Genomic DNA, 57671 nt, shown 5'->3' with positions numbered 1-57671 from the left:
CGAGTTTTGAGGGCTTCAATAATTACGCTGGTCATAGTGACTCCTGTCCTCTTAGATTCCCCTGCCCAGTGTCGCCTCAAACTTTTTGGTACTTTGACACATAGGTTGACTTCTTCTTCTGGTTCTCTGGCTTTCTGGCTTTCTGACTTTCTGGTTTTCTGATTTTCTGGTTTTCTAGCTTTCTGGTTATCTGGTTCTTTAGTTGGCTGACTTTCTGGCTTTCTGGCTTTCTGACTTTCTGGTTCTCTGGTTTCCTGGCTTTCTGGTTTTCTGGCTTGTCTAATCAAATCACCGTATTTACTGTTACTCATTCCAAATCTCCATTATTTCGTTGCCTAGTGCTTCATAATCAGCCCAAGCTGCCTTAAACCGGGCATCATCTAAATTCCGAATTGGTACACCAGCCAGCGCTGCTTTGGGAAATCCTGCTGTGCGACGAATCATCGTCTCAAATATTGGAACACCCCCTTCCTTTAAATCCTTACGCATCACTTCACCTTCCCGTGATGGATAGGGTGGCACAATGGTTATCAAAGCTCGGTAATTGGTATCGCCTAAATCCTGTGCTGTCTCTAACATGGGCTGCAAGCTCAACACGTCTGGGGCAGTGGGCAACACCAGCAAATCACAACCCTTAGCTAATTCCTTGAGGTCATCAGAATCGGGACGCGCCGGGGTATCGATTATCACGAAGTCAGAACTGGATACAACTTTCATTGCCTGTCGCTCATCGGCAACGAGGAAAGGAAGTTTCCCACGAGAATTCCATCCTAATGCCGTGCGGTTAGGATCGCCGTCAACTAAAACAGTTTTACCTAGATCGCTGAAGAATGTCGCGATGTGGACGGCCGTGACTGATTTTCCAACGCCCCCTTTGTACCCTGTTACAGTCAGGATTTTCATTAGATTTTACTTCTATCTGGTTTACCAGATGTCTGGTAAACCAGATAGGATTGGATTTTTCAAGAAGACAAAAGCCCTCTGCCATTGTAAAGCTGCTCTAAACCAGAAAACCAGAAACAAGTTTAGTGAGCAAGCTGTATTTAAGCTTACGTTAGGCCTGAAACTATAGATTTATTCTTGATCTGTGAACCCTAATGGAGTTGTTGAGTAATAAATAATTTCATAATATGGACTGGATGCAGGTGCAGTGAAGCGCACAATTGTCTGCGGTTTAAAACAATTTCTTCAAGACAGAACTATCATCCTATAATTAAGTAAGCTAAAATTTCGTGAGTCAAAGCGCGGGCTACAATCCCAAGGGTGTCACGAAAACCGCCAGAACCTTGACAAATGAATAGTTAGAGCGTTTTTTCAGTCGCTCAATAAATGCAATAGTTCGCAATAAATGTAGCTGAAATGAGGTTTTAAAAAGGACTTACGAAAATCCTGTTTTGAACCCTCTTGCAGTAAGTGTTTCAGGTAGCGGACTTTCCGAAGCCTTAATCCCCGTAAGGGGACTGAAACGTAGCGCCGCCTTGCTCCACCTCTCTCTTCCCTAGCCTTTCCGAAGCCTTAATCCCCGTAAGGGGACTGAAACCCATCCTTCCTCTCATTTACTTAACTAGGAAAGGTAGCCTTTCCGAAGCCTTAATCCCCGTAAGGGGACTGAAACGATAAAAGCCTTTGAAGGCGAAGAAGCTGTCCGATTACTTTCCGAAGCCTTAATCCCCGTAAGGGGACTGAAACTTGATGATTCGTCCAAAACAATTGCATCAAACCTAAGCTTTCCGAAGCCTTAATCCCCGTAAGGGGACTGAAACGCTTAAACACCACCGACGCTCTGAGTTTTGCTCAATGACTTTCCGAAGCCTTAATCCCCGTAAGGGGACTGAAACTTCGTGGAAATCCCAGCCATTCGCCCGGATGTTTTCGATCTTTCCGAAGCCTTAATCCCCGTAAGGGGACTGAAACATGGACTCATTTGGATAAATGATATAAACGACAAAACTTTCCGAAGCCTTAATCCCCGTAAGGGGACTGAAACTTGCAGGGTACGGTAGGTTGTTCAGTGTTGTACATTATTCTTTCCGAAGCCTTAATCCTCGTAAGGGGACTGAAACGATACTATTTGAAGCGTAGGAGAGTACAACTATGCTTTCCGAAGCCTTAATCCCCGTAAGGGGACTGAAACCATATCAAGTCTCGCCTTGTTCCTCCATTCCTCTATCTTTCCGAAGCCTTAATCCCCGTAAGGGGACTGAAACGATTCACGTTGCCTCCTTAGCAGCGAGTGTCTGAGCTTTCCGAAGCCTTAATCCCCGTAAGGGGACTGAAACCCGGTACAATCTCCTGGGCTTGCTGTTCGAGGTATTCTTTCCGAAGCCTTAATCCCCGTAAGGGAACTGAAACATCTATGAGAATTCTCTATATATAGATTACTTTGCCTTTCCACCAATAGAATCCCCGCAAGGGGACTGAAACAGTTCCAGTCCTTGCACTTTGGAAAAAAAACCGAAGCTTTCCACCAATAGAATCCCCGCAAGGGGACTGAAACAGATATCGGCAACCCGTTCAACCGTATCGGGATCGAATAGCTTTCCACCAATAGAATCCCCGCAAGGGGACTGAAACTTGCCTAGTAGGATGCGGATTTCTCCAGCGTTGACTCTTTCCACCAATAGAATCCCCGCAAGGGAACTGAAACAAGGAATCAAAATCGAAATACTTTGGCACATTCTCCTTTCCACCAATAGAATCCCCGCAAGGGGACTGAAACCGGAGAATCTGGTTTCCGTCTTGAGACAATGCTTGCCTTTCCACCAATAGAATCCCCGCAAGGGGACTGAAACCGAAGAGTAGTTGAACCTTTGGCTTTATCGTTGAGCTTTCCACCAATAGAATCCCCGCAAGGGGACTGAAACCTGCTAGGTGTAGCGCTGACTCCAGCTCCTGGCCCGCTTTTCCACCAATAGAATCCCCGCAAGGGGACTGAAACATCGCCTTCCTCATCCCAGGCCAATACGGGTAATTCTTCTTTCCGCCAATAGAATCCCCGCAAAGGAACTGAAACGATCGAATCAACATCAATTGTCAAAATTTTGACAATTGACTTTCCGCCAGGATAATCCCCGCAGTGGGGCTGAAACTACCCCGAATACTGCAAGGCAACCACTTTTAAACTTTCCGTTAGGGCTTTCCCAAGACGAAATTCGGTGAAGAGACTGAAACTGTTGACCAATGCCATAAAATTTCAGAAGATCCCGTTCACTTTCTGCAAATTATTTTTCATTTAATAGCTGCTCAAAACCAAAAATCTTACATCTTTTCTCGAAAACCAGATAACCAAAACTTAATCATGCTCAGCTTAGCTTCTTTAGGTTTCAGTTAGGGTTAAAGCTATGAGTTGACTGTTAAAGTGTAAGCTCTAATTAAGTCAAACCTTTTCTGGTTGAGTCAAAGCCCGTCGCGCTAACTTAGCATAAGTTTTAACCGTCTCCGGACGCATTTCTAGATCCAGAGCGATCGCCTTTAACGACTCCCCCCACTCCCGGCGTGCCAAAATAGTAGCCCAAGTTTCAGCAATCTCAGTAGCACGAGAACCACCCGTGCGCTTTCTTTGAGCGATAAACTGCTCTTGTAACTCAGCAATACGTTGTGCTAAGAGACTCTGCTGCGACAGTACAACCTGAGTTTCTTGGTTTAGCCATCCAGTTCTAGTTTGCCCCAATCCAAATGTTGTTTTGTGTCCCGTCCCACAATAAGGGGCAAACTGCCCCAGCGCATAGAACAACTGCTCGAACTCTGGCTGGTTGGCAGCGGCAGACGACAATCCCAACTCAACAGCGCCCGTAAACCCCGTAACCGAACCCTTCTTCCCCGCTGCAACTTTCACCGATTCCAAGCGGTGACGATGAATCAGCACGCACTCCTCTACCCATTCTAAAAATGCCTCTTGGTTGAATTCCCTGTTGGAAAAATCATTCCAGCGGCGCAGGTAGCTGTGAAATAAATTGTTAGGTACAGGTAACGGAAAGTGATGCCCCTTGCGGCGAAAGCTAGTAGGAGTGAGAAAGCTGAAAGTTAGCGTTGTCGATGGGAAACCAGCCTTTGAAAATAACTCGTTATAGGTTGTCGGTGCTAGAGCAATTTCACAAGTGCGAATTAGTAACGGAGCATCATGTAACTCAATCACCTCTGGTAACGCCTGTACCCATTGGGCAACCCACTCCACCACCGGCTTCGAGAACGCTGTTACATACCAGCGGTAAGACTCTTCAGCTTTGAGTTGAAGGTTTTTCCCCGCCGCGAGGAACTCGCCTTCCAAGCTAGAGATGGTGAATGGTTTCTCCGATTGACCATCATGCAGGTAAGCGGATAGTTCTGGATTTTTTTGACGCACCTGGTCTAAAAACCAAGCGTGTAATTTATTGGTGTACTGAGGATAGAGATAGTCCGCAGCGCGAGGAGTTAGTTCAAAGACTAACCCTACCAGTTCTGTTTCAGGCGACCAATTGAGGTCAGATAGAGCAGCATCTTTTTTTGTTCGTTTGGGTCGAGCCATCGCGCTTTTGATTGGACTTAGTGAGAATTCTAGCTAATTTCCATCCCCTAATGGGGATTAATTAGCCACATTAGCTGTTCGACACGCTTGCGAACAGACTTTAGTTGCTGGGCAGTTCCAGTTTGAGGACTTGACCAACAGACACGGCGCGAGTGTGGGTTTCTACCACGACAGCACCTTTATATCGAGGGTCGTAGCATCCAACCCAAGCGGCTGCGTGACATTCATGCACTAAATAGGCATACAACCAAATTGGACCTTTGTCTTCAATGACAATTCCCTGACTGAAATCAATGCCAGATGGAAGCTTTAATCCCTTTAGGTCTTCTGGCTCAATGATGCGGTCATCATTAGTAATCTGGACGCGGAGGTGTTGGTAAGGAAGCCCATCTTGAGTCTGATGGGAACGATGGTTTAACTGAATGGCGTTCATCTAGTCTGGCAAAAGCTATCTGTAGTGGTTCCAAGTTTGTTGGATATGCAGAGCTATCTTTTCCCGTAAGTCCCAAGGCAACAGGACTTCTATTTCTGGACCCAAAGCTCGCAATCGCCTGATGACGTGGTAGTCTGTAACGCGGTATTTGGCTTGGTAGTAGGCATCGGTGGGAGAGCGAGACTGGAGAATTTCTAAAAGAGCTTGTCGCTGTTCTGGGTTTTGGGTGTGCTGTTTGATTAGGCTGGCTGCTTGCTGGTAGTCAACGGGTTCAAAGGTGTGATGAAGGAAAGTTCCTCGGATATAGCGATCGTGAAATTTTTGGTTAAAGCGCAGTAGCATCAGGGCTGATGGTTTGTAGAAGTCAAAACCCCAAGCTTGTTTTAGCTTCGTCTGGACTGTCTTTTGGGTTGGTAGTTGCCCGTCTTCGTATTTCTCCCGCAATAACTGAGGTACACGCAGGTCTTCCCAGTTCAATGAGACTAGGCGTTTTGAGCAAATGCGATCGAGGCGATAATTGTGCCAGTTGATTTCACTGTGGGGAGTGCTGCCATAGGCACACAGGTATTTTGCCCGTTCCATGTAATAGATGCAGACGGGATAGATAACGCACTCTTTGACTAAACCTAAATGAGCGCTGTGATAGGTCAGCAGCAGAGGCTGAATTTGTCCGGAGTCCCAAATTTCCTGCAATTCACCCTGGATCTGATCGACATCATCTTGCTTTTGAGTAGACTCTGGCACCAAGTAGTCAACGTACAAAAAGACGCGACGAGTATCTTCGTGGGGCTGTTCAAAGATTTGCTCGGCTAATAGAGGTATATTGGGGTCGAGAAACCCAAGCATTTCCAGTGTTTCAGCTACATAAACCTGTTCTTTGGTTGTTAGGCTGCCTTCGGACTCAAGGTTTTCTAGTTTATGGGAAATGGGCAATACTTCCACTCGACGGTAGTGCTTGCTCCTGCCAGTCTGGCTAGGTACTTGTTGGAGCCAGCCCCAACTAACGAGTAAGTCGAGGTCACTCTGAAGGGATTTGCGGACTTGGGCAAATAGCCGTTCTTGCAGGAAATTCTTCAAGTCAGAGTCGGAGATAGGGATTTGTTTTTGCAAAGACTGTTGCCATTCATCCACAGGTATATCTAGCTCATAGAGCCATTGTCTGGTTGTTTTAGTACAGGCGCAGTTGGGGTCTTGATGGCTGAAAACGTCTTCCCGCTTTTCATCCTGGTGAGTTTTGCTGAAGAAAGCCTGATGCCAATCGGCATAGGTGAAGCTGTCTGGCAGAGCTGTGTATCCTTTATCGCCGTAGAGCCAGCGTAGCAAAGCCCATAGCCTGACAGCGCGGGTGAGATGGTGATTTTGTTCTAAAAGTCCTTTGGCTAACTGTTGTAAGAGCTTGGGGTGCGGGGGATTGCGAAAGAGTACATCCGCCATCGGTTCGTGAATCTAAGGTGTGCCTTATAGCGTATCAAGCATCGGAAGGGGGTATTTCCGATGGTGTGCCATATTAAGGTGGGAATTGCAGGAGATGGATAAATTCACCGCCTGTAGCCAGAGGTGAGCGATCGCCTGCTCGATTGACAAAGGTTCTCAATTGTTAGTCAGACTTTTGGGAAAAATTCAAATGTTGATTTCGGCCATTGGTACACTTTGTCCAATTTCGGGAACTTTAAAGATGGGCTGATTGAAATTTGTCAGTTAAGGAGGAGCGATTACCTGCGGTAGCGCTAAAGCGATTGCATTTCCCAGAGCAGCACAAATCTCATACATACTTTAAACGCCAGCAAATATGAACATATCTGAGTTTGATAAGCACAAAGTCGATCACCTCTTTTTGCTCATTGGTGAAAATCCGTTGCCTAATTATGTAGCCGCCAGACTCTTGTTAAACAAGGGAGGTACGCCCTATTTGGTGTATACAACGGGTACAAAAGATACAGCAGAACGTTTGCAAACAATATTGAGTAACGAACCAATTGGCTTAAAGACGGCTCAACTTGTGCCACTTAATGATTACGAATCCGATGCTTATCACATTAAAGAGGCGATTCGTCCAAAACTAGAAGCTATCAAAGTGGGAAAAATTGGATTGAATTACACGGGTGGTACCAAGGCAATGGCTGTACACGCTTACAGAGCCGTTTTCAGCAAAGAGCATCCCGACACTGTTTTTAGTTATCTCGATCCCCGCAAGTTAGAGATGTGCATAGATAGCGATAACACTCCCATCGAACCAATCAAAATAAAATCAGAATTGCTGGAAGTAAAACTTGTTAAACTTTTCCAAGTTCACGGTTTACAGTTGAAAAGTAATCCTACACAAGAAGTTCAATTGCCCGAATTAGCAGCAGCACTTGCCAATCTCTTTAAGGATGAAGATAAAGCCAAGCAGTGGTTTGATTGGTACTTCAATATTTTCTGTGAAGAAGGTCGGAAGAAGAAAAATGGAAATTGGGATGATTGGAAAAGCAAAACCAACTTAGCTGCGTTATCGATATCAGTCGAAAAATTACCGCCAGAAGTGGAGACTGAGTTTAAGCAAGAAAATTTGATGGGTTCAGATAGCAAACTCTCGTTGCAAGCAGTACAGCAATTAAAAAACATAAAACAAGAGCCTGTTTTTAAAGAAATCAAGGATTTTTGTAAATACCTAGATGGTTTGTGGTTAGAGCATCATGTTTTGAAACAAGTCAAAAATATTGCTGATAAAAACTATATCAAAGACTACGGACTTAATTTTAAAGTGCCTCTCCCAGGAACTCAACAGGGATTTGAATTCGATGTTGCGTTTACGAGAGGTTATCAGCTTTTTGCTATTTCAGTCTCAACAACGAGCAAAAGAGAATTATGTAAACTTAAGCTGTTTGAGGCTTACTTACGGGCGCGGCAACTGGGCGGCGATGAAGCGAGAGTTGCTTTAATTTGTTGTACTAACGAACCAGATACACTCAAAGCTGAGATGGCATTACTGGACGACAAAAAGATTGCCGTTTTTGGACGAAATGACCTAATGAATTTGTCTATCAAGATGGAAGAATGGATTAAAGAAAACGATAAGAACGCAAAATGAAAAACTTTACTGTAAGCGTACTAGATACAACAGGAATTCAACCTTACATTTTCGGGAGTAACCGCCTACGCGAAAACATTGGTGCATCTTACCTAGTTTCTCAGGCAACAGATAACTGGGCAAGAGAGGCTTTAGAGAAGTTGAAAACAGATATTAAGCAAGAAGTTTATACCTTCAATCCTGAAAAACCTGAAAAACATCTACCAGATGCAAAACCGCGTATCGAAGATGATGGACTAGCTGCTGAGTTAATTTATGCAGGTGGCGGTAATACAGTATTGCTTTTTTCAGACAAGCAATATGCTCTGCAATTTACTCAGATTTTGAGTAAGCGAATCTTAGAAGAAGCACCGGGTATCAATCTTGTCACAGTCCATAAAGAGTTTGATTGGGATAATCAATCTCTGTATGAGGTAGTTCAGGATTTGATGAAAAATGACTTGGATACCAAAAAGCGAAGCAGGATACCCTCTGCACCATTGCTAGGTTTAGGTGTAACAGCAACTTGCAGATCGACTCAATTAGTTGCTGTAGGGATGAGCGAGAAATTTGAAGATGATGAACCTTATCTAATTTCTAGAGAAATCCAGAAAAAACTGGATGCGGTTCGTTTTGCAAATCGTCAACTTAGAGAAAGATTATTCAACACGAGTTCCGAAATTTATGAATTTCCCCTAAGAACTGACTATATGGGTCGTTCAACAGGAGATTCTAGCTATGTTGCTGTGATTCATGCTGATGGCAATGGCATGGGCAAACGGTTTCAAAGTTTTGGCAAAGGTAAATGCAATCGGGATTACATTATCGATATGCGTAAACTTTCCCATAGCGTTAATCAGGCTGGTATTACAGCACTCAAAAAAGTGATAGAGATACTGATTAAATCTATTGAGTTAGATAAAGATGGGAAGAGAAAGGTCAAAGGTCAGTTTGAAATCAAAGACAATTACTTACCATTTCGTCCTCTTGTTTATGGCGGTGATGATGTGACCTTCGTTTGTGATGGGCGCTTAGGGCTGGAATTGGCGACAATCTACCTTGAAGAACTGGAGAAGCAGCCAATTGCAGACGGTAAACCTATTAAAGCCTGTGCTGGAATTTGTGTTGTTAAAACTCACTACCCTTTTGCACGAGCTTATGAACTTAGCGAAGACTTATGTCGTAAAGCAAAAAACTTTGTTACAGATGAAATTAAAAAATTTGCAAAGCAAGATTTCTCAGCTTTAGATTGGCATTTGGCAGCAAGTGGATTAATCGGGTCAATTTCTGAAATTCGTCAGCGCGAGTATCAAGTACAGGCAGGTAGTTTAGCAATGCGTCCTATCAGTTTGAAAAATGAACGTGATAGTGACTGGCGTACTTGGAAAGGTTTCACAAAAGTAGTCCAGTACTTTAATGAAGATGATGACTGGAAAGGCCGTCGTAATAAGGTTCTTGCCTTACGGGAAGTCCTGCGTCAAGGTATTAAAGCAACTCAAGAGTTTCTGAGAAATTACAGGCTAGAACAACTGCCAACTTTTCCAGAATCTACTGGTCGTAGTGATAACTTAGCCAAAGATGGTTGGCTAGATGGCTTTTGTGGTTACTTTGATGCTATTGAAGCAATGGAATTTTATATCTCATTGAAGGAAGAATTAGATGCCGATTTGCCGACTGAAATACAAACTAAAAATCAAACTGTTGAGTGATACCACCTTTGGACGTGGGGATGGAGTAGCGGGTTTAATCGACCAAGAAGTAGAGCATGATATTTATGGGTTTCCCTACTTACGAGGACGCACTCTTAAGGGATTGCTTAGTGAAGAATGCGATAACTTAATCGCTGTACTTTCTCATCATAGACGGGATTGGGATGAGGTTGCTTGTAACTTGTTCGGTACACTTGGTAGCACTCTTGGAACAATGGCAGCAGTTCATGTGGGAGATGCTTGTTTACCAGATGACTTGCATCAAGCCGTTGCCTTCCAGATTCAGGATGAAATTTTAACAAAAACAGAGGTACTTGATTCGCTGACAACTATCCGTCGTCAGACTGCAATAGACCCACAATCTGGTACATCGGATGAGGGAAGTTTGCGTTCATATCGTGTTGTTTTGCGTGACCTTTGTTTCACTGCTGACTTAATTTTTGAGAAAATTCCAAATGATGAAATGCTGTCGCTTTTAGCTGTTGGCGCTATGGCACTCCGACGCTTGGGTAGTGGACGTAATCGAGGTCGAGGTCACGTTCAATGTACGCTACACGATTCAAAATGGGATGACATTACCTATCAACATCTCAACCATTTTGGAAAAGAAATTAAGGAAAAAGTTGCATGAAAGCAATTATTTTGACATTAGAAACTCAGCAACCAATTCTCGCTACTTCATTTCAAGGCGATCCAAACAGTGATGTGTCATATCCTTATATTCCTGGCAGTATGATTCGTGGTGCCATTATTGGGCGTTATATGAGGCAGCGTCACTTGTCAGAACTTGATTTAACCAATGATGAAGTGAAGCGACTTTTCTTTGATGCCCAAAGTACTCGTTACTTGAATGCGTATCTTTTGAGTCAAAAAAATCAACGTACTCTTCCTCTACCTTTGTCTTGGTTCAAGGATAAGGATGCAGAACTTACTGATAATTTACCTATAACTGTATATGATTTCAGTATTAATAAAGGAGAAGAGCCAGAAACGCCAAAGTCTGTTGGTGAATACTTCTGGGCAAAGGAAGGAGGAATAGTAAAGTTATACAAAGAAAAGCGACGGATTAATATTCATAATTTTCGCGATCGCAAAAAAGGACGTTCTACAGATAACCAAGGTGAACTCTTCCGCTACGATGCCTTAGATGCAGGACAAACCTTTCAATCTATCATCCTGTGTGAAGATGACAATGTAGAAGCAATTCATAACTTATTAGCAGAACCAAACTTCTGGTTAGGAGGTTCTCAAAGTGCTGGATACGGACATACTAAAATTAGCGTAACAAAACCATCTAGTGATAATTGTAACGAAATAGGAATTGCAGCAGACGACCGAGAAAATGATGAAATTTTGAGTGTTACACTTCTCAGCGATACGCTTTTAAGAAACAAACAAGGTCAACCTGTAGCCGATCCAGCTTTGATTAAACAAGCAATTGAGGATGTTTTAAATATAACCTTACCTCAACCTAAACCGGGAGGTATTTTTATTAGCAGTACTCTAATAGGTGGCTTTAACCGCAAATGGGGATTGCCTTTACCTCAAGTTCCAGCCTTAGCAGCAGGGAGTGTGATTGTTTTTGAAAGTGAAGATATTGAAATTACTTCAGAACAAATTCAGCGACTTGAAATTTGCGGAATTGGAGAGAGAAGAGAAGATGGTTTTGGGCGAATTGCTGTAAATTGGCTAGAAAATGAATATATTCAAGTAATTTTACCAAAGTTATCTAGTACCTCTAGCCTACCTCCATTAAGAAGCGAAGAATCGCGGATTGTGGCTGAACAGATGGCACAAAGACTGTTGGAACAAAAGCTAGAACAATATCTTCAAAAACAGGTTGGATATTTAAGTTTGGATGAAGGCATCAGTAACAGCCAATTGTCACGACTACAATCTGTTGCACGACAAGCACTTCTTAACAGAGATTGTAATTTAGTTATCTCGCTGCTAAATAACTTACCATCAAATGCCCGTAATCAGTTTGAACGGACGAAAATTGGTAATGAAAATCCTAAAAAGTCTTTTAAGCAACAACTTGATGAGTGGTTGCTTAACCCGACAGATTGGATTAAGGGCATAGAAGTCAAAATTGCTGATGTAGAGCGCAAATTTGATGACGCTCGCGCCCAACAGAATAAGCTAGCTGAAAAATACACACTACGGCTAATTATGGCAGTGGCGAAGAAAGCAACTAAGGAGAACAATAATGAGTCTTGAACGCCTGAACCGCCACCAACGCCCTATTGCTAAACGCATTATTGTACGAGGCACATTAATTTTAGATACTCCTACTTGTCTGGGAATTGGTGATGCAGATAGTCCAACTGATTTAGCATTACTCAGAGATAGTATTAGTGACCATGCTCTTTTAACAGGTTCATCCATTGCAGGTGCTTTGCGAAATTACTTACGTGAGTATGAGCATGGGTATGTGACAGGTGAACAAGAGTGCGATCGCGCTACTGTCTTATTTGGTGGAACCCGCCGTGCTGATGATGGTGAACAAAGTCCATTAATTGTGAATGATGCCATCAGCAGCAAGATACCGAGTGTGGAATTGAGAGATGGAGTAGAAATTGAAGGAACAACGGGTACAGCAAAAAAAGGTCAGAAATACGACTTAGAGCTATTAGCTGCCGGAACTGAATTTCCTCTCTACTTTGAGCTACTGGTAGAGCATAAAAAAGACGAAACAGAACAACGAAATTATGAAGATAGGTTAGTCAAATCACTAGTGTTAGCATTACGAGGCTTAGAGGTTGGTGAAATTGGCATTGGCATGAAAAAGCGACGAGGTTTTGGTCGCTGTAAAGTGAAAGCGTGGCAAGTCTGGGAATTCGACCTCACTCAAGATGATAAAAGATTAGAATGGCTGCTGTTTGAGCATTGGTGTACAGAATTATCGCCAGAACACGAAACTTATTCATCAATTGCTACTGCTCTTGGGGTGTCTTTGGATGAAGAGGAAGATAAACGCGATCGCTTCTCCATCCAAGCTACCTTTAAACTAGCAAGTCCTTTACTCATTCGCTCTGGTCAAGACTCTACTGGTTGCGCCCCTGATGTTGTACATTTGCGATCGCATCGAGACGGTGAACTCAAACCTGTGCTGTCTGGTACTAGCTTGGCAGGAGTTTTGCGGCATCAGGCCGAGCGTATTGTCAACACTTTGGGGAAACACCAGGCAATTGTCAAGGAGTTATTCGGCTTTGTGGAAGAAAACAGCAAACAAGCAAAAGCAAGCCGCCTAGTGGTACACGAGAGTGTAATCGAAAATACGGCTGACTTGGTGCAAAATCGAATCGCCATTGACCGCTTTACTGGTGGCGCGTACCACGGGGCCTTGTTCAGCGAACAGCCGATATTTGGTAGTGATGAAACCCGCCTAACTTTGGAACTAGAGTTGCGTCAGCCAAAGAAGGCTGAGATTGGTTTGCTACTCCTATTGCTTAAAGACTTGTGGACAAGTGACTTACCTGTAGGCGGTGAAAGCAGTATCGGACGGGGACGGTTGCAAGGACTCGAAGCAACAATGATTCAACAGATTCCAGGAGAAGCAACGCAAACTTGGACAATCTCCCTCTTGGGAGATTGTCTCCAGGTGAGTGATGTCAGCGCTTTAGAAGCATTTGTCAGTGATTTCTCTGGAGAGGTGGCAGCATGAGCGAACTGTTATGCCAGAAGCTTTCTGTTGATGGGGTTATAGACGATGGAACACTTGTTTCTTGGTTGAAGGAGCAAGCAAGAAACTGGAAACTCAACTATCTGCTAGCTCATGCTGAGGACGGCGTAATTTGGGGTCGCTTCGATAACGATCATTTAACTACAGCTGAAAAGATATTTTACAAGCCTGAGTTTAAGGTAGATTTTCCGACACTACGACTACTTACTCTTCAGCAATGCCGTGTCTTTGGTCAAAACGGTGAGGTATTACTTTGGCGGGCTGGGGAGACATTGCGATCGCGTCTAGTCCAAGATAATCCAAACACAGACAAAATCCTAGAAAGACAGATTCTTTGGGGAACTCATGGGGAGAAGCGAGATAACTTCACCTTACTTTGGGACGGTTCGCAGGGACTCAAGCACGCCGTGCCATTTATCGATATTCCCTTGGACGAGCGTAATCGGCTGATTAACCCAGTGCGCTTGATTGCACATCAATACATTGACTATGACGATTCAGGGGTAGCTCGTATTCACCTCAGTCGTCTTGTAAACCTTACTACCGAGAAGGAACCAAGTAATGCTCCCAAAACACCTCAAAAAAGTACCGGAAGACCGTAAGGCAATCGCACCTTACAATTTTGTAGAATTACCTGACAAAGTAGTTCCAGCAGAACCTTTCCACGATTGTAATTGCTACAACCTGAACCGTCACACTGGCAAAATTAAATGTACGCTGACTACTGAATCACCACTCTATACTCGTTGTGGGCTAACGCCAGATAATTTTACCAAGTTTGGTGATACGCCAAATGAAGAACTTCAACCAGAAGAACGCTTAAAAAGAGCTGAATTTTTTAGCAATCCCGCCAACCATAAACCTACTATTCCTGGTAGTAGCTTACGCGGGATGCTGCGTACCTTAGTTGAAATTGTTAGTTTTGGCAAAATCGAGCGGGTATCTAACCAGCAACATTTTTTCTTCCGTGCTGTTGCAGCCAACCCGAAATCTGACTCCTTGGGAGGGGAATACAAAAGTCTTCTTAAAAAAATCAAAGCGGGTTACTTGATTAAACAAAACAGTAGTTGGTATATCCGTCCTGCTCAGGCTATTGATGGTTCTCCATTTATCTGGGTCAAAGAGCGAGATTTATCAAGGATTCGCACTCTCGTCACCATGAATCAATCGGGTTATCGTCCCCAGCATATAAATGTTAGTTTCGGAGAAACCTACCCAAAACCCCCTCGTCGATTTACCAGAACAGTTAGTAATAATCTTAGTTTGTATCCACGTCAAGGGGTATTAGTTACTAGCGGCAATATGCTAGAAGCTTCAGATAATCCTGAGAACCTACACCGCAGAAACCACTGCATTGTTGCAACTATTGATGAAAGCGCTGCTTTACTAAAGATTAATGATGAAGCAATTCAACATTATTGCAGCGCACTTACTGATTTTCAGAAGCAGGAGCCGTTTCACAAAAAAATGGGAGCTTTACAGGAAGATGGACGCCCCATTTTCTATTGCGATCCTCAAGACGGTCAAATAGAGGTAACGCTATTCGGTCACAGCCCAAACTTTCGTATTCCTTATTCTCCTAATCATGACGGGTGTGCTGCTTCAGCCGTTGATTTCATTCCAAAAGATTTGGGGACATCTGCTACTGTTGACATTGCAGATGCTATTTTCGGCTTTGTCAGAAACGAAAAGCGTGAAAAAGACCAAGCTCTTGCAGGACGAGTCTTTATCAGTGATGCTATTTGTGAAAAAGCAGCTAGTGAGGATATCTGGCTTACTGGCAGTCGGGAAAGAACAATTACGCCACAAATTCTTTCTACACCTAAACCTACAACCTTCCAGCACTACTTGGTTCAAACTGACCCTGAAGCTAGAAAGCGCGAATTAAAACACTACGCCAATAAGCCAGAAAAGGAAACGGTCATTCGAGGACATAAGCTCTACTGGCACAAGGGACGTTCACCTTCAATTGTTCTTGATAATCCTGAAGCTTCAGAAAGCCAAACAACTCAGATTAAGCCTATTAAACCTGGAGTCTCTTTTACATTCACTATCGATTTTGAGAGTTTTAGTAATGTGGAGCTTGGTGCAATCCTTTGGGTGCTGAATCATGCCAACAATTACCAAGATGAAAAGTACCGTCTCTCGCTCGGCATGGGTAAACCACTGGGGATGGGTGCAGTTAAGATTACTCATCAGCTAAATCTGAGTGATCGCAAACAGCGATACACAAAGCTATTTAAGGACAATAACTGGGAAATTGGAGAAACATCTGATTCTGTTGATACTCACAGCAAGTGTGTCAAAGCCTTTGAAAACCACATACTCGACCATATCAGTGAAGCAGACCAGCCGACTACAGGTAAAGCCACAGGCTTAGAAGAAGTACCGCGTATCAAGATGCTCCTAGCAATGCTGAGTTGGTCCGGTTTATCAGATATTGAGCGTACAACGCGATATATGGAAATTGAACGCGATCGAGAGCCAAAACTTGAACCTGATGGAAAGGAGTACAAAGAGCGTCGCGTCTTACCTAGTCCTTTACAAGTGATGGAATGGGAAGATAACCGGAAGGTCAATAATTCTACTCCGCCGCAGCCAGGTACAAATGTGGGTAAGCCTATTTTGAAAAAATCCACACAGTCTAATCACCCAATACAAAAAGGAAAGCGAGAGGATAAGGGTGGTGGCAATTCAGTTTTTGCCAGACCTCCAAAACCACCAAAGCGTTAGTGTTCGTGAATTCCTAATTGTAGAAGTAGATGAGGGTTAATATATGGCTTTCAGTAGTTATAAGAGTATCGGTGCCGTTGTCAAAGAATTCCAGACTAAATATACCGAAGCAGATTTCATCGGTGAAATAGAATTTAACATCCCCAACTACTTCCGAGAAGACTTACAAACCGTCATGCGAGAAGGAGTCGTTGATAACTCAGAATTTGCCATTTGTGAAAACTTAATTTATCCCGTCTTGAAAGAAGTCTGGAAGTGCTATCGCAGCAAGTTCCTCTTGTGGAGTCACGAGTCCCTCACCTATGATGAAAATCTTTCAGGATTTCCCGAATATACCTTGGCGAAACGCTCTCCATTGGGAAAGGTTGTCTTTGATAAGCCGTATTTACTTTTAGTGGAAGCCAAGCAAGATAAGTTTGAAGAAGGGTGGGGACAGTGCCTCGCCGAAATGATTGCCGCCCAGCGACTGAATGAAGACCCACAAATGACAGTTTTCGGTATTGTTTCTAACGGAGATCGCTGGCAATTCGGCAAGCTAGAAGCCGATACGTATACCAGAAATATCACCCTTTACAGCATTCAGGAGCTAGATAAACTCTTTGCAGCTGTTAACTATGTTTTCCGGCAGTGCGAATTGCAGCTTGATGAGAAGGTTGCAGCTTAACCCTCACTCTTAAGGGCATAGATATTACGAAAAATCTCCCTTCCCTTGTCTCCCTATTTCCTTGCCCACCCTCTCACTGCTTGACGGATAGCTCGTCTCCCTTGAGGACGGTATTGTTCAATGAGTGCAGGAAGCTCTTGAACGGGAAGAGTAGGAAATATATAGCTCGTTTTTACTTCTATGTATTCCTCATTCTGTAATTGGTAAATTTTCAGTTCATCAGAGTCGTAACACCAAGTTTCGGGTACACCTAAACGAGCATAAATAGAAAAGCGACTTAGAGATTTGCTTGTCACATCGATTTCTAAAGCTAAGTCTGGAGGTGGGTCTTGATTGAGATCATATTCTAACTTGCCTCGAATTTTTGGCTCATTTTGGAAATAAAAACAGTTGTCCGGTTCTACTCCAGCCTTCTTAATTTCTCGCTTCCACGTTGTTGAACTTAAACTTTCGTAGTCTCGGTCTAAAACTTCTGCAATATCTTTTATGGCATCCCCAAACGCTTCTTTATAATATTCATGTTCGGGTAAAGGGGTCATAATTTCTAACGTTCCATCATCATAGGCAATTCTAGCAGCACGGCTTTCGCCCAAATCAACTAATAAATTTTCAAATTGTTGCCAACTAATGTTGTGTAAGACAACTCGGTCAGCGCGACGTTGAGTAAGCAACATAATTTTTATAGAACAGGAAAGAAAGCTAATTTTATTGTATGTATGACTATCGCTCAATACTTTCATGACCTAACTGGATTCCCTCCACGCCAATTCCAGCAACAAGCGATCGCACACCTTCTCAACCGCCAAGATGTCCTCCTCCGCGCCCCTACGGGGTCAGGCAAAACCGAAACCGCGATCGCTCCTTTCCTCTTCGCCAAAACCTTACAGCGCGACTTCCCCAACAAGCTGATTTACGTCGTCCCCTTGAGAACCCTCGCCAACAGCTTACGCCAGCGGGCAGAAACCTTAGCGAAAACCTGGGAAACCTTCGCTCCTCCCTCTCGCCCTCTGGTGGTGACGCTGCAAACTGGAGAGAGCCCAGAAGATCCTAGATTTGAGGGTGATATCGTATTCTGCACCATCGACCAGATGTTAAGCAGCTTCCTGAATATCCCCTACTCAGTCGGTCGAGGTTCCGCCAATGTCAACGCCGGAGCGATTTTTGCTTCCTATCTCGTTTTTGACGAATTGCACTTACTCGACCCAGACCGTTCATTTGGCACCGTCCTCAAAGTTTTACAACAGGTCAAGGGCATTTCACCGTTTCTGTTGATGACCGCCACGTTAACTGATGAACTTGCCGCCCAGATTAAACGGGTAATTGATGATGGAAATTGTTCGGGTTGAAGACACCGATTTACAAGATATTGAAGGAAACCGCTGTCGGACGTTTCGAGCTGTATCTGAACCCCTGACAGCTCAAACTATCCTCAACGATATTCAATACCATCAACGTCAGCGAGTTATTATTATTTGCAATACAGTCTCTCAAGCTCAGGGATTGTTTAGAGATTTAGAGGAACTGAATTCTGATAGCGAGTTAACTGTTACCCTGCTACACTCCCGATTTTTACCTGAAGATAGAGCGAAAAAAGAAGCTTATTTGAAGGAAACCTTCGCTCAAAATTGGCAACAGCAAGAGGATAACACTTGTCACATTCTGATTTCTACGCAGGTGATTGAAGCGGGATTAAATATTACTTGCGAAGTGATGCACACGCATCTATGTCCAATGAATTCCCTACTGCAACGGGCAGGACGCTGTGCTAGATTTCAGGGCGAACAGGGTGAAGTTTACATCTATCGCTCGTTTCAGGTTAACCCAGTCAATGCTGAATTGGTTGAAGCTGATTTGGAGGATGTGCCGGAAGAACCAAACCAAAAGAAACAAAATTTCTTACCCTATACCAACGAGATTTGTGAATTAACTTGGGAAGTGTTACAAGAGCATACAGCTTCCGAGCAAGTTGATGAAAATGTTGGCTTTCGGATAGAAGAACAGTGGATTAACACGGTTCACACAGAAGAAACACTGCTGCAACACCAGCGTAGAGCAAATAATCAGATGAACTTTGAGCAGCAGTTTAATGCTGCTTTTTTCCAAGGGCAGCAGTCAGTAGCTAATGAGTTAATTCGGTTAGTCGATGCGCGAAGCGTGTTTGTCTGGGAAGAACCTATCTTTTTAGATGATGAGCCGATTGACCCCAAGAAGTTATTAGCCTTCTCCATCCCGATTTCTACCCTATGTAAAGTTTGGCAAGATGTCAAAAATCTCGGATACGAGATTGACTGGATGTTTAAGCGAATTGAAAACCCAAAAGATAGATACATTGAAACATACAGTCAGCCTAATTGCATTGCAATTACCTCTCGCGAATCTCTGATTGCTAGTGTCAGAATTTTAGTCAATCCTCGCTACGTTCACTACGATGAGCAAATTGGTTTATTAATTAGTCCCAATGTTGTGGGAAACCGCTTCGCTTCACCCGACAAGCCGAAGCGAACTCATCAAAGTGAGTACAGTTATCGCATGGATACCTATGTGGGACACTTGGTTTTGATGTGGAAGTGCTGGCGCGAGGCGTTCCCTGCTACGCTCAAAAGAAATGGTGAATTAGTCGAGACTCAAATATGCAGTGTGCGGGATGAACTTTTGCAAGCGGGCGGGGAGTTTATCCGAACTAAAGTTTTTCCCAACGCAGCGGAGAATGAGGCAAAGGCTCTATTTGAGTATCTGGTCTTTTTTGCTGTTTTGACCCACGATCTGGGTAAACTTCAGGTGAAGTGGCAAGAGGTAATGCGGGGGTGGCAAGCGATCGCATATTCCTCATTTAAAAGCAAAAATCCGCGATCGCATCTTTTGGCACATACAGACTACAACCCAGAAGACAAGGAACAACGAGACAGATTCAAGGCATACGAAAAGAAACATAAGCGTCCTAACCATGCTGTAGAGAGTGCGTTTCTGTCGCGGGAAATTCTGAAAACTTCCCTGTTACCTTTGCTGCGCGATCGCTTTAATGCCGACTCTGAGCAAATTAGCTGCATTCTCCATGCTGTAATTATGGCCGCGGGTCGTCACCACTCGGCATGGGCGGGTGGATGGAAAATGGGGGATGTGGCGAAGGTGGGGAAGATTCAATTGCATCCAGGGGCAAAAGACGCGATCGCTTCTAGTTGGCGTAACCTTGCTCGGTTTTTGCCTAAAACTTTACCGCTGCAAGCTGCCAATCTGAGTCGGGAACTCTACGCTGTCACTAAAGAGTTTGACTTGAATCGGTTTGATACCGCTCAAATTGAATATCTGCAATTGTACTCGCTGGTGGTTCGAGCCTTGCGGCTGTGCGACCAGCGCTCGGTTCAATTGCCCGATGTAAAATATAACCTGCCTATTAGTCGGGAGCATTAGTCCTATCTTCCGGCAGGGATTAAATAAATTGAAAGTGTAATCGGGGCTATGAAATTCTATATTAAGAACTGTTTTAGCCTCCTTACGAGGGTTTTGTTCGTGGAAACTCAACCCGGAATTGCGGATTGATGGGAATTAAACAATATTTAAGTCGCCTTTCGGGGATTATGTTGGCAGAAACCTTATTTATGCTGATGAGCGCGGTATACCGCGCTCATCGGCTTGCTGAAAAAATAGTTGTACCTGAGGTTTAAAACTGTTTCAGTCCCCTTTCGGGGATTATGTTGGCGGAAAGCTGGCGCTTCAGTGTATTAATGAAAATCGGCATGTTTCAGTCCCCTTGCGGGGATTATGTTGGCGGAAAGCTGAGCTGATTCGCCGCATAGAAGACTTACCCGTTATTTCCGTTTCAGTCCCCTTGCGGGGATTATGTTGGCGGAAAGCTTTGAAGGTGGTACACGTAGTGAAAAGGTGGAAAAGTTTCAGTCCCCTTGCGGGGATTATGTTGGCGGAAAGGACAGCGTATAACGATGGGCAGACAGGTGAAGAATAGTTTCAGTCCCCTTGCGGGGATTATGTTGGCGGAAAGATAATATTATCTTTCTGGTAATTGAAAGCTTTTATATGTTTCAGTCCCCTTGCGGGGATTATGTTGGCGGAAAGCTTGGTTAAACCACAAACTAACGTGTGGTTTAAATTTGTTTCAGTCCCCTTGCGGGGATTATGTTGGCGGAAAGTCCCCCCCGGCGCTCCATTCTGTCGCCAGTCTCCTTTGCGTTTCAGTCCCCTTGCGGGGATTATGTTGGCGGAAAGCTCATTATCCCGATCTAATTCATATTGATGTGCGATGTTTCAGTCCCCTTGCGGGGATTATGTTGGCGGAAAGTTTAATCATGGTACACAAGATGTCTGTTTACGTTCTTAAGTTTCAGTCCCCTTGCGGGGATTATGTTGGCGGAAAGTGTACAAAGAATGGAACAAGAAAAGAAAACGGTTTACGTTTCAGTCCCCTTGCGGGGATTATGTTGGCGGAAAGTCTGCATTAGGCATAGGGTCTGTAGGAGAAAGAGAGATGTTTCAGTCCCCTTGCGGGGATTATGTTGGCGGAAAGGTTTGGGTTCCTATCTCCTGGCGAATAATTTCTCGCGTTTCAGTCCCCTTGCGGGGATTATGTTGGCGGAAAGTGCGGGCGCTGCAAAAGCATATCAGGGATGAAATCGTGTTTCAGTCCCCTTGCGGGGATTATGTTGGCGGAAAGTTAGAAATATTAGCCATTATAAGTTAGTCCCTGTGTAGTTTCAGTCCCCTTGCGGGGATTATGTTGGCGGAAAGGATAGGAAAAGATACAACTGTTTGGGTAAATGGCTTAACTGTTTCAGTCCCCTTGCGGGGATTATGTTGGCGGAAAGCCAGATGAATATAAAGAAAACAAAGATGAACCTGTAGTTTCAGTCCCCTTGCGGGGATTATGTTGGCGGAAAGAGTAAATGGCGGCGATGGTCTGAGCTATCGATGGGTGTTTCAGTCCCCTTGCGGGGATTATGTTGGCGGAAAGCTAGTTAATGGATCATAGCCAGAGCTATCAGTAGAGTTTCAGTCCCCTTGCGGGGATTATGTTGGCGGAAAGTTCAGCCAAAAGCTTCATGTTCTTAGTAAACCCGTTTCAGTCCCCTTGCGGGGATTATGTTGGCGGAAAGTTAAAGCGTCTGTTGCCCAAGAGGAGCGACGTGTTATCTGTTTCAGTCCCCTTGCGGGGATTATGTTGGCGGAAAGCTTCCTTTGTTTTCTACTATGGACTTGAGGGTAAAGGTTTCAGTCCCCTTGCGGGGATTATGTTGGCGGAAAGTCCGCCTGGAGCGAGATACCTACGGCAGTGTCGAGTTTCAGTCCCCTTGCGGGGATTATGTTGGCGGAAAGCGAACATTTTTGGCACCAACTGACCAAGTACCTGAAAGTTTCAGTCCCCTTGCGGGGATTATGTTGGCGGAAAGTAGTCAATTAATTGACACGCAAATTATAGTAGAAAGTTTCAGTCCCCTTGCGGGGATTATGTTGGCGGAAAGGCAAGTAGTTAATGCGGATGCGGGTATGTACATATGTTTCAGTCCCCTTGCGGGGATTATGTTGGCGGAAAGTTTAGAACGCGCCACAGAAATAGTTTCTCAGGTGGAGTTTCAGTCCCCTTGCGGGGATTATGTTGGCGGAAAGCGACCAAGCACCAGCAGTCATCCACCCCCACGACCGTTGCGTTTCAGTCCCCTTGCGGGGATTATGTTGGCGGAAAGTCTAGAGAAGCTTTTTGAGTTCTTTGTTGTGAAAGAAGTTTCAGTCCCCTTGCGGGGATTATGTTGGCGGAAAGTGGAGTAGGCGGTGCTTTTTTTGGTATCGTATCTTGGGTTTCAGTCCCCTTGCGGGGATTATGTTGGCGGAAAGATAAAACCGTGGGTATTGTGGGATTGCCATTACCTGTTGTTTCAGTCCCCTTGCGGGGATTATGTTGGCGGAAAGATATCAAGGGTTACAGGTTCCGGTAAGGTTCTTTGGTGTTTCAGTCCCCTTGCGGGGATTATGTTGGCGGAAAGGGCTCTATCACCGCCGTGGGACGCTTATCTAGGAATGTTTCAGTCCCCTTGCGGGGATTATGTTGGCGGAAAGGCAGCAAAGCGCCTACTTGAAGAGCTATTATTAGGGTTTCAGTCCCCTTGCGGGGATTATGTTGGCGGAAAGTCACCAATTTGTGAGCGGTTTTGTATTGGAAGTCTTGTTTCAGTCCCCTTGCGGGGATTATGTTGGCGGAAAGACAGCAAAGTCATTCCACTGGGGAAACTGGAGGAAGGTTTCAGTCCCCTTGCGGGGATTATGTTGGCGGAAAGTCCTGAGCGGTTGGTGACATACTCGACATCCAGATCGGTTTCAGTCCCCTTGCGGGGATTATGTTGGCGGAAAGTGTTACCCTAGAATTTTCTGATTTTCAGTCAGCGGTTTCAGTCCCCTTGCGGGGATTATGTTGGCGGAAAGCTCTTCAGAATCTTCCTCACTGTATACAAGTTGCTCTTGTTTCAGTCCCCTTGCGGGGATTATGTTGGCGGAAAGAGCGCCGTCTGAAACTTATACGGCAAGAGGATTCAAAAGAGAGTTTTCGTAAGTCTCTTTCAAAACCTCATTTCAGCCATCGCTATTGCAGATTTTTAGCAATAACGAGGCTACTGAAAACTTTTAAACTATTTAGTTATCAAGGTTCTGGCGTTTTTCGTGAGATCGCACAGGTTTTCGCCCCCGCTTCGACCTACGAAAATTTTGGCTCTTCCAATTATAGGATGATAATTTTATCTTGACGAGGGTGTTCCGAACCGTAAGTAATCGTGCGTTTCACGGCACCTGCATCCAAGACATAAACTCGCACCGAATCCTCTTCGGGTTTAATCAGCTTCTCAATAGAGATTTGCAGCGAAGCAAACTGCATGGCATCCAGAAAGCACTCAAACACACTATACTGCATCCACTTTCCATAACCAGAAAGCAGTTTGTGCAACCGCGTGCGCCGCTTATTCCCGGCTTTAGTATCTGGTACATCGTAAATAATCAGATAAAAGAGAGTGTTCTTCATCGTTGATGCCTCATCGCAAGATCAAAGATGCCTCATCGCAAAGTCAAAGGCTTATAAGGGACACCCTCTTGCAGATGACGACTCAACAGCCGTGCTTGTAACTCAATCGCTCGCCGATAGGTACAGCGATACTCAAACACCGGATGCTTAATCTCATCGTTCATCTTGCGCTCAAACGCTTGGAGAAACGTCTTGCGTCCCGACTCCGACAAACGATAAGCTCCCAAACTTTCCGTAAAGTCCTCCGGCTGGAGTTCACGATGATTCAACACCGACAGCACCAAACTATCCGCAACTAACGGACGGAACTCTTCCATCAGGTCAAGCACCATTGAGGGCTGTCCGTGATGCACCTCATGCAGGTAGCCAATGTACGGGTCTAATCCCGCCAAATGTACCGCCGCCGTCACCTGCATCCGCAACAGTCCATAAGCAAAACTCAACAAGGAATTAACCGGGTCAGTCGGAGGACGGCGATTGCGTCGCGGAAATGACCAGGGTTCTTTCAATAGGGCATCCCAACAGGCAAAATACTCTTTAGCCGCCAGTCCCTCCACACCCCGCGCTTGGTCGAGTGTAGCTTGCTCCCTCACCAGTTTTTTATGGGACTTGAGCGGAGTGTCCCCCACCTTATGGCGATAGAGGATGAGGTGTTGGTTGTGGATTTTGGCAGTAACGATCGCTTTGACCAACTCCAGCCGCCGTTCGGTATCGTGATACAAGGCATACTGAGCCAAGCGCAGTGGGCCATTGCGAGAGTGTCCAGGTAAAGCACTACCGAGATATTTACCAAACCCAGAAAGATAGTGAATTGGCATCCCCAATTCCAGAGCATAGACCAAAGCATCTCCCGTCACCTGGGGATTACCCATCAAGACAACCTGTTCGACCGTTTGCGCTGGGACAGACTTTTTCTTCCAGGAACCATCCTCCTGCTTCAGAGCAACAGTAAACGCTTCGTAAGTCTTACTTAAAACAGCTTCGGGTTGAGTCACATAAAGTACAGACATCGCTTAACAAACCTCACGGAGTAGATGTTTCACTTCAAAGGGCAGACAAATACCAATCAAGCTGCACGCCTGACACTTCTTGGGGTTGTCGATAGGTGGAGGCATTTTTCCTTGGGCAGTCAGTCGAGAAAATGCGATCGCATTTTCTGTTGCCTCACGCAGAAGGTGAGTAAACATCACCTTCTGCCGCCGTCGATTGCCGTGGTAGAAAATTTCCCCATAACTAATGCAGCAACCCAAGCGTTCTTCCAAACACAAAGCCGCAGCACACAGTTGAAAATGGTCATTTAGGTGCTGCGCCATCTTGCCCTTTTTGTATTCCACCGGGACTAATTCACTGTCATGTTCTTCAACCGCATCAATGATGCCACTGACCAAAAGGCGATCGCTCCATACCCACTGCTGCTGATAAATGACAGTGCCTTCCTCTTGAGTAATTCCCGCTTCATCAATGTTGCGATGGATATGGCGACCTAGGAGAATATGCTCGTTATCCTCCATTTCTCCTAACTGATATTCGAGATAAAAGCGTCGCGGACAATATTCCCAGGCGTTAAGATACGCAAGCGGGAGGTAGTTTTCTGTAGTCATAGTTCATAGTTCATAGTTCATGATTGCTGACAATGGGCGATGAACAATAGACAATTAGCAATCAACGGATACGGACTTGCCCCATTCCCATTCCCGTCTTGCGTCCAACACCCGCAAAATTGGCAAAATGAGCGAGGATTGTGGCAACCTTGGCTTGTTGGGGGTTAGGAAATTCATAGCGCACCCATCCAGTTGTGCCAATTTCTGCCCCACCCTTCAAGTGAAGTACCTGAGTTCCGAGTTCATAAGCACAAGTCAACCCCTGCCACTCAAGGTTGAGAAACTGAAGTTCGACTGGGACAAAGGCATTCCAGCGGCGTAGCAGATTGCCGAACACCAGTTCTGGTAAAGGAAAGGGTTGGATGCGCTGACCTTGCTTAAAGCTAGTTGGGGAAAGGAACAGGAGTTCGATGGTGTTTAAGGGCGAGACTTGGGATAAGGCTTCAAAGCTACTGGTATGCAGCCGTTCTACCCAGCGACCCAACCGACACGAGCGATCGCTTAACGTAATTTCACGTCCTAGGTCTTGACTTAAACCCCAAAGCATGGGTGAGAGCAATTCCTTCTGCAACAGTCCAATCCTTAAGTACATCGGTTGCCTTGAAGAACTGGGTTGAATGCTCAAAGCGAAGGGAAGATGATTTTGCTGGTACAATTGTTCAGCTAACGCCGAATCAGCCAATCCCAACCAGCGAAAGCACAGGGCATGAATCGCCCGTCCCAGATTAGCTGGGAGCGGTTGCCCTAAAAAAATGGGAATTCGTAGGACGTGCAAGTCGTGAGTATCGACTTCAACGCCTGCTAGGTCATAACTTTTCCCCTGCCATTCAACAGCGCTACTCTGGCTAATTTGCTCGACTAATTGCTGCACGAGTCTGGGATAAAATTTAGCTTGAGGTAAAACCGCGATCGCTTTTGTGATGCCTTGCTCTCGGCATTGCGGTATCCAAACTGGGGTGAGTTCCCCCTCTCGCGACCAATCCCCTAAAGGCATTGACCTTACACGGGTTGTCGAGCGCAATACCACACTTAACCCAGCAATTTTCGCATCAGATTCGTTGGTAGAAGTCATAACGCGCACTGCTCCCCCTCAGTTCCAGGGGTAAGAACCCCGGTTTAATGATTCGGTCTTTATCCAACTGAGCCTTTTGAGTTGAAAACGGATTGATTTTAGAAAAGGTACTTTTATCCCCCAAGTCATCCATTGGTTGAACCGTGAAGCTTTGATTTGGATTCGGTTGCCATTGAGGTTGCTCAGTCTGCACGGTAGCGTGGGGTAGATATTGGAAAAAGCAGCCACGTTTCCCGAAATAGTTAATCTGAGCAAACAACCGTTCCAATTCTTGAGAGTGTTGAGTGAGTCCAGAGCAAATCTGCAAATTTCCTTCCAGATGCACCCACTCCCGAAATACAAAACCATCCTGCATTGGTACAGTGGGTCGGCTTTTATCAGCCTTATCAGCGGTTTGGTCGTAGTAACGAAGTTTGTAACCGTTGCGATTCACGACCAACCGTTCTGGAGGCTGGATATAGACTTGCAAGTCGCGAATCCAGGTAAATTGGTGGCTAATCCAGGTATCAAAATCGTTACGATGTAAGTGTCCTTGACTTTCTAGCAAGACCTTCAACAGCGCCATTTTGATGGCGTAGGGAGTCGGGACTAAGTTTGATCGCGCTGCCATACTGGTGGCATCCGAGCGCTTGAGGGAAAATAAACTCACTGGCTGATAACTGACACTGAGCCACATAGAAGGTCGAGTATCAGAATCAGTTTCCTTCGAGCTGACGTTTGATTTACTCAATCGCTTCGGCATCATCACTCTCCCAAGGTTGCGCTCGCTCAATCAATACCTGAATCTGTTGGGCAAATTCTGCCATTGTTTCGAATGGAAAACAATAAATCGTGCCTGCACCGTTGAGACTATTCAAAGTATTAGCAAGGCTCTCAATTTGACTGCTATAACTCTCCTCTAGAGGACTAACCATTGGTGCAGGACAGCGACGGGTACTGACTGTAATTACCCCTTCAAAGAAATCGGCATGAGGCAGATGGGTATTCCGCTTCGCACCATTCGGTTGCATATAGGTATAGAGTACGCTCTTGAGCAAAGCATCCAAACGTTTTTTCCGTTCAATTACATCAATGGTGTAAGAAAAATTGTGAGGATTATAGCCAATCCGGAATGCTTCCAAATTCAAAACAGTTGCATACAAACCCGAACTAATTTGTACGTTAAACGGTGTGGGATTATCGATGCCGTATTTGGCATGAAAGTAACTTTGAGTTTTCACCAAAGTGGGTAAACCTACTACCGTCCCAAATTCAATCGCTGACTCGCGTTTTAAGGTTTGTCCTCCCTTAACCGTAACCATAAATCCCTCTAGGTCACTCATCGTACAGCGCTGAAGGACTCGGCTAGTTTTTGCTGCTAAGTCAGTATCCTTGTCTGTAAAAACTGGCTGTTCTGTTGTTAGATCGTAGCCAATGCGGTCGGGATGAAATTGCTTACCTCCTTCCGAAAGAGCCAGTCCCTCTTCAATCGCAATTCTGTGCAAGTGTTCCGCTTGAACGTGCTTGAGCATATCGCCGGATACCCCATTGACGTACTCCGGTTCGTTCATGCCTTTCTGAATAATGTAGTAACGCCGAGTTAAAGATTGGTTCCCTTCGTTACCTTCATTATTCAGAGCATGTAACTGCAAGGATAATGCTCCACTAATAGAAATTGAATAAACCGAAAATTTGCTATTATTCATCTTCACTTTCTCCTGAGTCAACTTCTTTATCTAAATTAAAATCTGCTTCTCCTGCTTCTTCATCCACACTCAAATCTGCTTCTCCTGCGTCCTTTGCTTCGTCTACTTCGTCTGATTTCGTCCACTTAGCATAGCCATAGGCAATGAGCAGATTGGCAACTAAGCTACAACCGAATCTGTCATTATTAATTAGAGCGATAACTCGGTCTAAGTCTTTCTTCGTCGTCCAAACTCGTTTGAGAGTTTTCCCTTCTTTTTGCAGCTGTTCAGAAATTCGCAGATTCTCATTTTCATAGCTGGTTAAAAAGGCAGCTAGTTCAGTGATAAAATCCTTTTTAGAGCCTGACTGACTGCTCAAGCGCTGGGCGAGTCCATAGGTGCGCTGCCAATCCAGTTCTTTGAGTCCATTTTTCGTTTGAATCTTTCCGGCGTAGACGGTAGCACTATTAATGGCTCTGGCAATTCGTAAGAAACCTGGATCTTCAGTAATCTCGGTTAGCGACCAGTCTTGTTCGTCCTGGCGCTGTTTGAAACTTTTGGTCATAAGATTCATTCCCTGTATGGAAAATAAGCGGGGTGGTCGAGATTTTGGCTCTGCTAAACGACGGATAATATATTCGGCATATTGAATTTGAAATTGAAAGAAATTTTGTAAATTATTTCCGCTGATAAACCCTCGATAAGCTGTTAATAATTCACTATGCCCCTCCTCAACAGATAGGGAACTGATGATGGCTAGATGCTCGTTTAAGATGGCGTGATAATCCAAAATTTCGCTCGGATTGGTGGGGCGAATCCATCCGGGAAGTCCTAGATTAAAGATTTCTTTAACACCATAAACTTGTCCTTTTTGCCCGAAATGGGTGCCGGCGAAGCCGCCGACGAAGTGATTAACGGGTTCCCATATATCTAGGTCATCTTCAGTTTGTACCTCAGCTTGAGCTTGATGGTGATTGAGTAGTTCTTGACAAAATCGCAGTACCAATTCGGCATCAAATCGGGCAATTCCATGACCGCCCCCAGGTGGGTTATACTGGCGGAGGCGATTTAGCACCTCGCGGTATTTTTCTAATGGAATATCTTTGGGTTGGAGAGCTGTTACTCGCCAGTCGTAAGCGCGATCGCTAATTTTGACTCTCTCGGAAATCCCAAAGGTAAATAACCCATTGGCAATCAGCCACAAACTGAGCCAATCTATTGTTTGAGGGTCAAATCTATTTCCATCTGCTTTTACCCGGCTAACACCTTGGACGGCGGTGGGAAGGTAAACTTTGACTGCACGCGCTTGCAGTGGCAGTTTACATCCTGTGGCAGTAAAAAATAACTCACTCACCTGCTCGCTTTCTGCCTTCAATGACGAGAGACTTTCTTCGCTAAAAGCTTGCAGAATAGCCTTAATTAAGGCTCCAAAGTTATCTCGCTGTTCCCATCCTTGAAGCCACAACTCGTTGTGGTTTTTGTCATGGCGCATGGAGGTAAGAATGGCAGCATTTTGAGTGCTAGGATGGGGTGGCTTTGGGGCATCTTCTCCTGTTTCTACTTGACCGCGATTCTGATATAAATATTCTCGGTAGAGCTTGCGAATTTCTCCTGCCTTAACAACATCAAAAATTGGTGTTTCAGGAGGAAGCTTACTGCGGTCGGTTTTCTGACCGCAGACGGGGGGAAAGGGATTGACGTAGGAAAGGGAGGCAATGGGTTCCAGATTGACTGGTTTTTTGAACTGGATGCGATAGTGCCTTCCTTCGTCGAGGAGCTGTATCGGTGTGGTTTGTTTAGTTTTATTTAGGACATATTCCGCAAGAGTTGCTAGACCTAACATCAAAAATGTATCGGCGTAAGTGCCGAATTTTTTGCCCACCAACAGGCTCGAAATCATAACCTTAGTGCTGTTCTATTCGTGGAAATTTATCTTGAACAGCATTCTACTCCCCTCTGGAAGACCCCTCTTCCAAAAGAGATTTTTTTGTTTGCCTCGTTGTTCGGTAATTAAATCTTGAGTAACATTTCCTAGTTTTGCCTGGGAATGAAAGAATATCTATTAAGTAGTCTTTGCAGCCTGAAACTAAAAGGCAACGCCATAAAAGCGATGAAGCAGAAGAAGGATATTTATTAAGCAGTCTTTGCAGCCTGAAATTGCTCCATCACCCGTTCTCGCACGCAATCCCCAGCGATTGCTGCAATCAACTCCCAATCCTGTTGCGTCAGAACCCCCCTCAACAGTTCTCGCAACCTAGAGCGATCTAAAAGAGAATCACTCCCTCCAGCAAAGATCGCCAAATCTTCCTCCAACATAGCCAATAGCTGCTGTTGCACTTCCGGCGCGGGATGAAGCAACCGTTCCATTAGTAACTTCCGCCCGCAAACAGTAGCAGCATAAGTCCCCACCCCCAAATTCCACTCTGCCAACAACTCTCCAAACGAGCGCATCACCATTGAACGCAACCTCACCAAACGGCTATAGGCTTCAGGATGTGCTATCAACGCACCCAAGGAAGCCCCCCAATCAAAACCAGCTTCGATGTCGCAGTCTGCCTCATCCTCAAGGCGAACAGCTTCCCTTAGCCACCCCTCGTCATAGGTAAAACTTTCCCAATTAAACTCCATCTACTCCCCCTAGGCTTTCAACCAGCTTGCCCTCTCAATTTTTCTACCCTCAGATCCGACCGTACTCGAAATAGATTAAATCTTCCTTGTCAGGATCTGGTCCAAAATTCATCATATTCCTCGAATCGTAAAACCTTTGTGCCTCTGGCAGGGCATGGAGGCTAATCCTACCTTCATACCCCAAGTCTAAGCTCCTGCGCCTCGCAAAGTTTAATAACAAGGTTCCGACACCTTTCAACTCAGGCGGTTGCTGAATCGTCCGACGGTTCCAGGGTGCCGTAGCCAAAGCCTCAACATAGACAATCCTCCGCCCCACCTCAACCTGGGAACGATGCCACTGCGTCTCGATCCACATCAGCCCCTGCGTCCTCTCCTCATACTCGATAGCATAGCTCTCGTAGTTTTCATTATTCAGAGACATTCGCTTCTTCAATACCCAATCCCAATATTTGTCTTCTTGGCGATACAGCAATAGTTGCTGAAGCCACAGATTATCAAAGTCATCCAGGTGTTTGGGAGCCAAAGATAGCAAAGTAGCCTCAACGATCTGATTGTCGCGACCTCGAACTAGCTGTATGGATTGCTGCACTGCTTGCTCCTCACCCTGACTTACCTATCTCACCTTCAATGCCAATCTTTTGTAACGTATGGATTGCTGCACTGCTTGCTCTTCACCCTGACCCTAAAATTTTCTTGCTCAAGGTTCTGGAGCTAATTAGCACGTTATCGCTTCCATTGCCTGACAAGAACTTCTCCAGAACTTTTCTCCGGGCTGATGTGGAGATACTTGCTAGTAGTATTTAAACTTTCATGCCCCAATGTCGCCTGAACCAAATGAACGGGCACCCCTTCATCTAAGGCATGGGTAGCATGGCTGTGCCTGAGCCAGTGTGGAGATACACTTTGTGCATTCTCTAATCCAGCAGCATGAGCTGCTCTTTTCACAACCCGATGCACATTTGAGGGAGCTAAAGGCTTTCCCGCTGCACTGGCAAACACCGGGGCATCCTTCAAGGCATTTCCCTTAAAATCACTCAGCTCTTGCCACAGCTCCACTGGCAAGCGGATTCTTCTCGTCTTCCCCCCTTTCCCATAAACGCTAATCTGTCCACTGGTGCGATTGGGAATCACATCTCGCCATCGCAAGCCGCATAACTCCGACACTCGAATTCCCGTCAGATATAAAGTTTTGAGAATCAAACGATTGCGAAGATCGCGCTCGTTCTCAATCAGTGCATCCACCTCTTCCCTGGTTAGGATGCGTTCAACCAAAATATCTCTCGGTGTGGGCAGCTTGAATTGTCTGGGGATCGGACTGCGCTTGATGGGCGGATTTTCCAGTCCAATCACATAAGAGAAAAAAGCCTTAAGAATATTTAGATGCTTAATTTTGGTAGTATCGGCTTCATGAAGACCATCCAACCAGTCTCTAACGTGTCGCAGCTGAATCTGAGTCACATCAGACGGCACAACAGCAGTAAACTTCCTAATGGTGTTCTGATAAGTCACCCTAGTTAAACCATGATGGATGTCCAACCATTGCTCTACCAAGTCAGATACTGCTGTCATTTATAAGGCAACTGAAGCGATAAGAGTAGCAATCTACTATTATACACCTCAGTCGCTAAAGACTTTGATTTCTCGTTGTCGCTTGGTTTTTGGCTGTCCAGTTAACCAAAGCTTATCAATGTCACTTTCCCCACCCCACGACAGAATCAGGTTTCAGTCATGAAGAATGATTTTTGCTTATACCAGAGAGCGCGATCGCAATTTTCGGCTATAATTCCCTACCTTTGACTGGTAAGCGATCGCAGAGCAAACACAGATGGCAGAATCACCTAAGCTTGGGACACTTTGTCCCGTGGAGTAGCAGCAGAAGCTCCAAGACATAGCAAAAACGTCTGGACAGGAAGAAACTGAGATTTTACTTTAAGCGATCGCCCGGTATTTGAAGAAAACTGACAAGAGCAATGTGAAGGGTGCGATCGCGTTTAACCCGGTTTATAGTTCCAGTGCTACTCGCACCCGCACTATCCTGGGGAAAACACAGAAATGCTTGCCAATAGACATCTCCGAAAATTAGTCTGAAATCCTTGCCCTGCCTGAGTCGATATTTAATTTCTGGAGATGTCTAATGCCGTTCCGAGCAACTTGAGGTGCTGGATTAAACAGGAGCTGTGCTAATACTAATTTCCGATACCACATGAGAAAAATTAAACTTCACCCGGTCATCTTTAGTCCGGTTGTGCTGCACTATCGGCGATTTTTGTCTCAATGCCAAATTAAATGACATCAAGACAAATTCGTGTCGCTCGCGCGGAGTCGCTCTACTGCAAGATTGCACAGAAGTTTGCGCGAGCGACCTATCATCAAGCGCCAAAGGATTACCTACGTGTCCTAGCTCCAAGCCCAAAAGCACCTCAGTCTAGCTTTGCTGCTTTAACGACACTAATATGTCTCCACGACACTTAAAAAGTCACTGTACAAATTGCCTCTTCCAAAGCCGTATCCAGATGGCGATCTCGCACGAGCGCCTCTCAAAAAACTATTTAGACTCAATTAGCTCTGACATTTTCCACACGTACCGAAAACCTAATGTGTACGCCAAACTCTTAATAACTCCAACGAAACCTTGAATTTGGTAGCCTAGGTAGGCTCGGATTGACCAGCTTTTGATACGACTCTTAGGAAAGTAAATAAATAGGAATTTCAGTACTCCAGATATGCCTTGGGTAACATAGGTAACGTATAGAGCCTCACCAAAGGTTTTAGATGAGTTGAAGCGATCGCCTCCCAGATATAAAAGTGGTTCGCTGTTCCAAGGATCGAAGACTGTGAACTTTGTGGAGAAATCCCAGTGTGGACGGACAAACATCTTTCCACGCTCGTTTAGCATGGAAGCAACGAAGCTGAAAATGCTGTTACTAATAACTACTACGTCGCAGTTGCTCAACATGAAGAAGTCGATGTAAAACTCTACGTCTAAGTCTTGCATCCTTTCCGGTAGCTTCACCTTCAAGTCTCTCAATGTCACCGGACAGAATTTTTCAAAGTCAGGAAGAACGCTGTCGAGTTCGTCACTGCACAGGAAAAGAACCGGATCTTCTAATTCGTCCCATATCCCGTCGAGCCACTCACAATACCATCTTGAAGGAACCACCAAAGTGAATCCCGCTAACGGAACTGAAACAAAATCGCCTCGTCTAATGTGAACTCCAATAATTGTTTTGCCTTTGGAGCGAAGAAGATTCAGTCCATCTTCCAAGACAGATTTCAGGTCGCTTACAGGTTGAAAAAGCGATCGGAAGTATTCCTGGTTTGGTTTCAGGAATCGGGTTGGCACTTGAAAGAAACCCCACAGATCGACGTTTACCAAACCCTGAGCGAGTGCTTCTGAACCCACACGGGAACTCTTCGCATCTGCAAGTTTTTCCAGGTAAGGGATGAATTCTGGAATATCATCGAACAGGTTTCCTCCAACATCCCGGCGCTCGATCGCAGGAGGTAAGCGCTTGGAAATGGGTGCATCGTTGTGTCCAAACAGAGTCTGACCAATCCAAGGAGGACACTCTATTCTTGCTCCACTCTTCTGAGCGCAGATTCTCAAGAAAGCATACTGGAATAGCTGATTGCCGAATCGTCCTAAGTTTCCTATAGAGGACATTGCCAAAACTGGCTCGTTGACATCTTCAGCTTGGTTTGCCGATGAGGATTTGGTGTTTTCAGCGTCTTTTTTGAACGTCTCAAACACGTTGAACGTCCTATCTATCTCGCTCTTGGTCGTGTATTTGGGGTTGTTCATTGCATCGGGTGAGTTATTTTGAGTTGCTCGTTAGCACAAAATTCAACTTCCTACACCTGAGTTTGACGTAAGGCAACCAACTCAAAGCTAAACACAGCAAAGGTTAGGAAGTTACAACCTGTCATTGTCTGGCTTATACTAATTCCATATAAAGTTGCACATAATGAGTAGCTTGAAGCGCTTACTAGAAAAAGAAGTATTCTATGCAGCTTTACCTAAAATTGGTATTACTTAATTTATATGTCTGATTCCTCCAGCTAGCGTAGTTTCCACAATATCGGCAGCTTTGTCCAGTCCTCCAGTGTTTTTAAGTACGTCCGACATCTGGCGTGTAGCATCCTTATAACTTGGGATACTCAGTAGGGTGTCTATTTTACGGCGCACCTCAGCACTATCAAAATGGTTCTTGTTTAGCTTTAAAGCAACCCCTAAGTCCACAATACGCGCTGAATTGTAGTGTTGATCTCCAAAGAAAGGCAAAGCCAGTATAGGTTTCTCCCAATACAGTGCTTCGTTAATGCTGTTCATACCACAATGACTAACAAAGGCACGAACAGATGAATGAGAGAGAATCGCTTGTTGGGGAACAAACTGTTCGATGCGGAAGGAGGATGGTACTGAAGGAAGAATATGCTGTTGGTTCTTGGGTAATGACCACAGTACCCGGAATCCAGTGTCAGTAAGTCCCTCCACTAATGCTTTAGCCTGCCAGGGTTCGAGAGTAGCAAGAGTACCAAAAGCGATATACACCACTCCCGTACTTTCTTCGCCTTCTTCCAACCATTTACTTAAAGAAGGGCTAAGAGGCTCGACATTTTTTGGGAAAATTGGCCCGACCATTTGCACATGGGGAGGTAGCGGACGTGGAATCTCAATACCAAAAGCTGTGCCTACTATCATGGGACGCTTGCTAAAAGGGTCGTCCAATTTCTTACGCTCAAGACATTGACGACGAACTTGATTGAGCTTTTTCAAGGTTGGTAAAAACTGCGGCAACAGCCAATAGGGCCTGAAGAAATTCAGACAACGTTGCCATAAATTCATGTTTATGGAATAGGATGTGCCGAAGCGAGGATACTTAGAACTGGTCGGTACAAAATTACCTAAAAATCGAGATTGAATAATGTACGGCAGGTTCATCTGCTGCGCTAAGTCCATCCCTGGAATAACGGCGCGATCAATCACTAGAAGATCCGAACGGTGCTGCTGAAAAATAGGTACCAACGTTTTGTACATCGGAACATACCGCTCGATTAGCCCATTTAACATCATTCTTTCACCACGCCATATCTTCGGCTCTTGACAAACTCTTTGCCACACCGACTGGGTTGTGTCAGAAAAGTTTTCATTAGTTGTTTCTATTTTTGGTTCCCAAGGGATAAAAATAGCACCAGTATTAGCAATCCATTCCTTAGCCTCCTCAGAAATAACAAAGCTTACTTGATAGCCCCTGTCAACCAACTCTTGGGCCAGCGCAATCATTTGATTAGCATGACCACGTAGAGGAAGCGAAACAAACATTACATGTTTTTTCATCTTCATTCATTCCCTTCAGATTCATTAAAAGTGGGTAAAAGAAAAGGATTTTTCCTTCTTTCGTCGAGTGCAAAGACGAATAAATTCCCGAATAATGTCTTTTTAATTAGTTCTTTTGCTGTGTTTGAGCCAAGACTGGCTTACCCGTAGATATTGCCTGTTCTACAATATCGGCGGCTCGACTGACTCCACCTGCACGAGCGATCGCATCTTGTAATCTGGTTGCATTGTTTTTGTAAGAATCTTCAGTCAGTACCCGTTGTATGGCACCTCGGAGTTTGGGAACAGTCAATCCGGATCGGGGCACAACCTCTCCTGCTCCTGTCCAAGCTATACGTGCTGCAATTCCAGGTTGGTCATTGGCAATCGGAATCGCCACCATCGGTACCCCATTGGTGAGGGATTCCAGAGTCGTATTCATCCCTGCATGAGTAATGGTGAGCGTCGCTTTTTCGAGCAGTTCTAGTTGAGGTGCATAACTTACAACTAGAGGCGAACCAGGCAATTCGGGTAGAGATTCCGGACTACCTGAACCACCCAGAGAAATCACCAACTGAGCATCCAACCCTACACACGCCTCAGCAATTCGCTGGAAAATCTCCTGCTGACGATTTTGTAAGGTTCCCATCGAAGCGTAAATCAACGGTTGCCCTGTTAATTTCTCATAGGGGAAAGGCACAGACTTCCGTCCTGTTGAGTTATGGTAGGGTCCTGTGAAATGGAAGCATTTGGGCAAAGTAGTGCGAGGAAATTCCAATTCCGCAGGCTGTTGACTTAACTGAGCCAGTTGGGAATAGAGTTGATTGGGATGAGAATGCAGAGGTAACTTCCATTCTTTGCGATAGTCAGTTATCAACTCTCGGAGGGGTTTCGTGATGCGACTGAGCAAAGAGTAAGCCATGCGATTTCGCAGACGTGCCCACCAGGCGGGATTGTAACTCCAGGGGGTGTTAAAGGGGGGAACAGTTTCCTCTCGATTTAGCACCACAGCACTGCACACGGTAATGAAGGGAATCTCTAGGAAGTCTGCAACAGTCCCTGCCTCTGGTGAAGTTTGGTCTACTAGCAGTGCTTCTACATTAGCTTCTTTGATAGCTTGCGGGGCATCTCGGAGGATTACAGCCGCCCCCTGCTTGAACAAATTGATAGTATATCGCAGAGCAGCTAACCCGCTGAGTTCCCCTAGTTGGGCAAAGGATTGAGATAATGCTCCTGCTGGAAATTCTGCCTCTCCAATTGCCCAGAAATCCAATCCGGCTGCTACTGTCTGGGGTTGAGCATCGAGTAATCCGAAAAGAGTAACGCGATGACCACGTTGTTGTAGTTCGCGACCTAACGGGAGCATCGTGTTGAGATGGCCAGTTTCTGCCGGACAGATAATACCAAAGTGAGTCATGAGATTTTCCCTAGTAAACTAGCAGGAGTTGATCTGTAGGCTTTGAATCATCTTCTGTCAGAGGGTTTGCTAATACCAATTTCAAACCTTATCAAACCATGATTGAAGGATAACTGAGGCTATATCTTAAAAAAATCCCTCACAGTAAAATTTAGTTAAGACTGTTTGAACTAAAAATTAAGAATAGATTAATAGGTATATTTAGTAACAATTCCAGGTGATGGGAATTTTGATACCATCCCTTACCATATTGGTTTGTGTTTGTTGGGTCATCAGCTATCGTTCCCCATTTATTTTCATTACCATACCATATTACATATGAGCAATTTTCGATAAAGTATCGCCTTCTTTTATTACGTAAGTCACTTCCTAATTTTCTCCTAGATTAAAGATGCTTGGATGTAATGAAATGTAAGCAAAATAAACTTGTACAGTTCTCTTTATTGGTAGCGACCCTAGCAGACGATTCAGCAACAAATGATTTGACGCTTCGGCTTTGGTTGCTGGGAGGATTAAAAGGTCGCTTCTGATACTCCGGTGGAAGAGTAGGAACAGTGAAGTGAGCTACCTGTTCGTTAGCGATCGCCTCTGGAGGTTTTGTAATGGGGGTTAATCGCCAAAAGGCTGCACTAGATATTTTTACTTCGTGAACAGTCTGAAGCGGCAGAGCGTTGGAAGCTATTAGTCATACAGTCTCTATCCTCACTGCGAAAAGTATTTAATCAGCAAATCTTTGCCAGAATCTCCCATCTGATGCAGCAATTACTCAGTCTCCTTCAAGGCAAGCGGTAAAGGTTTTGTCCGCCCGTTCTCGCAACGATTGATGCTTTGAAATGAGACCGCTAATTTTGCGGCAAACTTAACTTGTGACAGTTCTAGGCATTGTCACGTTTCACGCACCAGATATGCTAGCTCTGATATAGCGATCGCAGGCATAAAATTTAAATTGTTGTATTTCCTTTATCTTTAACATCTAGGTAGTGGTATAGAAGTAGTGATAAATTCACTGTCACCCCCTACCGTACAAGGCTTTGAGCATTGAATATCACTATCTGTTTACCACTACCTGTTTTTGATGCTGCTCTCACTCCTAGGATTCGTATTGACTAGGGTATGTAGTCAAGCTGTTTACCACTACCTGTTTTTGATGCTGCTCTCACTCCAAAGCTTTAGTTAACAATTGGGTATGCTGCTTGACATAATCACTATGTCTGCCCAACAGATTCATTAACCCCAATGACTCTGTTCGTAATTCCATATCCTTCTAGTGCTTCTGATAATTCGCTGATAATTTTTTATACGAACGTGACCGCATCGCCATTAGCGTGACGAGCAGTCCGATCGATCCAGTTACTGTAAATAAAAGCGCAATGCCTCGATCGGTTCCTGTGCCAAACCAATTACCTAGTAGCTCCACACCTGCGCCCGTGGTCATAAAGGGGATGAAGATGAATTGGGCAAGCGGGCCGACCATAAATGCAGTTAGGGGCGATGCTGCTTGTTCAACACTTTGGGCAAACCCGAATACGCGCCCCTGACGTTCAGGAGGTATTACGGCTTGGATGATGGTTTGCTCTGAAGCTTCCACAACCGGAATCAGGCATAAGTAAATAAATAAACCGCTCGCCAGCAGGACGATAGATGCCTGAATCGTAAAGAAAATGGCAATTATCCACATGACAATATTTGCCAAAGAGAGCGTTCGGAGTGGATTTTTTCCTAAGCCTTTCTTGGCGACAACCAACCCGCCAACGATGAATCCTAAGCTCAAGAACCCCCACAAAACGCCCCATACTTGTACTGAAACCAGAGACAAGCCATAGGCATCCATCAGGGACATGAAGACTCCGCCCAAGAAGTTGTTGAAGCTATTGAAAAAAATCAGTGCGAAAAGTCCAGGTACGACATGTATGGCTTGAATCGTTCCGGGAATATCAATGCGGTTCGTTTGACCTTCAACATGAATGATTCCCGGTTCGGGAATGGATATTGTCCATAAATGGATAATCACGAGAATGGTCAGTCCAATCGAAAAAACCAGCATCCAAAATACGCCGAGAAAACCGATTGCAAGACCGCTAAATATAGAAGCAACCAGGAATGATACGCCATTTGCAGTACCAACCAGACCGTTTGCCCGATCTCGTTTTGCATCAGAGATTAAGATCGTCACGAGTGTTGAAAGCGCGATCGCACGTAAATTTCCAGCGATCGCACCAACCAGTGCGAGGATGATAAATACCCAAAGAATGACGCTTGAAGGATCGGTAAAGACAGATGGCTCTGTAGAAATAAAAATGATGTAGGCGAGTAGGTATAAAAAGAGAGAACAGATGCTTGAAAGCATCATTGCTATTTTCTTTTTATATCGATCAACCAGAGAACCCAGGAAAAATCCAGAGATGGCGACTGTGACGAGATACACACCTGCCATGACCGATGTAGCCAGTACGGATTTGGTTTGAAGATACACCCAAAACGTGACCGCAAACCAGACAAACGTATTGGTCAGCGAAGCCACAAGTGAGTTTACTAAAACGGCATTAAAAGTTTTGTCATCAGGTATGGATCTCGACATTCTATGAAAACTCCTTTCCCAGGCTACAAGATTCGAGCCGCTCGAATTGAGGATTTAGCAACGCTGGCCCAGATCGAACGAGCCGCAGCCACCTTGTTTCTTGACACGCCTTACGCCTTTGTGATTGATGCTGAACCCCTCTCGTTAGACTTCGTAACCCAACAGTTTCGAGCCAGACGGGTGTGGGTTGCTGTAGACGATCTTGATACGTCTGTGGGGTATGCGATCGCGCAGGATGTTGATGGAAACGCTTATCTACAACAAATTGACGTACATCCATCTTATGGACGTAGAGGCATTGGACGTGAACTTGTCGAGGCAGTTTGTGTGTGGGCAAAACGCCAGGGCTATCGCCGGATATTGTTATCGACCTTTCGTGACATTGAGTGGAACGCACCGTTCTATGCAAAACTTGGGTTTGAGATTTTGGCTGAGGTTGAACTCACCGCGGGTTTTCAGCAGATCAGGCGTAAAGAAGCTGAGGCTGGATTGCCCATTGATCAACGTGTAATCATGTACCGTGACTTACAGTAGCCTAACAATACGATCTAAGTAAACGGGATTAATTATTTGTAGGCTGGGTTAGCGATAGCGTAACCCATGCAGGTGCTGGGGTTTTTATATTTTGGTTCCACTTAGACCCAAAATACAAAAAAATGCCCTGACTACAAGAGCCAGGGTACCGGGTAGCATCGAAAAATTAATTGCAGTCGTATTACTCCATTCAAATACGTTCTAGGGTTCGTCGCTAGTTGCGCTCAGCCCTATCAAAAATTCAAGTACAGCAACTTGGGGCGCTCGTATTTAGGGCAGTGGTTCAGGAATTCTTCTCGATATCCTCGATTGAAGTTGAGAGAGGATTTTCTTCCAATCCGGGATAGGTAGATATGATCATGTAGAAACGGATCTTTCGCCAGTGCGATTGCCGATCGAGAAATGTGTGTATGACGATGTAGAAGCGGATCGGACACCAGTGCGATCGCCAGTTGAGAAATGTATATTTTCCGGAAAGTATAAGAAATCGCCGCCTAAACTAAGGGAAAGTTCAGCGTCTGTTGAGGGCAAGTCGGATTAGTCGAAAAAGTCTACCACGGATACAAATAGTCGAAGACAAATTCCGGGTTGGGTTTTAGCAAAGGCGTTGGAACCCAAAAGTTGGAGTTACGCCCACTTGGCAGAACAGCTTGGAGTGCACAAATCACTTCTGGGTAAGTGGATACAAGGCGATCGCAAAATTCAGCCAATGCATCTACAGTTGATTTGGCAATGGTTAGGTCTAGAGCTACACCAGGGAAAACGCTCAATTATTGAGACAGTTAATGACCAACTCAAAAACATTTCTCAAATTGTACATTCCAGACACCGCAGTATCACTAACTTTATGGTCAATTTGGTAGCTGGCTTAATTGCCTATACTCACCAAGCAAAGAAACCATCTCTTCAAATTAAAAGAACTGACCTACAACAGCTTCCTGATGCGATCGCTCTTTAATTTCGTTACATCGAACTCAGGTGAAAACCGACGAAATTCGTCGCGTTGTAACGATGGGATAAGCGGGGAAGTACCCAGAGTGCTGTAAGTTGTGGCTTGGGCTTTAAAAAATTAATACTTTGTTGCCCACATTCCGCTCATTCTCCATTTCTATCGCGCCAAGAGCTATCAGCGTCGCTTTCTGTGCTTGAGTTAAACCTGTAACCCCAGTGATGTTCATGCCTTCGTAGAGTTTGGCAGGTTTCAGCGTTTTTAGGCACTCACCCGTATTGACATCCCACAGCCTCACCGTTTCATCCGCACAGCCACTTGCCAGAATTTGATTATCTGGACTGAAAGCAACCGACCATATGTCCTCAGTATGTCCGGTCAAAGTTCTTAAGCAACTACCAGTGCTAACATCCCATAGTTTCACCGTTCGGTCATAACTGCCACTCGCCAAGAGTCCTTGGTAAGGAGAGTTGCGAGATAGCAGGCTAAAAGCGATCGCACAGACTTGATTAGTATGTCCGGTAAAAGTTTTCAGGCATTCGCCAGTGCTGACATCCCACAGCCTTACCGTATTGTCGGCACTGGCACTGGCTAGAGTCTTCCCATCAGGGCTGAAAGCAACAGCATAGACCATATTACTATGTCCGGTGCAAATTTTGAGACATTGCCCAGTGCTGACATCCCACAGCCTTACCGTTCCGTCTAAACTACCACTAGCTAGGGTCTGACCATCGCAGCTAAAATCGACTGAAAATACCCCATTACTATGTCCGGTCAAAATTTTCAGGCATTCACCCGTGCTCACATCCCAGCAGCGTAACGTTTGGTCTAAACTGCCGCTGGCTAAGGTCTTACCATCCGGACTCAAAGCAACTGAATGTACCCAATTTGTATGTCCGTGCCAAGTGCTTAAACATTCACCCGTGCTCACATTCCAGCAGCGTACCGAGGAGTCAAAACTGCCGCTGGCTAAGGTCTTACCGTCGCCGCTAAAAGCGATTGAAAATATTTGAGCCGTATGTCCGCGCCCAGTATTCAAGCATTCACCAGTGTTAACATCCCAAAGCCTCACCCTATGGTCACCACTGCCACTCGCTACGGTCTTACCTTGAGGACTAAAGGCAACCGAGTAAACCACATTACTGTAACCAGTGAAAGTTTTTAAGCATCTGCCTGTTTTCACATCCCATAACTTCACCATTTGGTCTATACTGCCGCTGGCAAGAATTTGACCATCCGAACTCAAAGCAACTGAAAGTACCCAATTAGTATGTCCGGTGCAAGTTCTCAGGCAGATGCCTGTTTCTACATCCCAAAGCCTTATTGAGTAGTCAAAACCGCTACTGGCTAAAGTTTTACCATCAGGACTAAAGGCGACTGAAAATACTCCATTACTATGTCCGGTGAGAGTTTTCAGGCAGCATCCCGTGCTGACATCCCACAGCCTCACTGTATGGTCGTTGCTGCTACTGGCTAACGTCCTACCGTCACAACTGAAAGCGACTGAAAATACTTCTTTAGTATGTTCCGTAAAAGTTCTTAGTTCTCTACTGGTGCTGATATCCCAAACCTTCACTGTTTGGTCGTGACTGCTACTGGCTAAAGTCTTACCATCAGGGCTAAAAGCAACTGAATAGACCACAGCGTTATGTCCGGTGTAAGTCTTGAGGCAGTTACCTGTTGCAACATCCCAAAGTTTTACCGTGTGGTCTAGACTACCACTAACTAAAGTTTTACTATCAGGACTAAAGGCGACTGAATATACTCCACTACTATGTCCGGTATAAGTTCTTAAGCAGCGACCAGTATTGATATCCCATAGTTTCATTGAGTGATCGAAACTGCCACTAGCCAAAGTTTGACCGTCGGGACTGAAGGCGACTGAAAATACCTGATTGGTATGTTCTATCAAGGTATGAAGCCGTTGACTCGTTCGCATTCGCCACAGATGAATTTTGCAATCACCACTACTTGTCGCCAAAAGTTGGCTATCCGGACTCAATGCTACACTCAGAACGCTCACTAAGAGTTCCGAAAAAACCGATTTAGCCAAATCTGAGTGAGCAAAATTGACATTATGCAAGTTCACTCTCTGTAGGTTGGCTTGCCAAACTGTTAGATGGGAAAAGTCATAGTCGCTTAAGTCTACCTGCAATTGGCGCAGCACATTGATAATATTTCCGCTGACATAACCTGTCTGTTGCGGCGATTTTCCGCGCAGCAACGATAGAATTTGAACTAAGCACTTTTCCAGATTTTCTGGGCAGCCAAGAAGCGCGAGCGCTCTATCAATCGCTGGTTTAAGAATCAGGCGGATTTGAGTCTCCCTCACATAGTCTTTGGCTTGAGCCTTGACTAAAGCGTGACGACTGAACAGGAAAACTTTTTGACTGGCAATCTCTGCACAAATTCGATCAATTAATACACTAATTATGTACTCCATAACTACAGGTTGTTGTGTAAAACCATCGGCGATTTTTTCAATCAATGACCGACGTTGCAATGAGCCTAGTGCTTGTAGGAGTTCGCTGGCTGATACGGGAGAGACAAAATCCTCTTGCAATTCCTCTAACAACACTGGTTCGCGATTGATGGCTAACCAGTACATAATCTCTTGTTCTATATCGCTCAGTCGCTGAAACTGCCGCTCTAACAAATCGCGGATATCATCAAAAATAAACGAACCTTGGTTTAAAAATTCTAAAAAGCGAGGAATACTGCTATCAAAAAAATCTGTTACCCCTGAAGCTACTATCTTTAAAGCTAAGGGATTGCCGCCATAGCGTGAAATCACGCTTGTCCATTCATCTTCTGACCCAGTAAAAGACCCCTTCGCAGAGAAAATTTTTCGTCCTTGAACTTCGGGTAAACCTGTCACTTGTAAGCAGCGAACCGGTTGTGTTTCGCCCTCTAAGGCGGCTAATCCTTGTGGTTTCTCGCGACTGGTTAATATCAAGCTGGTGTGGTGATTTGTTTCCCCAACACATTTGAGTAACTCACCGTAACCTTCATATCCTTCTCGATAGTGTCCCGTGGGTGAAGCAAAGCTATGCCGTAGGGAATCGCCTGCTTGCAAAACTGACTCAGCATTATCCAAAACCAGCAGACACCGCGAGGATCGTAAGTAATTTAGCAATCGCAAGATTCTGCCGTCCAGGTTAGTTGGCAGATTAGTTTCTTGTTGGTTAGAGAGAAATTGGATCAGTTCTGCCAATATCTCTTCTACAGGGGGGGCATTGCGAAGACTTCGCCAAATGACATACTCAAATCCTGATTGCAGCATTTGGGCAAGCTTGGCAGCCAAAGCGGTTTTGCCAATGCCACCCATCCCCAGCAGCACAACCAAACGGCAATTGTCCTGTACAATCCATTGCTCTAAAGTCGTCAGTTCGTCACTACGACCGTAGAAAACCGAGACATCCGGTGCTTCGCCCCAATCTTGGTGTCTGTTGGCCATCAAGAGGGAGGATTTCACATCTACAGACTGGGATAGAACCCGATCGCCCAAGTCAGCGATCGATCGCCAATCCAGCCCCAATTTCCCACAAATCTCCAGAAAAGTCGCATAATCGACGGTTTTTCCATTGAGGAACCTGCCGACAGTGGATAAAGCGAATTCCAGCTCTTCAGAGAAAGCTCTTTGGCTGCGAAAGCCATTGCGCTGGAGGGCTAACTTGGCTTGCTTAATGCACTCACTACGAACTTTGAGCGATCGTGACATAGCCTATTCTCCGAAAGTTATGCAGATTTTAGCAGAGTCAGTCAGTCGAAAGTCGGTAACAAGTCAGTACGATCTCAGTCTCGATCTCAGTCATCTGCGTGTTTTGATGAACTTATTGATTAAATCAGGGCGCAAAGGCTTCGTGCCTAGATGTCGATTCTGTGAAAGCACTGTTGCCAATCTGAAACTTCAGTGAGCTGGATGTTGATGATTTAAAGAGTTTGGGTCTCAACGATGTTAATGCTCAACGACACAACTATAGAAGTTAACGTTACTGATGTGTCGGTAATTCCAGGGCTGAAAGAGCTTTGGGCTGAGACTATCGGCGATCCTCGCATCTGTATTGCTGTTCTGGATGGCCCAGTCGAGCGATCGCATCCCAGCCTTGTTGCTGCTAAACTTACCCGACTTGAAACCCTTGTATCGCGCATTGGTGACAGAGGATCGGTATTACAGCACGGCACCCACGTTGCTAGCGTTATCTTTGGTCAGCACGACGGGCTAATTAGGGGTATTGCGCCTCATTGTCGTGGTCTGATTGTGCCAGTTTTTACTGACGGCGTTGCAGGCTCACTTGCTCCCTGTTCCCAGATCGACTTGGCACGGGCTATTCTACAAGCTGCTCAGCAGGGAGTCCACATCATCAACATCAGCGGTGGTCAGCTTGTTCCTAGTGGGGAAGCCCACCCACTGCTTGCCGATGCCGTCAGGTACTGCGCCAACAATGGCATCTTGATTGTAGCTGCCGCAGGGAATGAAGGATGCGATTGTCTCCATATTCCCGGCGCTTTACCTTCGGTATTAGCAGTAGGTGCAATGAATTGGCAAGGTATGCCTCTGGACTTCAGTAACTGGGGTGAGAGATACCAAACCCAAGGAATCCTTGCTCCGGGCGAAAACATCCTGGGTGCAAATCCTGGCGGCGGCGCGATAGCAAATAGCGGCACTAGCTATGCCACCCCCATTGTTTCAGGCATTGCAGCCCTTTTACTGAGTCTCCAGCTCAAACGCGGACAGAAGCCCAATCCTCACGCTGTGCGAGCAGCCATTCTTGAGAGTGCGATCGCCTGTGACGACCAACCCGTGCCAGACTGTCGCCGCCTTCTGGCTGGTCGTCTCAACGTTAAGGGAGCGATGTCTCTAGTTCTCCAAGGAGAAGACACCATGACTGATTCCAGCGCCACACCAGAGGCGGCTGACTTCCAACTACCTATGGCTCAGATGCCTGCCCCTGAAGTGCAAGCGGCAACATACAGCAGCAATAGTTCTGCGGCAACTGTCGCTCTTTTACCAGAAACTGGTGCATCCAGTACAACATCTAAAAGAAGTGAGGACACTTTGGACTACAGTTCAGTTGCTCCCAGCGGTGTCACCCCCTCTGCCTGTAGTTGTCAGGGTGGGGGAAGTCCTACAGTGCAGTTAGTCTACCCCCTCGGACAGTTGGGCTACGACTTTGGCATAGAGGCACGGCGCGATTCTATCATGCAGCACATGAGCGAATCGGCAAACCCCCAAGACCCTAACCAACTGTTGGCATATCTTGAAAATAATCCTTGGGACGCGGCAGCGATTCTTTGGACACTGAGTTTAGATGCCACGCCCCTTTACGCGATTCAGCCTCAAGATCCCTTTGCCAGCGATGTTTATCAACGACTCCGCCAGTTTCTCAGGGAGCAACTTAGCGAGGGGGTTGAGCGAGTTTCGATTCCAGGCATCATTGTCGGGAGTGTCAGGCTGATGTCAGGTCAGGCTGTCCCTGTTGTTCAGCCCGCAATCCGAGGAATGTATAGCTGGACGACTACTGCTTTGATCGAAGCGATTCTCGGTAGTCCTCCCCCTGAGTCTGCGGAGGAACGGGAACGAGAGCCTTATGTCCAGAGGGCACAGCCTGTTACCAACTTTCTCGAACGTGTTTACTACGAGCTTCGCAACTTGGGGATGACACCTCAGGAGCGGGCAATCAACTTTGCGGCGACTAATGCCTTTAATGTTGAAAAGGTCTTTGAAGCTGCAATTCGGGAGGAGATGGATCTTGACATCATCGAGGTGGAACGTAGTCCATTGTGTCGTCCCGACTCAGACTGCTGGGATGTTAAACTCACGTTCTTTAACCCCGGCAAAGTGTTTGAACAAGCCAGGAAAGTGTATCGATTCACCGTCGATGTGAGCGATGTTGTTCCCGTGACGGTGGGTAGGGTGCGCTCTTGGTTCGTTCGGTAACGAATGCTATTTAACCCGCGGTCGTTATGTGGCGATCGCAAATCGACAACCTTAATTTTTAGGAGCATATAGAGATGAGACTTCCAAATCAGTCCGAACCCATCATTCGCAGTGTTTCCCAAACTTACGGAACCATACACCCAGCGGGGTTGTTCTCTGATGGGCTAGTTGATATTCCACTACTAGGAAGGCTCGCTGCGAAGCCGCTTCAAGGTCACATTTGCATCAAAGGTTGGGGTTGTGGATGTAAAGGCGGTTCCGATTGCTTGGACTTGATTTATTCTGGCAAATGCGGAAATGACTTTAACTGCGTGCCTACATCTGAGGGACCTGTTTGTACTTGCAAATACTAATCAAAACTATAGGCGAGCACTTGGCACTGGGAAAAAAGCGCATCCTTTTGAAAAGATCATCGAGGATTGTAACCATGAAAAAAAGTTTACTCGCGATCGCCCTCGCTACAGCAGCACTCTCTTTAGCTTTCTCTGGGTCGGCTAACGCAGGGCCAGGAATCGTGCTCCAGGGCTTCCAGTTCAATGGCTGGAGTCTGAACGGCGGGCACAACGGCGTGAGATTGAAGGCTGTCGTGCTCCCGGGCACGAGTATGCAAGCCACAAAACTGCAAGGCATGGAATTGCAAAGCCTTAAAGTCGAAGGTGGACAGCTTGTAGGCGTAACGCGAGTTGCTGCTGAATAGTTGTTCTAAAGATACCCAACTTCTTAGAGCAGTCGGGTATATCTGAGATGCTGGATTTAAGTACCAGTATTTTAGGTTAATCTTTTTTCTTAGCGAGACTATTAAGGTTTAATTTGACAGTTTCCCCTCTAAAGACGCGGAGTTTCCAGTAATGGAGGTTTTCTTATGAACAAGTTCTCAATCGCTACGGTTTGTGTTGCCGTTCTTGCCGTAAGTGCAGTGGGTAGCACTCCGGCTGATGCCGCCAACTTGACCCATCTTGACATTTCTGGCAATGTGACTGTTTCTTCAAATTCTTTGCCATTGTTAACAGGTAAGCCTGTAACTAAGGTCAACCGGATGGTGAATCTGGAGGTGATTATTGATAACTTTGCCAAGAGGCTTCAAGATGAACAAGATTCCAACCTAACGTTTCCCATAGTTGGCTATCTGGATCAATACTTACCTAAAGTTTTACCGCCTCTTCCTTCAGGAATTTCTATCACAGCTTTTAGTGGTCAAGGTTCTATTTTTGGTGATGGGGCTAAAACCAATTTCCTATCAGAGTTTTTTTGGTCATACAACTCCGTTCAAGATATCCTAACGGTGGATGGCTATGATTTCTCTCGTATTGAAATGTGTCTAGAGACAACCTGTTATCTATCGGGGGCGAGTAATCAGTTCAGTGTTTCTTCTGCTGGGTTTTTCATTGATGACCTCCAAATGAGTTTTAATGTTGCCCAAACTGCAACTCCCCTTGGAGCAAATACATCACAACTGACTAGTATTTCATCCTTCAACATCTCTCAAACTAATACAAAATCTGTTCCTGAACCTGCTAGCATCTTGGGTTTATTCGCAACTCTAGGACTTGGAACATTACTCAAGAAACAACATTTCAGGAGACAGGCGAATACGGTGGAGTAGTAGGAAAATCAACTGGACTAAAACTCTTCTATTATGTAGCCGTCTTTAGATGACTTTAGCTATAAGGCATGGTTTTAACCATAACTACGGCAGAGCCAAGAATATACCCACTCAAACTTTATAACTCTACTCAAATGAAATCAATCTGCAATACCCTTCTCAGTGTTTTGCCAGCATTGGCATTAACCGTTAATTTGCTTCCCGCCCAAGCAGGAGTTCTTGCCCCCGGTTCTATCTATGACGGAAAAACATTGGGCGAATGGTCAGCAGAATGGAACAAATATGTTTATTCTATTCCTGAGTTTCAAGGCCCACTCTGGGATACTACCGGGGAGAAAGCAAGCATTAATCAGTCAGGTTCTGTATTTTTCCTAGTGGGTACGTTTACCGGAGAACCAGTCACACGGAAAATTACGGTAAACGAGAATCAATCGCTTTTTTTACCTCTAATAAATGTATGGAATAATAACTTCCCTTTAGCTGAAAATAACCCCCCTAAGGCGGGAGAGGAACTCGCCAAGGCAATTAAGCCAGTTATCGATGCTACGGATTCTCTATTTTTCAACCTTGACGGTGTGGCACTCTCTACAGATGAATTGTTTCAACATCGAGAAACTCCTGCCCCATTCAATGCTACGCTGCCAGAAAACAATTTTTATGGTGAGCCAGCAGGCAGTTCCTCTGTTGTAGCATCAGATGGCTATTGGTTAATGGTTGAGCCTTTATCTGTAGGCAAACACACAGTAAGTTTTGGCGGAACAATCTCGGCTCTTGATTTCCGGCAGAACAATACCTATGAAATCAGCGTAGTCCCCGTTCCCGAACCAACTGCAATAATAGGGTTACTTGGGTTGGGTCTATTTATGGGAATTTCTCGCCGAAAACAGCACGTTTGACTGAGTTATTAATTCAGGATGAAAAAAGTTAAGCCTCTAAATTTATTTATGGGGCTATTCTTGTCTTATCGTAAACTTTGACTATTTGCGATGAGATTCGGGTGATAGTTTAACTCTCAAACTTAATAATGATGTAGAGAGAGCGATCGCTGTTGCTGAGAGAATAAATTCTCTGGCGGTTGTTGAGCAGGATGCAAGCTCTCAAGAGCATCAACACTGAATTAAAAAGATGAAAATTGAATTTTTATGCAGTCTTTTTCTTCTCCCTATATTATTGCTGGTGGGTTGTGAAAAGTTAGTAGAGAAGCCGAGGGTTACTTCTTCCACTGAACCTATTTCCCAAAATACTTATATTGGTGAAAAGACTAAAGTTATTAAAGGCAAAGACTTAAAAGGCGCACAGCTTAACGCTGTTGACGAGCAAGGAAAAAAGCTGAATTTTGAAATCAAAGATGTCGAACTAGACCCAAAAGACCCGGAAAAAGAAACTTATCTTTACACAGTCTTTTATGTAGATTCAGCTAATTCTCAAGGGAAGAATTTATGTACTCCTGATGCCGAGAATGTCGCCAAGGCAATTCCGCTGACAGGTTCGTGGGATGAGACAGGAGCGCATACTGAATCGAGCAATATTATCACATTTGGGTGTACCAGTGGAGTTCTCGCTAAGTGCGTTCGCATGGGTTACAAACCGTGGAAGACTGTCAAGGGAACGTCACTCCGAGATTATCACCAAGCTTGTACGCGCATGGCACGCGCCGATTACTGCGGTAACGGCAAAAGCCACACGCGAGATGGGACTCCTATCAATATATATGACAAGCTTGGTATTCAAAAGAAAACTCCCCACGATGGGATGGTATTTGAAGCAGCTTGGAGTCCAGAGGGTGCGACTTTTATCAATCGACCGAGGTGGTTTGAAACAGTATCTGAAATTCGCCAAGAATGTCCTAACAAGCTTAAAGGTCGCATTAATGAGGGCGGTAGTTGGACAACTGCCGAAAAAGTAAAACAGAATCAGTCAGGTTCGTTGCTGTTTAATGATTCGCTGATAAAAAAACGCCTTTAGCGTATCAAGTAGGAGCTACTGCTGACCTTTAAGCAGTAGTGGTGAATGCTGATACAAAATTTTAGATAATTAGTTGTACTAAGTCTAAAAAGCTTAAATTAGTCAACATAACATCATCTCCTTAAACCAATGGACATAACTAACTTTTTGACACATACAATATTGTAAATAGCGGAATTTATCTAATAATGGTGGTGGTAAATATGTAGTGAAAGGGTAAATATATAAACTAAAAATACTTTCATTTTTACAGTTTGCGGTGGTTATTTATTGGCCTCGGTAAGCGGTTATTTTGACAATTAGCATAATCCTTAATTGAAATCGATTTTTAAAGCTCATCTCATATTAAATGCTATAATTTTTAAAAAATATCAAAATTTTCAGTAATTATGCTTACTTCTAGACCTGACTGCCCTCGTTGTGGTTCTAACCATATTGTTAAAAATGGCAGAATTCACAATAAAAAACCTAAATATAAATGTCAAAATTGCGGCAGGCAATTTGTTGAAAACCCTAACAATAAGCTCATTGATAAACATACGTTAGATTACATTGACAAAATGTTACTGGAGAAAATTCCCTTAGCAGGAATTTCTAGAGTGACTAGCGTTTCTAAAAAATGGCTTCAAGATTATGTTAATACTAAGTATGCTTCAGTTCCTCAACAGGTAAAGGTTTCAAGCAAACATAGCTCTAAATTAAACATCGAATGTGATGAAGCTTGGTCATTCGTTAATCATAAAGGTAATAAGCAGTGGATTTGGTTAGCATTGGATAAAAAAACCAGGGAAATTGTCGGTTGTTATATTGGCGAACGCAGCGAGCAAGGGGCTAGAGGATTATGGAATTCTCTCCCATCAATTTATCGGCAATGTGCTGTTTGTTATACAGATTATTGGGCGGCCTATGAGCAAGTTATTCCAAGTAAACGGCATAAAGCCGTAGGTAAAAACAGTGGTCTGACCAACCATATTGAGAGATTTAATAATACGATGCGTCAAAGAATTTCTCGATTGGTTAGGAAAACTTTGTCTTTTTCTAAAAAGCTAGAAAACCACATTGGGGCTATATGGTATTTTATCCATCATTATAATGCGTCGCTATCTATGTAGTAATTTTTTCACTACATATTTACCACTACCCTAATAATGTATGACCCCATTGTTCGGGAATACATAAGAACTATAAAATTAGAGAAGCTATCAAATCAAGATAGATTTGTATAGTAATATTATTGATGTTATTGGTTACTAATTTGTTAAGTTTTAGATGGATTTTTAAAAACTTTTATAATAATTCAACTCCTCAACGTAGTTGATAAATATCCTTGATTTCATCATCACTAAGTGCTGCATTTCCTGCTGCTGGTAAAGTAGTCATTAACCGGAATTCAGTTCGGCTTTCCAGATTGCAAAAATTAATTACTCTATATGCTTGAGCATCGTTAGATGCACCAGTTATACTAATTCATGTGACTCGTAAAATTTTAGTTTCCAATTGTTATGTATCCGTAAAACGAAGTATTTATTTTCTTGTACTAAGTCTTGAATAAATTTTAATCCCGCAAATCCCCTATCGATTAAACCAACAGCATTTCTTGGTAAAGCAGGCATCATTTTTGCACAAAAGTTGTAATCAGGGTTATAGTCAAAATTGACGAAGTTATCTTCAAGACTCCCTGGAGATAAATTTAGAGAGCTAAAAAGCTTAACCTGATTATGACCCAGAAACCACAACAATTTACTTGTCAAAGTAATAATTGTTGAATCAATTGGACAAATAGCATATTCTTGCAGCCCGATAGCAAAGCACCTGCCAGTTTGCCTTCATTCCCACATCCCCTCAAACTGCCTAGTGCCAACTTGATATACCTGACGTGTGCTGTATATAGCGATGTACTTGGATTCTCTGTAGCCGCGAATGCAGCTAGCCCCGACACCTAGAATCAAATTGAATGCACTGGTGCACTGAAATTCATTCGATTGCGTAAGAGCAGGACAACCAATAGAGAACGTGAAACAGTTCTTGAACGAGGTTGAGCGCATCCGGCTCGGTGATGGAGATCGAAATTAGATACGATGAAAACCTCTACAAAGGGTTGAAAGCGATCGCAGTTTTAGTTCAGTTGTAAACATTCATTGGTACTGATATCGTTCCCCCTCATTAATGTAGGGGCGTTGCAATTGAGGAAATAGCATAATAAAGTTTGGTGCATCAACTCATAGTGTTCGGTAAACCCCAATGGTTCAAAACGTTGTGATTATTGGAGCGGGTCCGGCTGGACTGCTACTAGCACATTATTTATTGTGTCGGGGCAACTACCATATTGCTATCTATGAACGTCGTCCCGATCCTCGGTTAACTGATGTTTCTTTTGACCGCACATTTCCGATCTCGCTTCAGGAACGGGGCAGAAAAGCTATTCGAGCAATTGCTGGGTTAGAGGAAGCGATCGCTGCTCAAAGTGTCTTCTGTCAGGGGACGATTATGTATGGGAAAAAAGGCAAATCCCGACAGGTTCCCCGGAAAAATCCAATTCTCACAATTGACCGCAATCGCCTCGTGACGATTCTGTTGAAGCAATTAACCGAAACCTCTAGCCCGAATCAGGTTAAGGTACATTTCAACTGTGAATCTACGGCTGTGGATGGAACGGCTAAAACCGTGACCTTGAAACCTTCACAAGGAGATAGTTTTACCGTTCACTACGATCTACTGGTTGGTGCAGACGGGGCGCGATCGCAAATTCGAGAGTATTTAGTCGAGAATGCAGGCTTGCCGTGTTCTCAAAGCTATGTTCCGGATGCTTATAAATCTGTGTTTTTAAGTCGGCTCCATCCGAGTGCAGGAGTAGAGTTAGAACCGAATAAAATCCATGTCTGGAATTTGAATAATAAAACCCGGATGCTGATGGTACCCCAACCGGGAGACAAGTTGAATGGCGTGATTATTTTTGATGCTCAAACGAATCCCCTAGAAGGATTATCAACGAAAGAAGAAGTTAAGGCATTTTTTCTAGAAAATTTCCCGCTCTTTGGTCAGTTGATGTCGCTGGAAGAAGCAGAGGCGTTGCTGAAGCGTCCAGTGGCAAGGGTGTTAACGGTACGTTGCGATCGCTTTCATCAGGGCGATAGTGTCTTGCTGATTGGCGATGCTGCTCATGCGGTGTCGCCATCGCTTGGGCAGGGGTGTAATTCTTCGTTAGAGGATGTGCTGATTTTGGGACAATTGTTGGAGCAGTATGGGGATGATTGGGGGAAGATTTTGCCGCAATTTTCAGAGCAACGAGTCCCGGATGCCCATGCCTTGCAAGAGTTATCAAATTATTCGTTTCCTCGCACGAAGTTGCTGGCGGTTGAGTTTTTCTTGCGGTTGACAATGGGAAGGCTATTTCATCAATGGTTTCCCGGTTTAGTTAAGCCGTTTGTGTTTGATTTGGTGTTAGATGCAGACTTGTCTTATTCGCAAGTGTTGAGTCTCAGCCAAGGTTGGATTCACAAGGTGAAGCGCTCAATGGTCGAGAATTCTTGAATCACTTATCCTTCTAATAACCGTTGCACTGAAACCACAACGTCGGGAAATGCCAAGGGACGAATTTCTCCAGTCGTGAGGGTCAATTCTGAGGCGTAGTCGCCATTAACAGGGTCGCGGAATACGTTGAGCCGTCCATGCTTCAAGTCCACAACCCAATATTCCCGAATCGATGCGGCGGCATAGGTTTTTTGCTTAATATTAAGGTCTTTACTGAGGGTGGTGTTGGCGTATTCGATTAGCCAAAACACGTTTTCGGGATAGGGATGACGGGTACGATAGAGGGGACGCAGGGGTTCGACAACGGCTATGTCGGGTTCGGGTTCGCTGGCGCTGTTGGGTAGGGTAATCGGCTTGGCATCGCGCACGACGGCACGGTTTCCCAAGTGTTCTTTTAAGTAGTCGGCAGTATCGGTACTCTGCTGGGCGTGTTCTGGACCCTCTGGGGGCATTTCAATAATTTCTCCGTTCAATAGCTCGACGTGACGACTTTCTAAAAGACCGACTTCAATCATGCGGTGATAGTCGTCTAGCGTCCATTTGGCGGTCGTTACGGTCATCATGGTGTCCTCCTGACCCAACGGGGTCCTTTAATTTTGGCACTTCTATTAACGTCGCTGATATTCCTGTTGGCATTCAGGGACACGGCATTCTCCATGTGGTGAATATAGGCATTATTTCCCGCCTCTCTCCCCAACATCTTAAAAAAGGGAAACGCCTCATCCCGCACAATCCGCAGCATTTCCTCGGAGTGGGTGAGGTTCTTGAAATACGACCAGTGACAGCGCTGCTTATCCTCAGAAAAGATTCGGTCTTGAACACTCTACCCAACCGTTGCGCTTTCTTTTCCTTCGCCAACTCTAGGTCATCCAATCGCTTGATGAACAGTAGGTAAGAGATTTGCTCGATTACCGAAAGGGGGTTACTAATGCCGTTATTCCAAAACGTAGTCCAAAGGCAACCTACTTTTATACGCCTCAGTCGCTAAAGACTTTGATTTCTCGTTGTTGCTTGGTTTTTGGCTGTCCAGTTAACCAAAGCTTATCAATGTCACTTTCCCCACCCCACGACAGAATCAGGTTCCAGTCATGAACAATGATTTTTGCTTATGCCAGAGAGCGCGATCGCAACTTTCGGCTAAAATCGCCTACCTTTGACTGACTGGTAAGCGATCTTAGAGCAAACACAGATGGCAGAATCACCCAAGCTTGGGACACTTTGTCCCGTGGAGTAGCAGCAGAAGCTCCAAGACATAGCAAAAATCTCTGGACAGGAAGAAACTGAGATTTTACTTTAAGTGATCGCCCGGTATTTGAAGAAAACTGACAAGAGCAATGTGAAGGGTGCGATCGCGTTTAACCCGGTTTATGGTTCCAGTGCTACTCGTACCCGCACTATCCTGGGGAAAACACAGAAATGCTTGCCAATGCCTACCACATGAGGAAAATTAAACCTCACCCGGTCATCATTATCTTGGTTATGTTGTACTGGCGCAGAAAATTGAACCCAGACCATGAGGGCTGGGGGACGATGAGACGAGCGCGATCGCGTTCATAGCGGTTCCACCCCAATTACACGAAACTTGCATTTCGTGTAATGCAGCACTCAAAGCATTGATAGAGCGTTGTTTCAGAGTTTTACGACGGTTGAACTTGGCTAAGCTTATCAATGCCACTTTAGCTACCCGACGACAGAATAAGGGTTTCAGCCACAATAGATAAGCTTAGTTTATGTTTGCGCTGCTATCGTCTCGTTGAATGGGATTCGCTAGTACCTTCACTGCAATAATAACGCCACCTATTAGCATTGACAGCCCCATCCAAAACCTGAACCGTTCTTCATGGCGTATACCGTCAATATATTCTGCACTCGTGCCGCCATAGATCCACTCTGCCTCTAGTGCTTTCCCTTCAACACCCTGCACCACTACACCAAAAGCTAGCACTGGGCTATCTACCTCAAAGCCCAGATATCGCTTAGTTCCTTCATTAGTAACGCTATTCCGGATAAGCTTTGAGTCTTCTTGCCAAGTAATGGGGAATCTTTCGATGTTATAGCTGTTGTTTTTGATTTGAATCAACGCATCGGGCAGTGCTAGCACTAGCGGCGGTGTTACCCGCAAGTCCTCAGACCAAAGTACCTCCATATCATCAGTGCCCTCATACTGTTGACGTATATAGGCGACAAATTGATTAAACTGGGTAGGTGTATGCTTGCTGACGTGACCCTCGATTGCTACCAGCTTTCCTGGTACACTATTTTTAAAACCGGTTGCTGTAACCAGTTGCAACTGTTCAAAATGTCTGAGCTTTTCAGCGGCATCAGTGCTGTGTTCCATGAACGCTGCGCCGCAACAAGCAAAGAAGATCCAAAATACTAGCGCTAGTAATCGTTCACCAACATTTAGCTTTTTTCTTTCCTCAGACATATTATTCTGCTCTATAGTAAATACTCCTTCTATGCATCTACCTTTTTAGGCGAGAGAGTTACACACAACAGGAACAATTCTTCAACATATTGCATAGAAGGATGAAATGCCCTCAATGTAACTCCACTCAAACCGCTAAGAACGGACATCGTCGGGGCAGACAGTGCTATAAGTGCAAGCAGTGCGGGCGGCAATTCCTCGAATCGTACCGTCCTTGGGCTTACTCCGATGATGTCAAGCAATTGTGCATCAAAATGTATCTCTCTTGTCTTGGGATTGCGTGGAACCCTCGCGAGTCACCGAGATTCACCACACCACTGTGATGCGCTGGATTCGAGAGGCGGGACATCAACTCCCTGATGCGCCTGAAGCTGAAGAAATTCCAGAAATCACCGACGCCGGATGAATTACAAACCTTTGTCGGCAACAAGCGTAACAAACTGTGGATTTGGACTGCCGTTAATCATAAGCAAGCAGGAATTCTGGCATGGGTGGTTGGTGATCGTAGTGCCGAAACCTTCAAGTTCTTATGGTTTATCCCACATTCCGCCCTTTGATTGTCACAAGCGGATAATTCAGTGGAACCGAAGGCTAGCACAGGCAAGTTCAATCGAGTGAAATCTGCTAGAGATGAGAGATACTCACTTTTTT

48 protein-coding genes, 3 pseudogenes and 2 CRISPR repeat arrays (1 of these 53 running past the window's edge) are annotated in these 57671 nt (G+C 44.9%); of the genes and pseudogenes, 24 read left to right on the top strand and 27 right to left on the bottom strand.

What is annotated here, in order from left to right; genetic code table 11:
• The 6 genes from H6F74_RS28540 to H6F74_RS30795 form a co-directional block, all read right to left on the bottom strand.
• Nucleotides 1-311, bottom strand: the 5' portion of a protein-coding gene (locus H6F74_RS28540; protein ID WP_190445471.1) for a hypothetical protein. 19 nt of this gene lie to the left of the window's left edge; only the first 311 of its 330 coding nucleotides appear in the window; the start codon lies at nucleotides 309-311; its stop codon lies beyond the left edge, outside the window.
• Nucleotides 304-903: a ParA family protein gene (locus tag H6F74_RS28535; protein ID WP_190445470.1), complete on the bottom strand. Its 600-nt coding sequence runs from the start codon at nucleotides 901-903 to the stop codon at nucleotides 304-306. Before H6F74_RS28535 ends, H6F74_RS28540 begins: the two co-directional genes overlap by 8 nt.
• Before the next feature lie 527 nt (nucleotides 904-1430).
• Nucleotides 1431-3089: a CRISPR direct-repeat array (repeat unit 37 nt; unit sequence CTTTCCGAAGCCTTAATCCCCGTAAGGGGACTGAAAC).
• 287 nt (nucleotides 3090-3376) lie between these two features.
• A complete protein-coding gene (cas6, locus tag H6F74_RS28530; protein ID WP_190445469.1) occupies nucleotides 3377-4504 on the bottom strand; it encodes a CRISPR-associated endoribonuclease Cas6 in 1128 nt (375 codons plus the stop codon).
• A gap of 100 nt (nucleotides 4505-4604) precedes the next feature.
• Nucleotides 4605-4937 carry a CRISPR-associated ring nuclease Crn3/Csx3 gene (gene crn3 / locus H6F74_RS28525; RefSeq protein ID WP_190445468.1) on the bottom strand — a complete coding sequence of 111 codons (333 nt, stop codon included), beginning with the start codon at nucleotides 4935-4937 and terminating at the stop codon, nucleotides 4605-4607.
• 15 nt (nucleotides 4938-4952) lie between these two features.
• Nucleotides 4953-6371, bottom strand: a complete 1419-nt coding sequence (locus tag H6F74_RS28520; RefSeq protein ID WP_190445467.1) for a TIGR03985 family CRISPR-associated protein — start codon at nucleotides 6369-6371, stop codon at nucleotides 4953-4955.
• Between the two features lie 24 nt (nucleotides 6372-6395).
• The gene (locus H6F74_RS30795) at nucleotides 6396-6521 is read right to left on the bottom strand and encodes a hypothetical protein (RefSeq protein ID WP_277875888.1); all 126 of its coding nucleotides are present in this window, start codon (nucleotides 6519-6521) and stop codon (nucleotides 6396-6398) included.
• Between the two features lie 205 nt (nucleotides 6522-6726).
• Between H6F74_RS30795 and H6F74_RS28515 the strand changes: the two genes are divergently transcribed.
• Genes H6F74_RS28515 through H6F74_RS28480 form a run of 8 tightly spaced genes read left to right on the top strand, consistent with a single transcriptional unit; the run spans nucleotide 6727 to nucleotide 16777 of the window.
• Nucleotides 6727-8007 (top strand): DUF1887 family protein, encoded by a 1281-nt coding sequence (locus H6F74_RS28515; protein WP_190445466.1) that lies wholly within the window; start codon nucleotides 6727-6729, stop codon nucleotides 8005-8007.
• Complete coding sequence (locus H6F74_RS28510; RefSeq protein WP_190445465.1) at nucleotides 8004-9695, top strand: hypothetical protein; 1692 nt, start codon at nucleotides 8004-8006, stop codon at nucleotides 9693-9695. Before H6F74_RS28515 ends, H6F74_RS28510 begins: the two co-directional genes overlap by 4 nt.
• Entirely contained in the window at nucleotides 9646-10326 is a 681-nt protein-coding gene (locus H6F74_RS28505) for an RAMP superfamily CRISPR-associated protein (protein WP_190445464.1), read from the top strand. Before H6F74_RS28510 ends, H6F74_RS28505 begins: the two co-directional genes overlap by 50 nt.
• Nucleotides 10323-11915, top strand: coding sequence for an RAMP superfamily CRISPR-associated protein (locus H6F74_RS28500; protein ID WP_190445463.1), 1593 nt, complete (start codon nucleotides 10323-10325; stop codon nucleotides 11913-11915). The genes H6F74_RS28505 and H6F74_RS28500 overlap by 4 nt, the downstream gene beginning before the upstream one ends.
• Nucleotides 11905-13362: an RAMP superfamily CRISPR-associated protein gene (locus H6F74_RS28495; RefSeq protein ID WP_190445462.1), complete on the top strand. Its 1458-nt coding sequence runs from the start codon at nucleotides 11905-11907 to the stop codon at nucleotides 13360-13362. Before H6F74_RS28500 ends, H6F74_RS28495 begins: the two co-directional genes overlap by 11 nt.
• Nucleotides 13359-13982 (top strand): CRISPR-associated protein Csx19, encoded by a 624-nt coding sequence (csx19, locus tag H6F74_RS28490; protein WP_190445461.1) that lies wholly within the window; start codon nucleotides 13359-13361, stop codon nucleotides 13980-13982. Before H6F74_RS28495 ends, csx19 begins: the two co-directional genes overlap by 4 nt.
• On the top strand, nucleotides 13942-16113 hold the full coding sequence (locus H6F74_RS28485) for a TIGR03986 family CRISPR-associated RAMP protein (RefSeq protein WP_190445460.1): 2172 nt from the start codon (nucleotides 13942-13944) through the stop codon (nucleotides 16111-16113). Before csx19 ends, H6F74_RS28485 begins: the two co-directional genes overlap by 41 nt.
• 43 nt (nucleotides 16114-16156) lie before the next feature.
• The gene (locus tag H6F74_RS28480) at nucleotides 16157-16777 is read left to right on the top strand and encodes a hypothetical protein (RefSeq protein ID WP_190445459.1); all 621 of its coding nucleotides are present in this window, start codon (nucleotides 16157-16159) and stop codon (nucleotides 16775-16777) included.
• 53 nt (nucleotides 16778-16830) lie between these two features.
• Here H6F74_RS28480 and H6F74_RS28475 read toward each other — a convergent pair whose 3' ends face one another.
• Nucleotides 16831-17451 (bottom strand): Uma2 family endonuclease, encoded by a 621-nt coding sequence (locus H6F74_RS28475; RefSeq protein ID WP_190445458.1) that lies wholly within the window; start codon nucleotides 17449-17451, stop codon nucleotides 16831-16833.
• Between the two features lie 42 nt (nucleotides 17452-17493).
• Here H6F74_RS28475 and H6F74_RS28470 point away from each other — a divergent pair, with 42 nt between their 5' ends.
• Nucleotides 17494-18123 carry a DEAD/DEAH box helicase family protein gene (locus H6F74_RS28470; protein ID WP_190445457.1) on the top strand — a complete coding sequence of 210 codons (630 nt, stop codon included), beginning with the start codon at nucleotides 17494-17496 and terminating at the stop codon, nucleotides 18121-18123.
• The gene (gene cas3 / locus H6F74_RS28465) at nucleotides 18101-20185 is read left to right on the top strand and encodes a CRISPR-associated helicase Cas3' (protein ID WP_199301718.1); all 2085 of its coding nucleotides are present in this window, start codon (nucleotides 18101-18103) and stop codon (nucleotides 20183-20185) included. Before H6F74_RS28470 ends, cas3 begins: the two co-directional genes overlap by 23 nt.
• 258 nt (nucleotides 20186-20443) lie before the next feature.
• A CRISPR array of direct repeats spans nucleotides 20444-23278; the repeat unit is 37 nt; unit sequence GTTTCAGTCCCCTTGCGGGGATTATGTTGGCGGAAAG.
• A 217-nt stretch (nucleotides 23279-23495) separates the two neighbouring features.
• Here the strand turns inward: cas3 and cas2 are convergent.
• From cas2 to H6F74_RS28415, 10 genes are all read right to left on the bottom strand, one after another.
• On the bottom strand, nucleotides 23496-23792 hold the full coding sequence (cas2, locus tag H6F74_RS28460; protein ID WP_190445456.1) for a CRISPR-associated endonuclease Cas2: 297 nt from the start codon (nucleotides 23790-23792) through the stop codon (nucleotides 23496-23498).
• A gap of 32 nt (nucleotides 23793-23824) precedes the next feature.
• Nucleotides 23825-24802 carry a type I-D CRISPR-associated endonuclease Cas1d gene (cas1d, locus tag H6F74_RS28455; protein ID WP_190445455.1) on the bottom strand — a complete coding sequence of 326 codons (978 nt, stop codon included), beginning with the start codon at nucleotides 24800-24802 and terminating at the stop codon, nucleotides 23825-23827.
• Nucleotides 24803-24805: 3 nt separating this feature from the next.
• The gene (cas4, locus tag H6F74_RS28450) at nucleotides 24806-25393 is read right to left on the bottom strand and encodes a CRISPR-associated protein Cas4 (protein WP_190445454.1); all 588 of its coding nucleotides are present in this window, start codon (nucleotides 25391-25393) and stop codon (nucleotides 24806-24808) included.
• Nucleotides 25394-25454: 61 nt separating this feature from the next.
• Nucleotides 25455-26465, bottom strand: a complete 1011-nt coding sequence (cas6, locus tag H6F74_RS28445) for a CRISPR system precrRNA processing endoribonuclease RAMP protein Cas6 (RefSeq protein WP_190445453.1) — start codon at nucleotides 26463-26465, stop codon at nucleotides 25455-25457.
• Nucleotides 26443-27141 carry a hypothetical protein gene (locus tag H6F74_RS28440; RefSeq protein ID WP_206756376.1) on the bottom strand — a complete coding sequence of 233 codons (699 nt, stop codon included), beginning with the start codon at nucleotides 27139-27141 and terminating at the stop codon, nucleotides 26443-26445. Before H6F74_RS28440 ends, cas6 (H6F74_RS28445) begins: the two co-directional genes overlap by 23 nt.
• 46 nt (nucleotides 27142-27187) lie before the next feature.
• Nucleotides 27188-28150 (bottom strand): DevR family CRISPR-associated autoregulator, encoded by a 963-nt coding sequence (locus H6F74_RS28435; RefSeq protein ID WP_190445452.1) that lies wholly within the window; start codon nucleotides 28148-28150, stop codon nucleotides 27188-27190.
• Entirely contained in the window at nucleotides 28143-30029 is a 1887-nt protein-coding gene (locus H6F74_RS28430) for a hypothetical protein (protein ID WP_190445451.1), read from the bottom strand. The genes H6F74_RS28435 and H6F74_RS28430 overlap by 8 nt, the downstream gene beginning before the upstream one ends.
• Nucleotides 30030-30262: 233 nt before the next feature.
• Entirely contained in the window at nucleotides 30263-30757 is a 495-nt protein-coding gene (locus H6F74_RS28425) for a hypothetical protein (protein WP_190445450.1), read from the bottom strand.
• Nucleotides 30758-30806: 49 nt separating this feature from the next.
• Nucleotides 30807-31346, bottom strand: a complete 540-nt coding sequence (locus H6F74_RS28420) for a GNAT family N-acetyltransferase (protein ID WP_190445449.1) — start codon at nucleotides 31344-31346, stop codon at nucleotides 30807-30809.
• 134 nt (nucleotides 31347-31480) lie between these two features.
• Nucleotides 31481-32326 carry a tyrosine-type recombinase/integrase gene (locus H6F74_RS28415; protein WP_190445448.1) on the bottom strand — a complete coding sequence of 282 codons (846 nt, stop codon included), beginning with the start codon at nucleotides 32324-32326 and terminating at the stop codon, nucleotides 31481-31483.
• 173 nt (nucleotides 32327-32499) lie between these two features.
• Here H6F74_RS28415 and H6F74_RS28410 point away from each other — a divergent pair, with 173 nt between their 5' ends.
• The gene (locus H6F74_RS28410; protein WP_190445447.1) at nucleotides 32500-32649 is read left to right on the top strand and encodes a hypothetical protein; all 150 of its coding nucleotides are present in this window, start codon (nucleotides 32500-32502) and stop codon (nucleotides 32647-32649) included.
• Nucleotides 32650-32705: 56 nt separating this feature from the next.
• On the top strand, nucleotides 32706-32840 hold the full coding sequence (locus H6F74_RS30790; RefSeq protein ID WP_277875887.1) for a hypothetical protein: 135 nt from the start codon (nucleotides 32706-32708) through the stop codon (nucleotides 32838-32840).
• A gap of 462 nt (nucleotides 32841-33302) precedes the next feature.
• Here the strand turns inward: H6F74_RS30790 and H6F74_RS28405 are convergent, their stop codons facing one another.
• From H6F74_RS28405 to H6F74_RS28385, 4 genes are all read right to left on the bottom strand, one after another.
• Nucleotides 33303-34559 (bottom strand): alpha-1,2-fucosyltransferase, encoded by a 1257-nt coding sequence (locus H6F74_RS28405; protein WP_190445446.1) that lies wholly within the window; start codon nucleotides 34557-34559, stop codon nucleotides 33303-33305.
• A gap of 231 nt (nucleotides 34560-34790) precedes the next feature.
• Entirely contained in the window at nucleotides 34791-36101 is a 1311-nt protein-coding gene (locus tag H6F74_RS28400; protein ID WP_206756375.1) for a glycosyltransferase, read from the bottom strand.
• Nucleotides 36102-36201: 100 nt separating this feature from the next.
• Complete coding sequence (locus H6F74_RS28395; protein WP_190445444.1) at nucleotides 36202-37491, bottom strand: glycosyltransferase; 1290 nt, start codon at nucleotides 37489-37491, stop codon at nucleotides 36202-36204.
• Between the two features lie 1264 nt (nucleotides 37492-38755).
• Entirely contained in the window at nucleotides 38756-40069 is a 1314-nt protein-coding gene (locus H6F74_RS28385) for an MFS transporter (RefSeq protein ID WP_190445443.1), read from the bottom strand.
• Nucleotides 40070-40072: 3 nt separating this feature from the next.
• Between H6F74_RS28385 and H6F74_RS28380 the strand changes: the two genes are divergently transcribed.
• From H6F74_RS28380 to H6F74_RS28370, 3 genes and pseudogenes are all read left to right on the top strand, one after another.
• Entirely contained in the window at nucleotides 40073-40603 is a 531-nt protein-coding gene (locus H6F74_RS28380) for a GNAT family N-acetyltransferase (RefSeq protein WP_190445442.1), read from the top strand.
• 382 nt (nucleotides 40604-40985) lie between these two features.
• A complete protein-coding gene (locus H6F74_RS28375; protein ID WP_190445441.1) occupies nucleotides 40986-41144 on the top strand; it encodes a hypothetical protein in 159 nt (52 codons plus the stop codon).
• A 219-nt stretch (nucleotides 41145-41363) separates the two neighbouring features.
• A pseudogene (locus H6F74_RS28370) lies at nucleotides 41364-41561 on the top strand (transposase); the annotation flags it as partial.
• A 103-nt stretch (nucleotides 41562-41664) separates the two neighbouring features.
• On the opposite strand, the gene H6F74_RS28365 reads toward H6F74_RS28370, so the two are convergent.
• On the bottom strand, nucleotides 41665-45273 hold the full coding sequence (locus tag H6F74_RS28365) for an NB-ARC domain-containing protein (protein WP_190445440.1): 3609 nt from the start codon (nucleotides 45271-45273) through the stop codon (nucleotides 41665-41667).
• A gap of 234 nt (nucleotides 45274-45507) precedes the next feature.
• On the opposite strand from H6F74_RS28365, the gene H6F74_RS28360 reads away from it, so the two are divergent.
• The 6 genes from H6F74_RS28360 (at nucleotide 45508) to H6F74_RS28340 (ending at nucleotide 52173) form a co-directional block, all read left to right on the top strand.
• Complete coding sequence (locus H6F74_RS28360) at nucleotides 45508-47493, top strand: PatA/PatG family cyanobactin maturation protease (protein ID WP_242022615.1); 1986 nt, start codon at nucleotides 45508-45510, stop codon at nucleotides 47491-47493.
• Between the two features lie 427 nt (nucleotides 47494-47920).
• A complete protein-coding gene (locus H6F74_RS29740; RefSeq protein ID WP_206756374.1) occupies nucleotides 47921-48190 on the top strand; it encodes a hypothetical protein in 270 nt (89 codons plus the stop codon).
• 165 nt (nucleotides 48191-48355) lie between these two features.
• Nucleotides 48356-49096 carry a PEP-CTERM sorting domain-containing protein gene (locus H6F74_RS28355; protein WP_190445439.1) on the top strand — a complete coding sequence of 247 codons (741 nt, stop codon included), beginning with the start codon at nucleotides 48356-48358 and terminating at the stop codon, nucleotides 49094-49096.
• 134 nt (nucleotides 49097-49230) lie between these two features.
• Entirely contained in the window at nucleotides 49231-49992 is a 762-nt protein-coding gene (locus H6F74_RS29580) for a PEP-CTERM sorting domain-containing protein (protein WP_199301716.1), read from the top strand.
• 229 nt (nucleotides 49993-50221) lie between these two features.
• The gene (locus H6F74_RS28345) at nucleotides 50222-51061 is read left to right on the top strand and encodes an ADYC domain-containing protein (protein ID WP_190445438.1); all 840 of its coding nucleotides are present in this window, start codon (nucleotides 50222-50224) and stop codon (nucleotides 51059-51061) included.
• 389 nt (nucleotides 51062-51450) lie between these two features.
• Complete coding sequence (locus H6F74_RS28340) at nucleotides 51451-52173, top strand: IS1 family transposase (protein ID WP_190445437.1); 723 nt, start codon at nucleotides 51451-51453, stop codon at nucleotides 52171-52173.
• A gap of 73 nt (nucleotides 52174-52246) precedes the next feature.
• Here the strand turns inward: H6F74_RS28340 and H6F74_RS28335 are convergent.
• Nucleotides 52247-52851, bottom strand: a pseudogene (locus H6F74_RS28335) (transposase); the annotation flags it as partial.
• 451 nt (nucleotides 52852-53302) lie between these two features.
• Between H6F74_RS28335 and H6F74_RS28330 the strand changes: the two are divergent.
• Nucleotides 53303-54592 carry an NAD(P)/FAD-dependent oxidoreductase gene (locus H6F74_RS28330; protein ID WP_190445436.1) on the top strand — a complete coding sequence of 430 codons (1290 nt, stop codon included), beginning with the start codon at nucleotides 53303-53305 and terminating at the stop codon, nucleotides 54590-54592.
• 5 nt (nucleotides 54593-54597) lie between these two features.
• Here the strand turns inward: H6F74_RS28330 and H6F74_RS28325 are convergent, their stop codons facing one another.
• Together H6F74_RS28325 and H6F74_RS31265 are read right to left on the bottom strand one after the other, a co-directional pair.
• Nucleotides 54598-55152: a Uma2 family endonuclease gene (locus H6F74_RS28325; protein ID WP_190445483.1), complete on the bottom strand. Its 555-nt coding sequence runs from the start codon at nucleotides 55150-55152 to the stop codon at nucleotides 54598-54600.
• Between the two features lie 43 nt (nucleotides 55153-55195).
• Nucleotides 55196-55573 (bottom strand): annotated as a pseudogene (locus tag H6F74_RS31265) (type I restriction-modification system subunit M N-terminal domain-containing protein); the annotation flags it as partial.
• Between the two features lie 316 nt (nucleotides 55574-55889).
• On the opposite strand from H6F74_RS31265, the gene H6F74_RS28315 reads away from it, so the two are divergent.
• A complete protein-coding gene (locus H6F74_RS28315) occupies nucleotides 55890-56033 on the top strand; it encodes a hypothetical protein (RefSeq protein ID WP_190445435.1) in 144 nt (47 codons plus the stop codon).
• Between the two features lie 36 nt (nucleotides 56034-56069).
• Here H6F74_RS28315 and H6F74_RS28310 read toward each other — a convergent pair whose 3' ends face one another.
• Both H6F74_RS28310 and H6F74_RS28305 read right to left on the bottom strand, forming a co-directional pair.
• A complete protein-coding gene (locus H6F74_RS28310; protein WP_190445434.1) occupies nucleotides 56070-56267 on the bottom strand; it encodes a hypothetical protein in 198 nt (65 codons plus the stop codon).
• Between the two features lie 48 nt (nucleotides 56268-56315).
• Nucleotides 56316-57020: a hypothetical protein gene (locus tag H6F74_RS28305; RefSeq protein WP_190445433.1), complete on the bottom strand. Its 705-nt coding sequence runs from the start codon at nucleotides 57018-57020 to the stop codon at nucleotides 56316-56318.
• A 244-nt stretch (nucleotides 57021-57264) separates the two neighbouring features.
• On the opposite strand from H6F74_RS28305, the gene H6F74_RS28300 reads away from it, so the two are divergent.
• On the top strand, nucleotides 57265-57426 hold the full coding sequence (locus H6F74_RS28300) for a hypothetical protein (RefSeq protein WP_190445432.1): 162 nt from the start codon (nucleotides 57265-57267) through the stop codon (nucleotides 57424-57426).
• The last annotated feature ends 245 nt before the right edge of the window (nucleotides 57427-57671 follow it).

The sequence above is a fragment of the Trichocoleus sp. FACHB-90 genome, assembly GCF_014695505.1.
GTDB lineage: Bacteria > Cyanobacteriota > Cyanobacteriia > Cyanobacteriales > FACHB-T130 > Funiculus > Funiculus sociatus.
Note: the sequence above shows the minus strand (reverse complement) of the source record. Positions and strands in the feature narration are given on the sequence as shown.

What these genes read in the sequence shown, in the direction of transcription:
- H6F74_RS28535 (WP_190445470.1), bottom strand. Translation starts at nt 903, where the DNA reads ATGAAAATCCTGACTGTAACAGGGTACAAAGGGGGCGTTGGAAAATCA.
- cas6 (WP_190445469.1), bottom strand. Translation starts at nt 4,504, where the DNA reads ATGGCTCGACCCAAACGAACAAAAAAAGATGCTGCTCTATCTGACCTC.
- crn3 (WP_190445468.1), bottom strand. Translation starts at nt 4,937, where the DNA reads ATGAACGCCATTCAGTTAAACCATCGTTCCCATCAGACTCAAGATGGG.
- H6F74_RS28520 (WP_190445467.1), bottom strand. Translation starts at nt 6,371, where the DNA reads ATGGCGGATGTACTCTTTCGCAATCCCCCGCACCCCAAGCTCTTACAA.
- H6F74_RS28515 (WP_190445466.1), top strand. Translation starts at nt 6,727, where the DNA reads ATGAACATATCTGAGTTTGATAAGCACAAAGTCGATCACCTCTTTTTG.
- H6F74_RS28510 (WP_190445465.1), top strand. Translation starts at nt 8,004, where the DNA reads ATGAAAAACTTTACTGTAAGCGTACTAGATACAACAGGAATTCAACCT.
- H6F74_RS28505 (WP_190445464.1), top strand. Translation starts at nt 9,646, where the DNA reads ATGCCGATTTGCCGACTGAAATACAAACTAAAAATCAAACTGTTGAGT.
- H6F74_RS28500 (WP_190445463.1), top strand. Translation starts at nt 10,323, where the DNA reads ATGAAAGCAATTATTTTGACATTAGAAACTCAGCAACCAATTCTCGCT.
- H6F74_RS28495 (WP_190445462.1), top strand. Translation starts at nt 11,905, where the DNA reads ATGAGTCTTGAACGCCTGAACCGCCACCAACGCCCTATTGCTAAACGC.
- csx19 (WP_190445461.1), top strand. Translation starts at nt 13,359, where the DNA reads ATGAGCGAACTGTTATGCCAGAAGCTTTCTGTTGATGGGGTTATAGAC.
- H6F74_RS28485 (WP_190445460.1), top strand. Translation starts at nt 13,942, where the DNA reads ATGCTCCCAAAACACCTCAAAAAAGTACCGGAAGACCGTAAGGCAATC.
- H6F74_RS28480 (WP_190445459.1), top strand. Translation starts at nt 16,157, where the DNA reads ATGGCTTTCAGTAGTTATAAGAGTATCGGTGCCGTTGTCAAAGAATTC.
- H6F74_RS28475 (WP_190445458.1), bottom strand. Translation starts at nt 17,451, where the DNA reads ATGTTGCTTACTCAACGTCGCGCTGACCGAGTTGTCTTACACAACATT.
- H6F74_RS28470 (WP_190445457.1), top strand. Translation starts at nt 17,494, where the DNA reads ATGACTATCGCTCAATACTTTCATGACCTAACTGGATTCCCTCCACGC.
- cas3 (WP_199301718.1), top strand. Translation starts at nt 18,101, where the DNA reads ATGATGGAAATTGTTCGGGTTGAAGACACCGATTTACAAGATATTGAA.
- cas2 (WP_190445456.1), bottom strand. Translation starts at nt 23,792, where the DNA reads ATGAAGAACACTCTCTTTTATCTGATTATTTACGATGTACCAGATACT.
- cas1d (WP_190445455.1), bottom strand. Translation starts at nt 24,802, where the DNA reads ATGTCTGTACTTTATGTGACTCAACCCGAAGCTGTTTTAAGTAAGACT.
- cas4 (WP_190445454.1), bottom strand. Translation starts at nt 25,393, where the DNA reads ATGACTACAGAAAACTACCTCCCGCTTGCGTATCTTAACGCCTGGGAA.
- cas6 (WP_190445453.1), bottom strand. Translation starts at nt 26,465, where the DNA reads ATGACTTCTACCAACGAATCTGATGCGAAAATTGCTGGGTTAAGTGTG.
- H6F74_RS28440 (WP_206756376.1), bottom strand. Translation starts at nt 27,141, where the DNA reads ATGTGGCTCAGTGTCAGTTATCAGCCAGTGAGTTTATTTTCCCTCAAG.
- H6F74_RS28435 (WP_190445452.1), bottom strand. Translation starts at nt 28,150, where the DNA reads ATGAATAATAGCAAATTTTCGGTTTATTCAATTTCTATTAGTGGAGCA.
- H6F74_RS28430 (WP_190445451.1), bottom strand. Translation starts at nt 30,029, where the DNA reads ATGATTTCGAGCCTGTTGGTGGGCAAAAAATTCGGCACTTACGCCGAT.
- H6F74_RS28425 (WP_190445450.1), bottom strand. Translation starts at nt 30,757, where the DNA reads ATGGAGTTTAATTGGGAAAGTTTTACCTATGACGAGGGGTGGCTAAGG.
- H6F74_RS28415 (WP_190445448.1), bottom strand. Translation starts at nt 32,326, where the DNA reads ATGACAGCAGTATCTGACTTGGTAGAGCAATGGTTGGACATCCATCAT.
- H6F74_RS28405 (WP_190445446.1), bottom strand. Translation starts at nt 34,559, where the DNA reads ATGAACAACCCCAAATACACGACCAAGAGCGAGATAGATAGGACGTTC.
- H6F74_RS28400 (WP_206756375.1), bottom strand. Translation starts at nt 36,101, where the DNA reads ATGAAGATGAAAAAACATGTAATGTTTGTTTCGCTTCCTCTACGTGGT.
- H6F74_RS28395 (WP_190445444.1), bottom strand. Translation starts at nt 37,491, where the DNA reads ATGACTCACTTTGGTATTATCTGTCCGGCAGAAACTGGCCATCTCAAC.
- H6F74_RS28385 (WP_190445443.1), bottom strand. Translation starts at nt 40,069, where the DNA reads ATGTCGAGATCCATACCTGATGACAAAACTTTTAATGCCGTTTTAGTA.
- H6F74_RS28380 (WP_190445442.1), top strand. Translation starts at nt 40,073, where the DNA reads ATGAAAACTCCTTTCCCAGGCTACAAGATTCGAGCCGCTCGAATTGAG.
- H6F74_RS28365 (WP_190445440.1), bottom strand. Translation starts at nt 45,273, where the DNA reads ATGTCACGATCGCTCAAAGTTCGTAGTGAGTGCATTAAGCAAGCCAAG.
- H6F74_RS28360 (WP_242022615.1), top strand. Translation starts at nt 45,508, where the DNA reads ATGTTAATGCTCAACGACACAACTATAGAAGTTAACGTTACTGATGTG.
- H6F74_RS29740 (WP_206756374.1), top strand. Translation starts at nt 47,921, where the DNA reads ATGAAAAAAAGTTTACTCGCGATCGCCCTCGCTACAGCAGCACTCTCT.
- H6F74_RS28355 (WP_190445439.1), top strand. Translation starts at nt 48,356, where the DNA reads ATGAACAAGTTCTCAATCGCTACGGTTTGTGTTGCCGTTCTTGCCGTA.
- H6F74_RS29580 (WP_199301716.1), top strand. Translation starts at nt 49,231, where the DNA reads ATGAAATCAATCTGCAATACCCTTCTCAGTGTTTTGCCAGCATTGGCA.
- H6F74_RS28345 (WP_190445438.1), top strand. Translation starts at nt 50,222, where the DNA reads ATGAAAATTGAATTTTTATGCAGTCTTTTTCTTCTCCCTATATTATTG.
- H6F74_RS28340 (WP_190445437.1), top strand. Translation starts at nt 51,451, where the DNA reads ATGCTTACTTCTAGACCTGACTGCCCTCGTTGTGGTTCTAACCATATT.
- H6F74_RS28330 (WP_190445436.1), top strand. Translation starts at nt 53,303, where the DNA reads ATGGTTCAAAACGTTGTGATTATTGGAGCGGGTCCGGCTGGACTGCTA.
- H6F74_RS28325 (WP_190445483.1), bottom strand. Translation starts at nt 55,152, where the DNA reads ATGACCGTAACGACCGCCAAATGGACGCTAGACGACTATCACCGCATG.
- H6F74_RS28305 (WP_190445433.1), bottom strand. Translation starts at nt 57,020, where the DNA reads ATGTCTGAGGAAAGAAAAAAGCTAAATGTTGGTGAACGATTACTAGCG.